Genomic DNA, 57,671 nt, shown 5'->3' on the forward strand with positions numbered 1-57,671 from the left:
CGCTCGGGGACTAGCGTGCTGCCATGGCCGACGTCTCGAGCATCCACATCTACCCCGCCAAGGGTGAGCCCGGGCAGGAGCTCGACGACGTGTCGGTCTCCGCGGAGGGACTCGACGGCGACCGGCGCAAAGGCGCCCCGGTGCACCTCGTCTCGGTCGCGGCCTACGTCGAGGAGCACCCGCGGGCCAACCTCGTCCTCGACCTCGACGGTGACGAGCTCACGGCCCTCATCGGCCGGCGCCTCCGGATCGGCAGCGTCGAGCTCGAGGTGACCGGCCCGGCGAAGAACTGCCCCGGCGTGTATGCCGTGGTACCGGTCCCCGGCGACATCGCCGTCGGCGACGAGGTGACCGTCGGCGTCGCCGGCCCCTGAAGCCGGACCCGGAGGGGTCAGGCGACGGGGAACGGATCGAGGAGCGCGCTGCCGAGCCAGCTGTCGGGGAGGCCGAAGCCGCCGACGATGTCGTGGGCGAGCGGGCGGAGCTCGCCGCACAGCTCGTTGACCCGCGCGATGACCTGCTTGCTGTGGCTCGGGGTGAGTCGCTCGTGCTCGAGGTACCAGCCGCGGTTGGTCTCGATGACCGAGAGGGCGTAGAGGTCGCAGAGCAGGTCGAGGACGCGCTTGGCCTCGGGGTCCGTCGTCGCCTCGATGCCGGCGACGAAGGCCTCGAGGACGATGCGGTCGACGTGGGCTCGCGCGGCACCGATGAGGTGGTCCTGCGCGTCGTTGAAGGTGGCGAGCTGGTCGTCCGCCCGCGAGGCCCGCTGCAGCCGCATCGCGACCCCCTCGAGCAGGTGCTTCTCCCGGTCGAGGAAGAGCTCGAGCTGCCGGCCCCGGCTGGCTTCGACGCCGTCGGAGTCGCGGGAGGGCGCGCTGGCGATGATCCGCTGCACGAGGCCCCGGGTGGAGGTCCGCTCCAGCACCGCATCGGCGAATACCCTTGCGCCGAAACGGATCTTGCCCAGTGTCTGCAGGTCGCCGAAGGACTCCTGGTATGCCGTGAGCAGCCCCTTCGCGACGAGCTGGAGGAGCACGGTGTTGTCACCCTCGAACGTGGTGAAGACGTCGGTGTCGGCCTTGAGGGAGGGCAACCGGCTGTCGCTCAGGTAGCCGGCGCCGCCGCAGGCCTCGCGGCACATCTGGATCGACGAGGTCGCGTGCGCGGTCGACGCGACCTTGATGGCCGCGGCGCGGGCCTCGAGCTGCCGCTGAGCCTGCTCGTCCACCGGGCCGGGGGAGCTCTGGACGTCGTGCATCTCGGCGACGAGCGCGTTCTGCGCGAAGAGCAGCGCGTAGGAGATGGCGATCGCAGGAAGAAGCTTGCGCTGGTGGACGCGGTAGTCGAGGATCGCGATCTCCTGGCCCGACCCGGGCGCCTCGAACTGGCGACGGTGCTCGGCGTACCGGGTCGCGATGGCCAGGGCCGTGCGGGTGGCCGCGCCGGCCCCGCCCGCCACGGAGATCCGACCGCGCACCAGCGTGCCGAGCATCGTGAAGAACCGGCGGCCGGCGTTGTCGATGGGGGAGGAGTAGACCCCGTGCTCGTCGATGTCGCCGTAGCGGTTGAGGAGGTTGGTGCGCGGCACCCTGACGTGGTCGAAGGTGAGCCGTCCGTTGTCGACGCCCGGGAGACCGGCCTTGCCGCCGCAGTCGCCGATGGTCACGCCCGGCATCGCCCGGCCGCGAGCGTCACGGATCGGCACGAGGACGCAGTGCACGCCGTGGCCGCCATCGTCGGTCACGAGCTGGGCGAAGACCGCGGCCATCCGGGCGTCGCGCGCGGCGTTGCCGATGTAGTCCTTGCGCCCCAGGACCGACGGCGTGTGGATGACGAGCTCGTCCGTGGCGCCGTCATAGGTCGCGGTCGTCAGCAGGTGCTGGACGTCGGAGCCGTGTCCCGTCTCGCTCATCGCGAAGCAGCCGGGGACGCTGAGGTCGAGCATCGACGGGAGGTGTTCGTCGAAGTGTCGCTGGGTGCCGAGGTTGGCGATCGCCCCGGCATACAGGCCGAACTGCACACCGGCCTTCACCCACAGGGAGAGGTCGGCGTGGCCGAGCATCTCGAAGGCCGTGACGGAGGCGCCGAGGTCGCCGGTGCCGCCCTGACCGGGAAGCAGGCCGTCGCGGGCGTAGGGCTCCTTCGCGAGCTCGACCAGCTGGGCGCTGGTGTAGGCGCGGTAGTCCTCACGGCTCAGCTCCTCGTCCGGCGGCCCGAAACGCTCGGGCTCGATGCTCCGGATGGCGTCCCGCACGTGGGCCCAGCGACCGCCGGTGGCAGTGCGCAGGGCCGTCGCCAGGGAGGACGGGACGCTGTTCTCGTGGGGGTCGCGAGTGCTCATGAAGGGTCCTTGAGGGTGGTGGGGGTGGCGCCGCTGGTGGTGGTGCGGGCGGAGGGCGGCCAGGCCACCGAGAGGCCCGACCAGGCGAGGGCGGTGAGGGAGGCGGTGAGGTCGGCCCGCGGCATACCGGCGAAGCCCGGGCCACCGGCGAGCCACGCGTCGGCGGCGGCACGCACCATGCCGACGATGCCGTGGCCCCACACGGGTGCCGGGCTCGTGGCGTGGCCGGCGGAGGCGAGGGCGGCATCGAGCACCGTCGTCATCTGTTGTGCCACATGGTTGCTCACCCCGGCCGCCGGGTCGTGGACGGTCGCGCCGGCCGGGTCTCGCACCCGGTCGCTCGCCCGGTCCAGCAAGGGTGCGGCGACGATGAAGCGGTAGACCTCGGGGTCCTTCTCGACGAGCACGAGGTAGGAGTCGATGGCCGCCGCGACGAGCGCCTGGGGGCTGGCGACGACATCGGCGAGGGGGATGCCGGTCTCGCCGAGCGCCCGGCCGAGGTCGCGCAGGATGAGGCCGTCGACGCGCTCCGAGACGGCGTGGTAGAGGCCGGCCCGGTCGGTGAAGTGCCGGTAGAACACGGTCTTGGACGTCCCCGCGACGGCGGCGATGTCGTCCATGCCGACGCTCGCGCCGTGCTGACGGATGGCACGGAGCGTCGCCTCGACGAGCTCTTCGCGGCGGTCGAGGCGGTGCTGGGCCCAGCGGGTGCTGCGGCCGTCGGTGGCGGTGGACACGATGATGACGGTAACAGGTACCGCACGTACCTGCTACCGTCTGTACTCGATACCTCGCCCGTCCTTCCGATTTCCGCCCTTCCCTTCAGGAGAGACCCCGTGGCCGCACCCCGCAAGTCCACCCCGACCGTCCGGCGGGCCGCCGTCCTCGGCGGCAACCGCATCCCCTTCGCCCGCTCCAACGGCGCCTATGCGAAGGCCTCCAACCAGGACATGCTCACCGCGACGATCGACGGCCTGGTCGCCCGGCACGGCATCGCGGGGGAGCGGCTCGGCGAGGTCGCCGGGGGAGCCGTCCTCAAGCACAGCCGCGACTTCAACCTCACCCGTGAGGCCGTCCTGGGCTCGGCGCTCGACCCGACCACGCCGGCCTACGACGTCCAGCAGGCCTGCGGCACAGGGCTGGAGACGGCCATCCTCGTCGCCAACAAGATCACCCTCGGCCAGATCGAGTCCGGCGCGGCCGGCGGCACCGACACCGCGAGCGACGCGCCGATCGCCGTCAACGAGGGGCTGCGCGAGACGCTGCTCGCGGCGAACCGCGCCCGGACGACGGGGCAGCGACTGAAGGCGCTGACCGGGTTGCGGCCCGGCCACCTCGTCCCCGAGATCCCCAAGAACCTCGAGCCCCGCACCGGTCTGTCGATGGGCGAGCACATGGCGCTCACGACGAAGGAGTGGGGCATCACCCGCGAGGACCAGGACGAGCTCGCGGCCCTCAGCCACCGCCACCTCGCGGCGGCCTACGAGCGAGGGTTCTTCGACGACCTCGTCACCAGCTACCTCGGCCTGTCCCGGGACAACAACCTGCGCGCCGACTCCACCACGGAGAAGCTCGCGAAGCTCAGCCCGGCCTTCGGCAAGGGCGACGGCGCGACGATGACGGCCGGCAACTCGACGCCGCTGACCGACGGCGCCTCGATGGTGCTGCTGGGCAGCGACGACTGGGCCGCCGAGCACCGGCTCACCCCGCTGGCCTACTTCGTCGACTCCGAGACCGCGGCGGTCGACTACGTCCACGGCGCCGAGGGCCTGCTGATGGCCCCGGCGTATGCCCTGCCTCGCCTCCTCGCCCGGGCGGGGATGACGCTGCAGGACTTCGACTACTACGAGATCCACGAGGCGTTCGCCGCGACGGTCCTCTGCACCCTCAAGGCCTGGGAGGACCCCGACTTCTGCAAGGGCCGGCTGGGTCTCGACGCGCCGATCGGGGCGATCGACCGCAGCAAGCTCAACGTCAACGGCTCCTCGCTGGCGGCGGGTCACCCGTTCGCCGCGACAGGTGGGCGGATCGTCGCCTCCCTCGCCAAGCAGCTGCACGAGAAGGGGGCCGGGTCACGCGGGCTGATCTCGATCTGCGCCGCCGGCGGCCAGGGCGTGATGGCGATCCTCGAAGGCGCCTGAGCGCCGACCTGCCTGTGCTGCACCATGGTTCACCCGATACTGCTCATCTGCCCCTGTCTCTGCTCGTGATCCCGAGGACCTTCCCATGACCGACACCTACACGCAGTTCGTCAACAGCGCCTTCGGCAAGCAGGTCGCCGGCCGACTCGGTATGCCGCGTCCCGCCGCCCTGCGCCGCTACGTCCCCGGCGCCGCTCTCATCGACGGGCCGGTGCTCGTCGGCGGTCACGGCGGCGGCCCGCTCGCCAAGCGGATCACGGCCCTGCTCGGTCACGCGGGCGTCACCGTGGTGGACGAGCTGCCCGCGGGCGGAACGGTGTCCGGCGTCGTCGTCGACCTCTCTGCCGCCCGGACCCCCGCGGACCTCGAGACGCTGCGCGCCCTCGTCGGCCCGGCCCTCAAGGTGCTCGCCCCCAGCGGGCGGGTGATCGTCGTGGGCGCCTCCCCGGACGAGGCCGCCGACGATGTCCCGCTCGCGGCCGTCCGCCGGTCGCTCGAGGGCATCGTCCGCTCCGTCGCGAAGGAGCTGCGCAAGGGCGCCACGGCGAACCTCGTCCTCGTGCGCCGCGGAGGCGAGGACAACATCGACGCGACGATCCGCTTCTTCCTCTCCGGCCGTTCCGCCTACGTCGACGGCCAGGGCGTCGAGGTCGGCCCTATCGAGGCCGGCGCAGCGGTCGACGCCGCCGACTGGGACAGGCCGCTGGCCGGCAAGGTCGCCGTCGTCACCGGCGCCGCCCGGGGCATCGGCGCCTCGATCGCGGACGTCCTCGCCCGCGACGGCGCGACCATCGTCTGCGTCGACATCCCTGCTGCCGGCGAGGCGCTCGCCAAGGTCGCCAACCGCAACGGTGGCTCCACCCTGCAGCTCGACGTCACCGCCCCCGACGCCGGCGCCCGGATCGTCGAGCACGCACGCACCCGGCACGGCCAGCTCGACATCGTCGTCCACAACGCCGGCATCACCCGCGACAAGCTGCTCGCCAACACCGACGCCGACCGGTGGAAGTCCGTCGTCGACGTCAACCTCATGTCGGTGCTGCGGATGAACGAGACGATCCTCGCGCCCGGCGCCCTCGCCGACGGTGGGCACGTCGTCTGCGTGTCCTCGATGTCGGGCATCGCCGGCAACCGTGGCCAGAGCAACTATGCCGCCTCCAAGGCCGGCCTCATCGGCCTCGTCCACGCGCTCGGGGCGAGCGCCGACCTGCACCACCGCGGCATCACGGTCAACGCGGTCGCGCCCGGCTTCATCGAGACCGAGATGACGGGCAAGATCCCCCTCGCCACGCGCGAGATGGGCCGCCGCGTCAACTCGCTCGCCCAGGGTGGGCTGCCCGTCGACGTCGCCGAGACGATCGCGTGGTTCGCCCAGGACGCCAACGCCGGCGTCACCGGACAGGTCGTCCGGGTCTGCGGCCAGAGCATCCTGGGCGCCTGAGATGCCCGGGGTCGCGGGCACAACCGCGGGCACGACGCTGACCTTCGCGACGTCGCCCGACCTCAAGCCGATGTTCGCCAGGGCCGTTCTCAACGGCCGGTTCTCGGCGGACGGCCTGCCGCAGACGGTGGCGGAGCGACGCGGCATACGGGTCGATGTCGGGCACGTCGTCGACTACGCGCACGTCTGCGGGTTCAGCGTCGGCACGAGCCTGCCGATGACCTATCCGCACGTGCTCGCCTTCCCCCTGCAGGTGGCCCTGATGTCCCGGCGCGAGTTCCCCCTCTCGCTCGTCGGGCTCGTGCACGTCGAGAACGCCATCACCTGGCGTCGCCCGCTCGTCCCCGAGGACGTCCTCGACCTGCGCGTGTCGGCGAGCGGCCTGCGACCCCATCGCCGCGGTCGGCTGGTCGACCTCGTCAACGAGGTCTCCGTCGACGGTCAGGTGGTGTGGTCCGGGGTCAGCACCTACCTCGCGCGCGGCACCGGCGACCCGGCAGCGGTCTCGGCGGAGGCGCCCGACGTCACCGAGCTGGCCCGCAGCACCGGCGGCGCGGTGTGGCGTCTCGACGAGGGCACCGGCCGGCGGTATGCCCGGGTGTCGGGCGACGTCAACCCGATCCACCTGCACGCCCTCACGGCCCGGGCCCTCGGCTTCGACCGGGCCATCGCCCACGGGATGTACACCTACGCCAGGGTGGTCTCCGCCCTCGGCCCCCGGGTCCCGGCCGCCGGCACCTCCCGGGTGTGGTTCCGCAAGCCGGTCAGGCTCCCGTCGACCGTGCTGCTCAAGGTCTCTCCCGACGCCCGCCACGCCGTCGTCGTCCCGCGCACCGGCGAGGGCGAGCACATCGTCGTCGAGACCACCCCCGCCAGACGTCGCCCGCCCCCCACCCGCGTTCCGAACACCCGTTTTGTCAAGTCCTGACGCTCGCGAGGCCCTGGAACTCCACAAAACGTGTGTCCGGAACGATGAGGTGCCCCACCGGCCCAACTGCGTCGCGAGCCGTGGACCAGGGCGACTAGCCTGCCGTATGCCGCGCGCCCGCGGCATACCGACTATCTGAGGAGCGCAACCGTGCCTGCCACCATCACCGTCCACGTCGCCGGAGACGAGCGATCGGTCGGCGAGGGCACGACGGCGGGCGCGCTCTTCGAGGGTGACCGCAGCATCGTCGTCGCCCGGGTCGGCGGCGAGCTGGTCGACCTGGCTCACGTGCTGGCCGACGGCGACAGTGTCGAGCCCGTCGCCATCGACTCGCCCGATGGGCTGAACGTGTTGCGACACAGCGCCGCCCACGTCCTCGCGCAGGCCGTCCAGCAGGTCGACCCGAGCGCCAAGCTGGGGATCGGACCGCCGATCCGCGACGGGTTCTACTACGACTTCGACGTCGAGGTGCCCTTCACCCCCGACGACCTCAAGGTCCTCGAGAAGACGATGCAGCGGATCATCAACGAGGGTCAGACCTTCAGCCGGCGGGTCACCACCGACGACGCGGCCCGCGCCGAGCTGCACGACGAGCCTTACAAGATCGAGCTCATCGGCCTCAAGGGGGGCGACGTCGCGGAGGCCGCGGAGGGCGCGGACGCCGAGGTGGGCGGCGGCGAGCTGACCATCTACGACAACCACCGCAAGGACGGCGAGCTGGCCTGGCGCGACCTGTGTCGGGGCCCGCACCTGCCCGACACCAAGCTGATCGGCAACGCCTTCAAGGTGACTCGCTCTGCGGCGGCATACTGGCGCGGCTCCGAGAAGAACCCTCAGCTGCAGCGGATCTATGGCACGGCCTGGCCGAGCAAGGACGAGCTCAAGGCGTATCTCGACCGCCTCGCCGAGGCCGAGAAGCGCGACCACCGCAAGCTCGGCATCGAGCTCGACCTCTACTCCTTCCCCGACGAGCTGGGCTCAGGTCTGGTCGTCTTCCACCCCAGGGGCGGGATCATCAAGCGGGAGATGGAGGACTACGTGCGGCAGCGGCACGTGGAGGAGGGTTTCCAGTACGTCGGGACACCCCACATCTCCAAGGAGGGGCTCTTCTACACCTCCGGCCACCTGCCGTACTACGCCGAGTCGATGTTCCCGCCGATGGAGATGGAGGGGGCGAGCTACCGGCTCAAGGCGATGAGCTGCCCGATGCACAACCTCATCTACCGGTCCCGGGGACGGTCCTACCGTGAGCTGCCGCTGCGTCTGTTCGAGTTCGGTGGCGTCTACCGCAACGAGAAGTCGGGGGTGGTGCACGGCCTGACCCGGGTGCGCGGCATGACCCAGGACGACTCGCACTCCTACGTCACCAAGGCGCAGGCGCCAGCCGAGATCCAGCACCTGCTCGACTTCTGCCTCGGCCTCTTCCGCGACTTCGGGATGGCGGACTACTACCTCGAGCTGTCCACCCGTGACGACAGCAAGCCCGAGAAGTTCGTCGGCTCCGACGAGGACTGGGCGGAGGCGACGGCCGTGCTGGCGGAGGTCGCGACCGCCTCGGGCCTCGAGCTCGTGGCGGACCCGGGCGGCGCCGCCTACTACGGTCCGAAGATCTCGGTCCAGGCCCGCGACGCGATCGGGCGGACCTGGCAGATGTCGACGATCCAGTACGACTTCGTCCAGCCTGCGGGCTTCCAGCTCGAATACCAGGCGTCCGACGGCTCCCGCCAGCAGCCGGTGATGATCCACTCGGCCAAGTTCGGGTCGATCGAACGCTTCATCGGGGTGCTCGTCGAGCACTACGCCGGCGCGTTTCCCGTCTGGCTCTCGCCGGTGCAGGTGCTCGGGGTGCCGGTCGCCGAGGAGTACGACGCCTACGTGCTGTCGGTCCTCGAACAGCTGGTGCGCAAGGGAGTTCGCGTCGAGCTCGACGCCTCGGACGACCGATTCCCCAAGAAGATCCGCAACGCTAGCAAGGCCAAGGTGCCCTACGTCCTCATCGCTGGGGAGGACGACCGGGCCGCCGGCGCCGTGTCCTTCCGCTACCGCGACGGGTCGCAGCGCAACGGGATACCGGTCGAGGAGGCGATCGCCGAGATCGTCGCGGCGATCGAGGCCAAGGCGCAGGTGACCACCTCCCCGGCGTGAGGGACGCACCGCCCGGGCCACGAGACCGTCTCTTTGCCCGGTCGCGACCCGTCCTGCACCGGACGCAGGGGGAGTCCGTAACTTCTCGACACCTACGCGACGCCTGACGGTGGAATGCTCCACACATGGCGACGATGCGGACAGGGACGACACGGACGACCGGGGCGGCGCGGACAGCGCGGACAGCACGGGCAGCACGGGCGGCGCGGGCAGCACGGTCAGCACGGTCAGCACGGTCAGCACGGTCAGCATGGTCAGCACGGCGGATCACCGGGATCGGGGGAGCGGTGCTGGCCACCGCCCTGGTGGGGGGGGCGACGGTCCCGGCGCAGGCAGCGGGCGGCAGCTACGTCGCTTTGGGCGACTCCTACTCGTCGGGGGTGGGGACCCGCGTCTACATCGCCGACGGCACCTCGTGCGACCGCTCGGTCTACGCCTACCCCAGCCTCATCGCCACGGCCCGCGGTTACGCGCTCAACCTTCGCGCCTGCTCGGGCGCGACGACGGCCGACGTGACGAACACCCAGCTGGGCGCGCTGTCGAGCAGCACGGCATACGTGACGATCAGCATCGGCGGCAACGACGCAGGTTTCGCGGACGTTCTCACCGAGTGCGCGCTGCCCGGCTGGGCGAGCGACTGCAACGGCAAGATCGACACGGCCCAGAGCTTCATCACCGGAACGCTTCCCGGACGGCTCTCGAGCCTCTACTCCGGCATCCGTGCCAGGGCTCCCCACGCGGAGGTGGTCGTGGTCGGCTACCCGCGCATCTTCCAGGGTGAGGACTGCAACGCGGCGACCTTCTTCTCGCCCGCCGAGGAGAGCCGCCTCAACGCCACCGCAGACCTCATCAACGGACGGATCGCCAATGCTGCCAGTGCTGCCGGCTTCGGTTTCGCCAACCCGACGAGCGCCTTCATCGGTCACGCGGTCTGCGACGACACCGAGTGGCTGAACGGCTTCTCGAACCCCGTCTCCGACTCCTACCACCCCAACGTCGCCGGGCACGCCTCCGGCTACACGCCGGTCGTCAGCGGCGTGCTCACCACGGCGCCCGTCACCGTCACCGCGGCCATCGTGCGCCGCGCCGAGGCGGGGTCCGGCGACCAGACCACCCTCCAACGCCGGTATGCCGCCGCGGACGCCGCGATCACGCGCAAGGATTTCGTCGCCCCCGACCTCACCAGCCCGCGCCTCCGGGCCGCGGCGAAAGCCGCGGGCGTCGACCTGTCCAGCCCGGCGAGCATCCGCGCGGCCGGCTGACCGGCATACCCCCCGCTTCTTGCTTCTGGCGTGCCCGAATGCATGGACATTTCCGGCACGATGGGCCATCGCGAAGCAAGAAGCGGGGCAGTGGCGGGCGGAGTAGCGTCCCGGGGATGAGCATCATCTCCCAGCCCGTCCCCGAGTCCGTCCTGCCGGAGGCCACCGGCCCTGACGCCATGCTCGTCGTCGTGACCAGCAACGTCATCGCCGCCACGATCGCCGCGATCGCCGGCATCGTCGAGCTCCCCGTCGTCGTCGTCGACCAGGCCGACGGACCGGCCCTCGACCAGCTCGGCGCCCTCGGGCTCACCGCCCGGCACGCGGTCGTCCTCACCGACCACGACGCGCCCGACGTCGCGGCGATCATCCGGACGGTCCTCGACGGGCCCGCCGGCTACCTCGGCATGATGGGCAGCCGCAGCCGGTCGGCACACCTGTTCGAGACGCTCCGGGCCGAGGGGGCCGAGGGGGCCGAGGGGGCCGACGAGCAGGCGCTGGGTCGCCTCCACGTCCCCGTGGGCCTCGACCTCGGCGGCAGCCGCACCGCCGGGCTCATCGCCCTGTCGGTCGTGTCCGAGGTCACCGCGTGGGCCAATGGCAGGCTCACCCGCGAGGGCGACCGCAGCGGCCTCGAGCACCAGGGCCTGCGGACGCCCTGACCCCCCTCACGTTCCACGCACACGTTCTGCGCAGTTCCGGGGCTCGGACGCGCAGGAAACTCGACAAAACGTGTGCTCGGAACGCCGAGGGGTGGACGGCGACCGCGCGACGCGCATGCCTAAGATCGGCAGCATGACCGTGCCGGAGGGGGAGACACAGCCGCCCGCCGAGTCCGCGGACGACCTCGTCGGCGTCGCCGACGGCTTCCAACGGCTGTGGACGCCGCACCGGATGGTCTACGTCGGCGGCCAGCGGCCCAGCGACGAGGCGGGGGAGGGCTGCCCCTTCTGCCGGGCGCCCACGCTCTCGGACGAGGAGGGTCTCATCGTGCACCGCGGCGCGCTCTGCTTCGTCGTGATGAACCTCTTCCCCTACAACCCCGGCCACGTGCTCGTCTGCCCCTACCGGCACGTCTCGCTCTACGTCGACCTCACCGACGAGGAGACCCTCGAGTTCACCCGCCTCACCAAGCAGGCGATCCGCGCCCTCGAGGTCAGCTCGGCGCCGCACGGCTTCAACCTGGGGATGAACCAAGGGGCCGTCGCGGGGGCCGGCGTCGCGGCCCACCTGCACCAGCACGTCGTCCCGCGCTGGGGCGGCGACTCCAACTTCCTGCCGGTCGTGGCCCAGACCAAGGCCCTGCCGATGCTGCTCGAGGACGCGCGGTCGCGACTCGTAGCGGCGTGGTCGGGCTGACCGGCCAGTAGGCTGGCCCCGCGATGCTGAACCGACTCATGCGTGAGACCTGGACCAAGGTCATGACTCCGATCGCGCGACTCTTCCTCAGGCTGGGGATCAGTCCCGACGTCGTGACGATCGTCGGCACCCTCGGGGTCTGCGTCGGCGCCCTCGCATTCTTCCCCCGTGGACAGTTCCTCTGGGGCACTCTCGTCATCGTCCTGTTCATCTTCGGCGACAACATCGACGGCGTGATGGCCCGGATGTCGGGCCGCGAGGGTCAGTGGGGAGCCTTCCTCGACTCCACCCTCGACCGCGTCGGTGACGCCACCATCTTCGGCGGGCTCGTCCTGCACTTCGCCGGACAGGGCGTCGACAACAACCTTCTCGTCGCGGGGCTCGCCCTCGCCTGCCTCATCCTCGGGATGGTCGTCAGCTATGCCAAGGCCCGCGCGGAGGGACTCGGGATGACGGCGAACGTCGGCATCGCCGAGCGCGCCGACCGGCTGGCGCTCGTCCTCGTCGCCACCGGGCTCGTCGGGTTCGGGCTGCCCAAGGTCCTGCTCGGCATCGTCCTCGCGCTGCTCGCGGTCGCGAGCTTCATCACCGTGCTCCAACGGATGATCACCGTGCACCGGCAGGCCTTCGCCGCCATCGACCCGCAGGCGTCGTGAGGCGACTGGCCCTCGGCGAGCTCCGACACGGTGTCACCGACCGCGCGGTCGTCCTCGGCTACCGCCTCGGCTGGTCGGCGGTCCGGGCGCTGCCGGCGGGGGCGGCATACCGGCTGTTCGACCTCGTCGCCGCCGTGGCCGCGCGCCGGGGGACGGGCGGCGTCGCCCGGCTGCGCGCCAACTACGCGAAGGTCCGCCCGGAGCTCGACGCGGCCGCCCTCGACGCCCTCGTGCGCGCCGGCATGCGCTCCTACATGCGCTACTACTGCGACGCCTTCCGACTCCCCGACCTACCGCCCGAGACCCTGACCAGGTCGTGCCGCATCGTCGGCGAGGAGGAGTGCCGGGCGGTTCTCGCGGGCGGTGGCGCCGTGGTCGTCTTCATCGCCCACATGGGCAACTGGGACCTCGCGGGCGCCTGGTCGACGACCGAGCTCGCCCCCGTCACGACAGTGGCCGAGCGCCTCGAACCCGAGGAGGTGTTCCGTGAGTTCCTCGAGTTCCGTGAGTCGCTCGGCATGACCATCCTCCCGCTCACCGGCGGACCCGACCCCTTCATGGGGCTGCGCGCGGCGGCCGCCCGGGGCGACTTCATCGCCCTCGTCGGCGACCGCGACCTCACCAACGGCGGGCTCGAGGTCGACTTCTGCGGTCATCGCGCGCGGATGGCCAAGGGCCCGGCCGCCCTCTCGCTGATGACCGCAGCACCCCTGTATGCCGCCGCCATCCGCTACGAGGACAACCCGGCCGTCCCGGGCAGCGGCAAGGGGATCCTGATCGACTTCTCGCCGCGCATCCTCCCGCCTGACATCGGGTCGACGAGGGACAAGGTCCTCGCGATGACCCAGGCCTGCGCCGACTACCTCGGCGCCGCCGTCACCGCCCACACCAGCGAGTGGCACATGCTCCAACGGGTCTTCCTCGACGACCTCGACCACACGCGGTTCGCCGGGTCGGACGGCTGATGCGGATCGGCATCGTCTGCCCCTACTCCTTCGACATCCCCGGTGGAGTGCAGTTCCACGTGCGCGACCTCGCGGAGGTCTTCCTCGGCCAGGGGCACGACGTCAGCGTCCTCGCCCCGGCCGACGAGGACACCGTGCTGCCCGACTACGTCGTGAGCGCAGGGCGGGCGGTGCCCGTGCGCTACAACGGCTCGGTGGCCAGGCTCAACATGGGACCGGTCAGCGCGGCGAAGGTCTCGCGCTGGCTGGAGCGGGGCAGCTTCGACGTGCTGCACCTCCACGAGCCGATCACCCCCAGCGTGTCGATGCTCGCGATGTGGGCGGCGGAGGGGCCGATCGTGGCAACCTTCCACACCGCCAACCTCCGCTCGCGGATCATGCAGGCCGCCTACCCGATCGTGCGCTCCAGCCTGGAGAAGATCACCGGGCGCATCGCCGTCTCCGAGGACGCCCGGCGCACCGTCGTCACCCACGTCGGGGGTGACGCGGTCGTCATCCCCAACGGGGTCTTCGTCGACCGGTTCGACGGCGCCGAGCCGCACCCCGACTGGGTCGGCACCGCCGAGCGGCCGACCGTCGCCTTCCTCGGCCGGATGGCGGAGTCCCGCAAGGGGATGCCCGTCCTCGCGGCGGCCCTCCCGGAGGTGCTCGCGGAGTTCCCGGGGCTGCGGGTGCTCGTCGCGGGCCCCGGCGACCCCGACGACGTCGTCGACGACATGACGCCCCAGGTCGCCGCCGCCTGCGAGTTCCTCGGGCTGGTCAGCGACGTCGACAAGGCGAGGCTGCTGCGCTCGGTCGACGTCTATCTCGCTCCCAACACCGGTGGTGAGAGCTTCGGCATCATCCTCATCGAGGCGATGAGCGCCCGGGCCGCGGTGCTCGCCAGCGACATCCCCGCCTTCGTCCGCGTCCTCGACGGAGGCGAGGGGGGCGAGCGAGGCACGGCCGGGGCGACGTTCCGCAACGAGGACCCCCACGACCTCGCCGAGCAGCTGCTGCGCCTCCTGCGCGACCCCGGCGCACGTCGCGGGCTCGCGGCCGCCGGGCGGAAGCGGGCGGCACACTTCGACTGGTCGGTCGTGTCGGCCGACATCATGGCCGTCTACGAGACCGTCACCGACGGCGCCTCCAGGGTGCGTCCCGCGAGCGACATGACGCCGCGGTGGGCGAAGATCCTCCGGGTGCGCGGCGGCGCCTCGTGAGCACCCTCGACTGGGTGGCCCTCGTCGCGGTCGTGCTGGTCGCCCTCGCGTGGTTCCTCTCCTACAGCGCGGCGCGCCTCGACCGCCTGCACGCCCGGGTCGAGGCGACGTATGCCGCCCTCGACGCCCAGCTCGTCCGGCGCGCCGAGGCGACCCTCGAGCTCGCCAACTCGGGTCACCTCGACCCGGCCACGGCCCTGATGCTGGCGGCTGCGGCGGCCGAGTCGCTGGCCCACGCCGATGCCGACGAGCGCGAACGCGAGGCCGTCGAGTCCGACTTCAGCGAGGCGCTCGAGGTCGCGCTCACCCCCGAGGTGCTCGGCGACCTGCGCTCCGGTGACGAGATGACCCAGGCGGGGCTCGAACGCGTCTCCGCGGCGGGGGTGCGGGTGCAGCTGGCCCGACGCTTCCACAACGACGCCGTCATCGACGTGCGGCGGGTCCGGAGCAAGCGCTCCGTCCGCATCTTCCGGCTCGCCGGTCACGCCGAGATGCCCCGCACGATCGACTTCGACGACGCCCTCCCGGAAGGGCTGCACGACTGAGCGACCACGCGGCACACCGGCCGGTGCTCGGGCGGCTGACCACGCCCGGCGGGGCCGAACCACAACCTTTTCCCAACCCCCTCCTCCTACGGTGCGACGACCCCGGAGGCTCGACGAGGCGAGACAAGGATGACCGCTGCTGTCGGCTTCCCACCGACAGCAAGGAGCGACCTCGTGTCCGACCAGTCCACGAACACCCCACCGGATGGCGCGCTCTCGCGCCGCCTCCTCCTCAGGGTCGGTGCAGCCGGGATGACCGGAGCCGCCGTCCTGGCGGCCCGCGGAATCGGCGTCCCCTACCTCTCGCAGCGCGGGCTGCTCTCCGCTGACGGGGCGTTCGCAGCCACGGCGACCGCTCTCGGCGACGTGCTCTTCTACGTCGAGAGCTTCCCGACCAGCCCCCTCCTCCTCGCCCCCTTCCACGACATCCTGCCGATCCCTGCGGCCCTGGCACCGGCGTCGCCCTCGGAGTTCAGCAGGTGGCCCGATCCACCCGGCCCCGGTCAAGGCCAGCAGAACTCGCTGCGCAACCAGCGGCACCAGATCTGGTGCGACCAGATCGGCTCTCCCGACCCGCTCGTCTACAAGATCGACGTGCTGCTGCGGACGCACGCCTTCACGACCTCGCAGGTCCTCCCGATCGGCCCTGACGGCAAGCCGACGATCTCGTTCGACCCTTCCGGCAACAGGGTCGCGGCCGGGGTCACGAGGGCTCTGCCCGCGAGCACGATCTATGGCTTCAACGGCACGTTTCCCGGCCCGCGCATCAACGCGGAGTACGGCAAGCCGGTGATCGTCCGGTTCGCCAACCGCCTGGACGAGAACCCGATGGGGCTGGACCGGCAGGACTTCGGGTCGCCCGACTGGTCGTTCCTCACCCACCTGCACAACGGCCACACCGCGCCCGAGAGCGACGGCAACCCGCACTACTCGATGCGCTACGGACCGCAGAACACCGGCTACGCACCAGGGATGTGGGTCGACAACCTCTATCTCAACTGGCCCGCCGGGGGCGACGACCGCGAGAAGCAGAGCTTCTTCTGGTTCCACGACCACCGGATGGACCACACGGGGTCGAACGTCTACAAGGGGATGGTCGGGATCTACCCGATCTACGACCCGAAGAATGGTCTGGACATGGGCGACGAACGTCAGGGCCTGCGGCTCCCCGGCGTGCGCACGAACCACTCCGACGGGAGCTTCGACGTCGACTACGACGTCCCGCTGGTCTTCTTCGACTGTCGGCTCGACGACGGCGTCACCACCCACTAGGACATCCACGACGGGATGGGAGACTTCCCCGCGGCGAGGAACCCGGCCACGCACCCCGAGTGGTGGGGGAAGACGTTCTACAAGCACTTCCCCAACCACGGCTTCGTCGGGGACATCTTCACCGTCAACGGGACGGCCTACCCGGTGATGGAGGTGAAGCGGCGCAAGTACCGCTTCCGGTTCCTCGACGCCTCGGTCTCGCGGATCTACGAGTTCAGGCTCATGAGCTCGACGCAGGGGCCGAAGTCATCGGCGTCCCTGGGCTACAAGGGCGACGACCTCGAGGGGCAGTACCGCATCCCCGACGCCCAGCAGTGCATGCAGTTCACCCAGATCGCCTCGGACGGCGGCCTGCTGCCCTTCCCGATCACCCGCGACTCCTTCGAGCTGTGGCCGGCCAAGCGGCGTGAGGTCATCATCGACTTCACCAAGTACCAGGACGGCACGCCGACGACCAAAGGCGACGTCATCTACCTCACCGACGTCATGAAGATGCCCAACGGGCGGATGTGGACCAGCTCGTCGCGCTTCTCTCCCGACCCGGCCTACAAGGTGCCGGTCCTCAAGTTCGTCATCGGCGACAGTGCGCCCGACGACAGCCAGATCCCCACGGCCATGCGACCGCTCCCTCCGCTCCCGAGCAACTGGCAGAGCCTCCTGGACAACCGGCTGATCTTCGAGGTGCAACGGGGCAGCGTCGCCGGCGAGACCGAGTGGCTCATCAACGGCAAGCCGTTCGACCCCACCGGCGTCGCGACCAGCCTCAAGAACACGGCGGGGCTCACCCCGCTGGCCCAGCAGAAGGTCAACAGCTTCAACCTGGGGGAGATCCGCAACGGCGGTGGCGGTTGGGTGCACCCGTTCCACCTGCACATGGAAGAGCACCGCACCGTGATGCGCAACCAGAAGGACGTTACCCGGGGTGACCCGTCCCACCCCGACGACGTCTCGCGTGAGGACCTCGTCGCCCTCGACCCGGGTGAGTCCGTCGTCGTCTACCGCGGGTTCCGCGACTTCGTCGGTCCCTATGTCGCGCACTGCCACAACCTCGCCCACGAGGACCACGCGATGATGTTCGGCTGGGAGATCACGCCGTGACCGCCGGCCTGCGCAGGCCGGGGCCCGTTGTCGAGGCGACGGAGCAGGCCGCCGTCCCCTGGATGACGGTGCTGCCCCTCGCCGTCGTCATGGACTACGCGGACGGCTTCTGGACGACCGCGCTCCGGGGCGCGGTCGGGTCGATCGACCGCACCGAGGCGCCCTTCACGGCCTGGTTGCGCTGGTCGACGATGCTCCTGCCGGTCTTCGTGTTCGCCGTCCTCGCCGCCCTCCTCCTGGCGAGACGTCGGCTCCGACCCGACACACGTCGTCGCGACATCATCGGCGTGACCCTCCTCGTCACGTTGGCCGGGACCCTGGCCGGAGCCGTGGTCCTCGCGATCAGCTCGGGGTACGACTACGTCCTTCAGGCGGCGCAGGTCCAGACGATGGCGTCGATGGGACGGAGCTGCGCAGGATCCTGCCTGGTCTCCCAGCGCCAGGCCACCTTTGGGCTCCAGCTCCGAGCGGTCACGGTGGGCACCGAGATCCTCCTGGCGACCAACCTCGTCGTCGTGGGCTGGGTCGTCGCCCTTCGTGGTGGTCGAATCACGTTGCGAGGTAGGCCGATTCGTGCAGGGCAGCAGGGTCGGGACCTCCGTCCGCTCCTGGCCGTCGCCCTGGTGGGCAGCGCGGTGGTGCACCTCGCCGTCGTCCCGGAGCACCTCACCGAATGGCCGGCGTCTGCCGGCTTCTTCGTCGTGCTGGCGGCCGCGGAGCTCATGGTCGCCGTGGTCGTTTCCCGACGACCCCCTCGGACGCCGGCCCTCGCCGTCGCCGTCGTCGTCTCGGTCCTGCCCCTGGTGGTGTGGGCCTGGTCGCGCAGCGTCGGACTGCCGTTCTCGCCGGACACGGCGCCCGAGGCCATCGGAGAGGCCGACGTCATGGCCTGCCTCCTCGAGGTCGTCGCCCTCGTCGCGGCCGTCGCCGTCGCCGTCGCTCGCGGAGACGCGCCCCGAAGGCGCCTGTCCGGTAACGCTCTTCGTCTCGCTGTGGTGGCGCTCGTCGCCGTCACCGTGGTCGGACTGGCGGGCAGCGGCATCGACTGGCTCGACTGGCTCGACGGGTTCGACGTGTCCGAGCACGGGACCGGGCTGGTCATGACGACCGACGCCGAGACCGGCTAGCACTCCTGACCCCTCGGGTTGCACTGACGGGCCCCCCGCCCTCGTGGCGGGGGGCCCGTTCTCCGGGTCGTGGACCCGCTGCTCCGGGTGGACCCCACGGCAGTGGGGGTCCTGCGCACACAGGTGGCCCCGGCGCCCGGCAGACAAACAGGTGGCCCCACCTCCGGGCATGGAGGTGGGGCCACCCGTTCGGGACGGGTCAGGGGATGCGGGGGACCACCCACGCGTGACCACGTCCGGATCTCGCACCGGCACTGACGTCCTCGGTGACGTAGAGGGCCGACGTCGTCGGGTCGACGTACAACCCCTGCGCGAAGGGGAAGCCGGCCAGACCGCCCGGGACGAGACCCGGGTCGGCCGGCCTGGTGCAGGTGAGAGAGCAGTAGACGGTGGCCTCCGGGCTACCGCTGGCGGGGACCCGCCCGTTCGTCACGTAGACCACGCCGGGCGTCCCGCCGGGGTTGGCCGCCGTGATCGTCGATGCGTCGAACCGGAAGATCGTCGCGTTGGCGGCTCCGGGCGAGGCCGAGATGTAGATGACCTGGTGCTGCGCATCGGCGGCGACACCGGCGACGAAGACCGGCGCCGGCGTGGTGAGGAAGGTGACCGTCGTCGTGGCGCAGGGCGCGGGGTTGGGGCTCACGACAGGGTTGGCGCACGACGCCGTGGTGTCGAAGTAGGTCGCCGCGTTGTTCTCCGGAAGGAAGATCCGGGTCCCGAGCATGGTCATGGTGCCGTTGATTCCCCGACTGGCTCCGGCCCCACCGCCCTGGGCCTGGGTCACGGCCACGACGTCGACGGTCTGCGACCGCGGGTCGCCGAAGGCGGCGTTGATCCGGCGGATGTTGCCGTCGACGAGGTCTCCGACGTAGAGCGCATCCCTCCCCACGTCGAGCGCGAGGGCGTTCGTCTTGAGGTTGTCCAACAGCCCCGGCGCCATCCCGACGGGGGTGTCGATGGTCGCCGTCGCGGGGTGGAAGGTCAGGCGCCAGACGCCGGGGCTGCGGACGGCGTTGTCCGGGACGTAGACCCAGTGGCTTCCGTCCGCGTTGGGGCGGGGGTCGTAGACGGCCTGCCCCGGTGAGCCCAGCGTGAAGCCGGGGTCGCAGGCGGCGACGTTGGGGGCGTCGACGGTGGTTCCCGGCACGGGATCGAGCCGGCACAGCCCGTTTCCGTGGTCCGAGACCCAAAAGTGTCCGGTGCTCGAGGTGGTGTCGGGGATCCAGGTGACGCCACCCTTGGGCGCCGTGATGCCGGAGCTGAACAGCTGCCCGATCGGCGTCACGTAGGTGAAGGTGTCGGCCGTCGAGACCGCGCTCGTCCCGATCGTCGTCGTCACCTGGACGTCCACGGTCGTTCCGTCGGTCCCGGGAGGGCTCACCGCCGTGCAGCTGGTGCCGGCGGCGACGCAGGACACCCCGGTCGCGGCAGCGGCTCCGAAGCTCACCCCAGCCGTCCCGTCCGGGTTGACCAGAGCCGTCCCGGTGATCGTCACGCTCGTCCCGCCGATGCTCATGCCGCGACCCGGCGACACCGCCGTGACGACCGGCGCCCCGGCCGGTGGCGCCGACGCGGCATACGTGAACTGGTCCGCGACCACCGCTGGGCTGGTCTGCGACTCCGCATTGGTGACGCGGACGTCCACGATGCCCGCGCCCGTCGCGGCCGGGCTGGTCACCGTGCAGCTCGACCCGTCGGCGAGGCAGGACACGCCGGTGCCCGACAGGGTGCCGAAGCGGATGGCCGTGCCGAAGGCGATCGGGTCGGCCGAGCCGGCGACGGTGTTGACGAGGTTGCGTCCGGCCACCGTGACCGCGAGGCCGCCGGCCACCGTCCCCGTGGCCGGGGTGACGGAGGTGACGACGGGCTGGGAGGCCGTTCCGGCGATCTTCCACAGGTGGCCCTGGGCGTTCACCGGAGTCGCCAGCGGGAAGCTCGGGTCGTCGCCGACATAGACGTCGAGCGACGCCGGGTCGAGGGCCAGCCCGGTGATGTTCTGGTAGGTGGTGCGGGTCACCCCGTCGAAGGCCGAGGTGTATGCCGGGCTGATGTCCGTCGACACGGTGCTCTGTGCCCCGGTGGCCGGGTTGTAGGAGAGCACCTGCGCCGGCGTGCTGCGGGGGGCGTCCGCGATGTAGAGGACCCGTCCGTCGCTGGTCAGCCCGTTCGCGAACGCGACGAGCGGACCGCCGCCGGCGTTGGTGACGGTCGTCGCCGTGCAGAGGCCGGCGGGCGTGCAGGCCGGTCGGCCCGCGGTGCCGTCCACGTCCCGGATCACGGACAACCCGAAGCCGCCGGTCTCGGCGATGTAGAGGTCGTCGTGGCGGACACCGGACCCGTCCGTGCGGGTGAAGACCTGGAGCGCCTGCGCGCCGCGGGCGTCCGACGTCGAGCCGATCCGGGTCACCGTCGGCGTGACAGTCGTGCCGGTCCGGTCCTTGCCCGACGGGTTGAGCACCTGCATGACGTCGCCCGACTTGAGGTAGGCGACGTAGAGGCGTTCCGAGCCGTCGGGGGCCACCACCAGGGTCGTTCCCATGGCGCGGCCGCCGCCAGTGCCCCCGCCGACCGCGGTGACGTTGGGCACCTGGATCGTCGTCGCGCCCCCCAGGCTGTCGTTCGCCGTGGCGTAGGGGAAGCGCATCACCTGGTTGGTCTTGGTCGTGGTGTCGGCCACGTAGACCAGGCTCTTGGTCGCGTCGTAGACCACCTGACCGCCCTTGGCGGTGCCGTTGCACTTGGTCGTGCTCGCGCTCGCCGGCACGGTCTCGCACAGACCGAGCGCGTTGTCGGACACCCAGAAGTGACCGCCGGCGCCCGGCAGCCAGGCTCCGCCACCCGGGCGCGAGAGACCCTGCGCCACCTGGGTGCCGGTGATACCGGCGGCAGCCGCGGAGTCGGTCGACAGGGCAGCCGGTGCGAGCGCTGCCACGAGACCGACGGCCACCAACGCGGCGGCCCGTCGACGCCTGCTCGACGGCCCAGGACCGTCCGGTCGGTCAGGTCGATCGGTCGGCGCCCTGCCGCGCAGGAGGCGTCCGTGCTGTTCCACTCGTGGCTGTGAGTCCATCTGTCGACCTCGATCGTCTCCGGAGCACCTGCGAGAGCGCTTCCTGTTGGTCCGGCCCGGATCGGCCGGTCTGTCTCGAGCTGCTCGCCCGACCTCGGGCCGGACACGAGAGCTCGTCTCCCGCTGGGTGCGGGCGTCAAGTAGCGCGGCGACGTCAGGCGGAGAGCGCGGGCAGGACGGTGCCGCGAGCCCGCTCGAGGAGCTGCTGCAAGAGGCGGCGGGCCTGCTCGACCGTGTCACCGCCGATGTCGGGGGGAGGGGTTCCGACCTCGCCCGTGCGACCGGTGCCGTGCGTCGTGGATCGAGCGGGGCGCTCGTGGTCGTGCAGTCGGACGACGGCGTCGACCAACGCTGCGAGGCCGCCGTCCCCACCGGAGGAGGTCCCCTCGAGGAGGCGTGTGAACGTGTGCTGGATGACCGCGCCCGGCGCGCAGCCCAGCTCGTCGGCGAAGAGGCGACGGCAGGCGGCATACGCCCTGATGCCGTCGATCGGGCGACCCTGACGCTCGATCGACTCCAGCAGGATCTGCCACCCGGCCTCGTCGAAACGCTCGAGATCGAGCAACGCGCGGGCCCACTGCTCGGCCAGGTCGTGACGCTGCACGTGCCCGGCGAAGGCCGCGGCCTCGGCCAGCGCTCGGCCCACCCGCTCGGCGTGCGCACGACGGGCCTCCTCCAACCACCCCCGTGACTCCTCGCCCGGAAGGAAGGGGCCCTCGACCCACTGCAGTGCCGCCGCGTGGAACCGCAGGGCGAGCTCGGGGCCGGTCTCCGGCCGACGGGCTCGGCGGAGCAGGTCGCTGAAACGCGTCGTGTCGAGCTCGACGACCGCCGGGTCGAGGGCGTAGCCACCGGGAACCGTGCGGATGGCGCTCCCGCTGCGGCAGGACAGTCCGTCGAGCCGCTTGCGCAGCACCCTGACGGAGGTCTCGAGGGTGCCAACGACCCCCACAGGGGGCTGGCCCTCCCAGAGGAGCCGCACCAGCCGGTCCTTGCTGATGGGGCGTCCCGGAGTCAGCAGCAGCGCGATGAGCAGGCGCCGCGGCTTCGCTCCTCCGAGCTGACGGGGCCCGAGGGCGCCCAGGTCGCCGGAGACCGTCAGCCCACCGCACGTGGTGACGATGAGACGGGGGGAGCCGCCGCCTCCGCTACCGCTGTCGGGCCCGGTCCTGCTGTCCGTCGCGCGTTCTGTCCAGAGCTCCACGCGGCACCACCTTCCCTCGATGGGTCGAGCGTGTCCTGACCGGACGGCGCGGTCATCCACCACGTGGGGGGAGGTCCCTACCGAATCTTGGGGGTGGTCTCGCGGGTTAAAGGAGGATTGCCCGTATTTGCATGACCCGATCCGGCTATGTCATCCGTCATACGCGACCACTGATACTTGTCCCCGGGACGCACCTCGGGGAAAGCGGTGGCCGTCGATGCTTGATCACGTGGCGCCGCCCTCCGTCGCGGTCACGAGGGTGCTGGTGGTCGACGACCATCGCACGCTGGCCGAAGCGATCTCGATGGCCATCACGAGCCAGCCGGATCTCGAGTGCGTGGGTACCGCCCACGGGGTCGATGACGCCCTCGCCTTCGCCGCTCGGCTGGACCCCGACGTCGTGGTCATGGACCTCCGGATGGCCGACGGTGACGGCTTGCAGGCGACCAGGCGGCTCCTCGCGGACGCCCCTCACGTCCGGGTCGTCCTCCTCACCGCGTATGTCGACCGTGGCCTCCTGCAACGGGCCATCTGGTGCGGCGCCTCGGCCCTGATGCCCAAGAACGGTGCCCTCGACGACCTGCTCCATGCGGTCCGGACGGCGCACCCCTCGCGGTTCATCGTCCCTCCGGACATCGTCACGGAGTCGATGCGCACGCCCGAGCCGCTCACCGGGACCCGTTCACCCCTGACGCAGCGGGAGTCGGAGGTGCTCGGGCAGCTGGCCGCAGGATCCGACGCGTCGACCGTGGCGCGGGCGCTCGGGATCTCGCTGCTCACGAGCCGGGGCCACATCAAGTCGATCCTGGGCAAGCTCGAGGCGCATACGCAACTCGAGGCGGTGATGACGGCCATTCGGCTCAGGCTGATCAAGGTCGATGACTAGACGGCCGCCACGATTCGGGACCTGGTCCAGGACCATCGCCATGGGGCGGTTGCCGGTCCGGCAGTTCATCCTGTCCAGCGTCGCGGTCTTCGTTGCCGTCGGTATCGGCACCATCTTCGTCGTGCGCGGTATCGCGGCCGACTTCGCGCTCGATGAGGCCACCCTCCGTGGGGGCTCCTTCGCCCACCTGGCGGTGGCTCCGCTCGTGGACGCCCGCGTGCGAGCCGGCGACCCGGCCGGGGTTGCGACGCTCGCCAGGGTGCTGCAGCCGCGGATCACAGAGGGCTCGATCGTGCACATCAAGGTGTGGAGCAGCTCCGGGCAGGTGCTCTGGTCCGACGAGCGGGACCTGGTCGGTCGCACCTTCCCGCTCGACGAGGACGTGGCCCGCCTCGTCGGCACCGAGGAGGTCCAGGCGACGGTCTCCGACCTCTCCAAGGCGGAGAACATCGACGAACGCACCAGCGGACCGCTCCTCGAGGTCTACTCCGGAGGGCACGACGCCGACGGCGTCCCGCTGGTCATGGAGTCCTACTGGTCCACCGACCGGATGATGGCCGAGCAGCAGACGATCCTCGTCCGTACCGTCGCGGTCGCCCTGTCGGCCCTGCTGCTGCTTCAGCTCGTGATGGTGCCCTTCGCGGTGGGTCTGGCCCGGCGGGTGGATCGCGCCCGATCCGAGCGGGCCCGACTGGTGCGGCGCGCCCTGGCCGTCTCGGACCTCGAGCGGCGCCGGATCGTCTCGGACCTGCACGACGGTCTGATCCAGGACCTCTCCGGGATCGGGTACGCGCTGCCGACGGTTCTCGACCAGCTCCCACCCGACAACCAGGCGAGACACCTCATCACGGCGATGGGGGACCAGCTCCAACAGGACATCGAGGCCCTGCGCTCCCTGATGACCGACATCTACCCCGCAGACCTCTCCGTCGGCGGGCTGCCGGAAGCGCTCGAGGACCTGTCGCGTCAGGCCGCAGGATCGGGTCTGCGCGTCTCGATCGACCTCGATGCGGCGCTGAGCGAGGCCCCGGAGGTCGCGCGCATGGTCTACCGCGTCGTCCGTGAGGGCCTGCGCAACGTGGCCAGGCACGCCAACACGTCCGAGGCGTGGGTGCGGGCAGCGATCGACGGGGACCGGGCCACCGTGTCGGTCATCGACCACGGGTGCGGTATGCCGGTGGCGAGTGCGCAGCCGGGGCACCTCGGGCTCCAGCTGCTCTCCGACACCCTCGGCGACGCGGGAGGGGCGCTGCGCACCTTCGCCGGCGATGCGGGCGGGACCACCATGATGGCGACCTTCCCCCTCGTCCTCGACCTCGAGCCCGCGGAGTAGTCGCGCAGTAGCCGACGGGGTAGCCCGGCGGAGTAGCCGACGGGGTAGCCCGTGTGGTGGCCCGCGGGGTGGCCCGCCACCCGCACGGGTAGCACGGCCGAGGTGCCACGCGGCATACGAGGGCATGGGTCGAGGACTCGCGTGGTGGTCACTACCATGGGAAGTGATCGGGAGCTCCGTCCCGACGTGGGTCATCAGAGCAGCGCGACGTCGCAGAAGGCAGTTGAGAGCAGTGGCAGATCAGGCGCAGGAGACGGGCAGCACGACCGGCAGTGGCACCAACACGAGGGGCACGGCGCGCGTCAAGCGCGGGATGGCGGAGATGCTCAAGGGTGGCGTCATCATGGACGTCGTCACGGCCGAGCAGGCCAGGATCGCCGAGGACGCCGGAGCAGTCGCCGTAATGGCTCTCGAGCGGGTGCCCGCCGACATCCGCGCCCAGGGTGGCGTGTCGCGGATGAGCGACCCGGACATGATCGACAGCATCATCGCCGCCGTCTCGATCCCGGTCATGGCCAAGGCGCGCATCGGTCACTTCGTGGAGGCCCGGGTGCTGCAGAGCCTCGGGGTCGACTACGTCGACGAGTCCGAGGTGCTCACCCCCGCGGACTACGCCAACCACATCGACAAGTGGGCGTTCGACGTGCCCTTCGTCTGCGGCGCGACCAACCTCGGCGAGGCGCTGCGCCGGATCACCGAGGGCGCGGCGATGATCCGCTCCAAGGGCGAGGCGGGCACCGGTGACGTCTCCAACGCGACGACGCACATGCGCGCGATCGGCGGCGAGATCCGCCGCCTGTCGAGCCTGTCGCCCGACGAGCTCTACGTCGCGGCCAAGGAGCTGCAGGCGCCCTACGACCTCGTCAAGGAGGTCGCCCTCGCCGGCAAGCTCCCCGTCGTCCTCTTCACCGCCGGCGGCATCGCCACCCCCGCCGACGCCGCGATGATGATGCAGCTCGGCGCCGAGGGCGTCTTCGTCGGGTCGGGGATCTTCAAGTCCGGCAACCCGGCCCAGCGCGCCGAGGCGATCGTCAAGGCGACGACCTTCCACGACGACCCCGACATGATCGCCAAGGTCTCGCGCGGGCTCGGCGAGGCGATGGTCGGCATCAACGTCGAGGAGATCCCGCAGCCCCACCGGCTCGCCGAGCGCGGCTGGTAGTCGATCCCCGGCAGGCCAGCACCCGGCATACCCGCGCGGTATGCCGGGTGCTCGCGTCTGGTGGCCGTGCCGGGCCGCTCGCACCGCTGCCGCCGAACAGAAGTGGTCACCTGACGAGCTCTGGACGCGCGGTCAGGCGGAGGGTCGTTCAGAAGTGGTCACCTGAAGAGCTCTGGACGCGTCTGCCGCCTCCAGCCCTCTCAGCAGCGCGGTGACCGACCGCAGGTCTCCCGACGTGGTCTACCAGGCGGCCGGCCCGGCACCCTCGGTGAAGGTGCCGGTGGGGCCGTCCAGCGGCAGGGTGGCGGCGGCGATGATCGCCCGGGCGCCCTCCTCCACCGTCTGCGTGCCGCGGTGCCCGTTGAGGTCGGTCCCGGTGTAGCCCGGGTCGACGACGTTGACCTTGACGCCGGTGAGCGCCTTCGCGTACTGCGTCGTGATCATGTTGAGGGCCGCCTTCGACGAGGTGTCGACGAGGCTGGTCACCTGGGACTCGATCCGGTCCGGGTCGGAGGTCGCCGCGAAGGAGCCCAGACCGCTCGAGACGTTGACGATGCGAGGGTGGGCCGACTGCCGCAGCAACGCAAGGAACGCCCGGGTCATCCGGACCGGGCCGAGGACGTTGACGCCGTAGACGGGCAGGAAGTCGGCCGGATCGACGTCCTCGATTGGCTTCGCGGACTCGACGATGCCAGCGTTGTTGACGAGGACGTCGAGGCCGCCGGCCGCGGAGATGGTCGCGACGGCGGCGGCGACCGACGCGTCATCGGTGACGTCCAGAGCGACGTAGCGGACGTCGGCGCCGTCCGCGGACAGCTCGTGAGCCGCGGCGGTGCCGAGCGACTCGTCGCGCGCTCCGAGCCAGACGGTCCAGCCGAGGCCGGCGAGGGCGGCGAGGGCGCGGACGGTCTCACGGCCGAGGCCCTTGTTGGCGCCGGTGACCAGGGCGGTGGTGCTGGTGGGCTGTGCAGCAGTGGTGGTCATGCACCCAGCCTGCGCCTGATCGGCCGACCCCGACAGGACGGGACGAGCCTGGGACCGTTGGTGCCACCCTAGGAGGCCCTCGGTCCCGTGAGATGGCGCCCGTCGAGCCCCGGCCGACGCCACACTGGTGGGGTGAACCGAGACGAGGTGGCCCGCGTGCTGGGAAGGGCGCGAGGGCAGCTGCGCCCCGAGGACGTCGGCATCCCCGCGGGGGACCGCCGCAGGGTGCTCGGCCTGCGACGCGAGGAGGTCGCCACCCTCGCGGGGGTGAGCGTCGACTACGTCGTCCGGCTCGAGCAGGGCCGCGGCCCGCACCCCTCGGCCCAGGTGCTCGGCTCCCTCGCCCGCCCGTTGCGGATGAGCGACGACGAGCGGCGCGAGCTCTTCGACCTGGCCGCGGTCGCCCAGCCGCGCGACGGTGAGATCACACTGCTCGTGCGGTCGAGCATCCACCGGTTGCTGGAGCGTCTCGAGGACAACCCCGCGGTCGTCCTCAGCGCCAAGGGCGACATCCTGGTGTGGAACGCGATGGCGGCCGCGTTGATGGGTGACTTCTCCCTCCAGCCCGTCCGCCGGCGCAACCTCGCCTGGCAGCGTTTCCTCGGAGCACCTGGACGGGTGTCGGCCGGCGAGGAGGAGCACCGGGTCACCGCCGCCCAGACGGTGGCGAACCTGCGGACGGCTCTCGGCCGCTACCCCACCGACCCGGGCCTCCTGGCGCTCCTGCGCGAGCTGCGGACGAGCGACGACTTCCGCCGGCTGTGGGCCGAGGGGTCCCCAACCCCCTGGCGCAACAACACCAAGACGATCGACCATCCGCAGCTGGGACCGATCACCCTCGACTGCGACGCGATGCACCTGCCCGATGCCGATCAGACAGTGGTCGTCTACTCCGCCGAGGCCCGGTCCCACGCGGCCGAGATGCTCGCCCTCCTCAAGGTCATCGGGATCCAGGAGCTGTCGGCGTCCCGCACCCCAGGTGTCCTTCCGGACTCGCGATCCTCGCAATCCGGGGCCATCTCCGACCGTTGAATTGCGAGGATCGCGAGTCCGGAACGGGGGAGGGGACCGGGTCCACCTCGCTAGGCTTACGGGTCGTGATGGACCACGCGACGCTGTTCGCCGACCTCGTCTTCGCGGAGGTACGGCTGCTCGACCTCGTCAACGACCGGCTCGAGAGCGAGATCGGCCTCGGGGTGACGTCCTACCTCCCGCTGCAGGTCGTCGGCGCGGTCCCGAACTGTCGCGTGCAGGACGTCGCCCACGAGCTGGGTATCTCGGTCGGCGGCGCGAGCAAGGCCGTCGACCGGCTCGAGCTGGCGCGACTGTGCCGCCGCCGCCGGCACCCCACCGACCGACGGTCCTCGATCGTCCTCCTCACCGCCGCCGGACGTCGCAGGCTCGCCTCTGGGCAGTCGGTCACCCACCAGGTCCTCGCCGAGACCCTCGGTCTGAGCGCGAGCAGACAACTCGCCCTCGGGAACACCCTGTCCACCCTCCGCCAGACGCTGCAGGGCGGCTGACCCGCTCGCTGCCCGCGCTGCGCGGGACGCTGCACTACGGCGCCTGACGCACGGACGACCGCGTCAGGTCACCTGGGCCCGCTGCGCGAACTCCCCTCTCTCGTCCTCCTTCTCATCGATCACGAGGGCGAGCTGCTGAGCCGCCCGGAGACAGTCCGCGTGCGAGACGTAGAGGGGAGCGAAGCCGAGCCGGATGATGTCGGGCTCGCGGAAGTCGCCCACGACGCCGCGGGCGATGAGGGCCTGCACCACGGCATACGCGCGGGGGTGGCGCAGTGACACCTGCGAGCCGCGGCGCCCGCCCTCCATCGGCGTGGCGACGGGGAGGTCGAGCGCGAGTGCCCCGAGGCACTCGACGAAGAAGGCGGTGAGGGAGAGCGACCGCGACCGCACGGCTGTGACCTCGAGCCCGTCGTATGCCGTGAGCGCGGCTTCCAGCGCCAGCAGGCTGATCATCGGCGCGGTGCCGGAGCGGGCCCGGCTGATGGACGGGGCGGGGTCGTACTCCCGCTCCATGCCGAACGGACGGGCGTGGCCGTGCCACCCCGAGACGGGGTTGTGGAATCCCTCGAGGTGCTCGGTGCGCACGTAGACGTAGGCCGGCGCACCCGGCCCGCCGTTGAGGTACTTGTAGCCGCAACCGACCGCGAAGTCGCACCCGTCGCGGTCGAGCTGGAGGTCGAGGACACCGGCCGAGTGGCAGAGGTCCCAGAGAGCGAACGCGCCGACAGCGTGCGCCGCCCGGGTGATCCCGGGCAGGTCCCAGAGCTCGCCGGTGCGGTAGTCGACGGACGAGTAGACGACGAGGGCGAGCTTGTCGCCGAGCTGGGCGATCCGCTCGGGCGCACGGCCCGGATGGATCTGCTCGACCGTGAAGCCGGCGAGCCGGGCCGCCGACTCCAGGACGTAGAGGTCGGTGGGGAAGGAGTCGGGGTCGACGAGGACGCGGGTCCGCCAGGGCTGCATCCGGGAGGCGGCCACGAAGACCTTGAAGAGGTTGGCGCTGGTCGAGTCCGTGACGACGGTCTGGCCCGCCGCCGCGCCGACGAGCGCGCCGATGCGGTCACCGACCCGCTCCGGCGCGCCCCACCAGTCCGACTCGTTCCACGACTGGATGAGCCGCTCGCCCCACTGCCGGGTCACGACGTCGGCGACGACGTCGGCCACGGCGCGGGGGAGGGCGCCGAGCGAGTTGCCGTCGAGATAGACGACCCCGTGGGGGAGGGTGAACGCCGAGCGCCGGTCGACGCCGGCGTGCTCGGCATCGAGGGCGGCGGCTCGGGTGACGAGCGGGTGGTCGGTGAGCGTGCGGTCCATGGGTCGACGGTATCCGCGTGGCCGCGTGCCGCACACGGGACCGGCGGCTAGTGTTCCGTCCGTGCCCGAGCCCACCACGCCCACGCGCGCGCCCCGACTGGCAGGCCTGCGGCAGTGGCTCCTCACCGACCAGTCCGCGACGGCCGGTCCCAAGCACGGGCCGCACGTGCAGGTCCCGGCCGCGAAGCAGCAGACGCACCAGCACCGGTGGTGGAAGGTGATGTGCCTCACCGGGGTCGACTACTTCTCGACCCTCGGCTACCAGCCCGGGATCGCCGCGCTGGCCGCCGGCCTCGTCTCGCCCGTGGCCACCGTCGTGCTCGTCCTGCTCACCCTCCTCGGCGCGCTGCCCGTCTACCGCCGGGTCGCCCGCGAGAGCCCCCACGGCCAGGGCTCCATCGCCATGCTCGAGCGGCTCTTCTCCGCGTGGTTCGGCAAACTCTTCGTCCTCGTGCTCCTCGGCTTCGCCCTCACCGACTTCATCATCACCATCACGCTGTCGGCGGCCGACGCCTCGGCGCACGCCATCGAGAACCCCTTCGCCCCGTCGTTCCTGCACGGCCAGCAGATCCTCGTCACCCTCTTCCTCGTCGCCCTGCTCGGTGCCGTCTTCCTCAAGGGCTTCAGCGAGGCGATCGGCATCGCCGTCGGGCTCGTCGCGGTCTACCTCTCCCTCAACGTCGTCGTCGTCGGGGTGGCGGTCGAGCACATCATCGCGAACGGCCACCTCGTGACGGACTGGAGCTCGGCGCTGCTGCAGTCCCGCGGCAACCCGTGGGTCGTCGTCGGCATCGCGCTGCTGGTCTTCCCCAAGCTCGCTCTCGGGCTGTCGGGCTTCGAGACGGGGGTGACGATGATGCCGCTGGTCGAGGGCGCCGACACCGACCGTCCGGAGGAGCCGGAGCAGCGGATCCGCAACACGCAGCGGCTGCTCGGCACAGCCGCGGCGATCATGAGCGTCTTCCTCATCGCCAGCAGCTTCGCGACCACGCTCCTCATCCCGCAGCAGGAGTTCCAGGAGGGCGGGAAGGCGAGCGGACGCGCCCTGGCCTTCCTCGCCCACGAGTACCTCGGCGCGGGCTTCGGCACCGTCTACGACATCTCGACGATCCTCATCCTGTGGTTCGCGGGAGCCTCAGCAATGGCCGGCCTGCTCAACCTCGTCCCGCGCTACCTCCCGCGCTACGGCATGGCTCCCGACTGGACCCGGCTGACCCGGCCGCTGGTGATCGTCTTCATCACGATCGGCTTCGTCATCACGCTGCTCTTCCGCGCCGACGTCAACGCCCAGGGCGGCGCGTATGCCACGGGGGTCCTCGTGCTCATCCTCTCGGCGTCCATCGCGGTGACCGTCTCCGCGCGAAAGCGAGGCGCACGCAAGTCGGCCATCGCCTACGGGGTCATCGCCGCGATCTTCGCCTACACCACCGTCGCCAACGTCATCGAGCGCCCCGACGGCGTGAAGATCGCCGCCTTCTTCATCGTCGCCATCATCGTGACGTCGCTCGTGTCGCGGGCCAAGCGCTCGACCGAGCTGCGGGTCGGCGCCGTCGAGTTCGACCCCCTGGCCCTGCAGTTCGTCGAGGAGGAGGCCCGCGCAGGCACGTTCCGGATCATCGCCCACGACCCCGACGGCGAGCGCGACATGCTCGACTACATGGAGAAGGAAGTCCTCGAGCGGCACGAGCACAACCTCGCCGACACCGACAAGCTGCTCTTCCTCGAGGTCACCGTCGTCGACGCGTCCGACTTCTCGGAGGACCTCATCGTCCGGGGCGAGTCGCGCCACGGCTACCAGATCCTCACCGTCGAGGCGGCGACCATCCCCAACGCCATCGCCGCCACCCTGCTGGCCATCCGCGACCACACGGGCAAGATCCCCAACATCTACTTCGAGTGGATGGAGGGCAACCCGATCTACGCCCTGCTGCGCTACCTCTTCTTCGGCGGGGGCGACGTCGCACCCGTCGCGCGCGAGGTGCTGCGCCAGGCCGAGCCGAACCGCGAGCAACGTCCGTCCGTCCACGTCGGCTGACCTGACCACCCGTGGCGAACGTGATGACAGCCAGGCCGTCGATCGGCGTGCTCGCCGTCCAGGGTGACGTGCGCGAGCACCTCCGCGCCCTGGAGGGTGCCGGGGCCGTCGTCAGGACCGTGCGCCGTCCCGCCGAGCTCGAGGCCCTCGACGGCCTCGTCATCCCCGGGGGCGAGTCGACGACGATGGACAAGCTCGTGCGGGCCTTCGAGCTGTATGCGCCGCTCCGCCAGCGGATCGCCGACGGGCTGCCGGTCTACGGCTCGTGCGCCGGGATGATCATGCTCGCCGACCGGATCACCGACGCCCCGGGTGACCAGCAGACCCTCGGCGGCCTCGACATCACGGTGCGGCGCAACGCCTTCGGTCGTCAGGTGGACTCCTTCGAGGAGGACATCGACTTCGCGGGTCTGGACGCGCCGATGCACGCCGTCTTCATCCGCGCGCCGTGGGTGGAGCAGGCCGGTCCGTCGGTGCAGGTCCTCGCCCGGGTTGCGGGCGACGGGACCGGCCCGGCCGCGGGTAGGATCGTTGCCGTTCGTCAGGGCGCCCTCCTCGCGACCTCCTTCCATCCCGAGGTCACCGGTGACACGAGGGTGCACGAGTTGTTCGTCGAGATCGTGAGGGAACGCGCATGAGCGGCCATTCCAAGTGGGCGACCACGAAGCACAAGAAGGCCGTCGTCGACGCCCGGCGCGGCAAGCTGTTCGCGAAGCTGATCAAGAACATCGAGGTCGCGGCCCGCACCGGCGGCGGCGACATCATCGGCAACCCCACGCTCTACGACGCCGTCCAGAAGGCCAAGAAGACGTCCGTGCCCAACGACAACATCGACCGGGCGGTCAAGCGCGGCTCCGGCCAGGAGGCCGGGGGCGCCGACTGGCAGACCATCACCTACGAGGGGTATGCCCCCGGTGGTGTCGCCGTCCTCATCGAGTGCCTCACGGACAACCGCAACCGCGCGGCGGCCGAGGTCCGAACGGCGTTGACCCGCAACGGTGGTCAGCTCGCCGACCCCGGCAGCGTGTCCTACGTCTTCCACCGCAAGGGCGTCGTCATGGTGCCCAAGTCGGGTCATACCGAGGACGAGCTGCTCGAGATCGTCCTCGACGCGGGCGCCGAGGAGGTCAACGACCTCGGTGAGGCCTTCGAGATCGTCTCCGACCCCAGCGACTTCGTCGCGATCCGCACGGCGGTGCAGGCGGCGGGCATCGACTACGACTCGGCCGAGGCCGCCTGGGTGCCGGACCTCCAGGTGCCCCTCGACGCCGACGGCGCGCGCAAGATGTTCCGGGTCCTCGAGGCGCTCGAGGACAGCGACGACGTGCAGAACGTCTACGCCAACGGTGAGGTCCCCGACGCGGTGCTGGCCGAGCTCGACGACGACGAGTGATCCGGGCTGGAGGTCTCTCGACGGTCTCCGACTGACGGTCTCCGGCGAGTCCTGACGGCCCGGTCGGCACCGGCGTTGTAGCATCGTCCCGAACACCTGTTCGGACCGTGTGTGCTCACGGCGGTCCGACGATCATGCTCGAGGCCAACCCCAGGAGGTATGCCGTGGTGCGCGTCCTGGGAGTCGACCCCGGACTGACCCGCTGCGGTGTCGGGGTGGTCGACGGCGACCTGGGGCGTCCCCTCACGATGGTGGAGGTCGGCGTCATCCGCACCGCGTCGAGCCTGCCCACTCCCGAGCGGTTGCTGCTCCTGCAGACCGAGCTGGAGGACTGGGTGGCACGGCACCGCCCCGACGTCGTCGCGATCGAGCGGGTCTTCGCCGACGTCAACGTCGCGAGCGTCATGGGCACCGCGCAGGCCTCGGCGGTGGCGATGCTCGCGGCGGTGTCACGCGGCATACCGGTCCAGATGCACACGCCGACCGAGGTCAAGGCGGCCGTGACCGGGTCGGGCCGGGCCGACAAGACCCAGGTCGCGGCGATGGTGACCCGCTTGCTGCGGCTCCCGGCGCCGCCCCGGCCGGCCGACGCCGCCGACGCCCTGGCCCTCGCGATCTGCCACATCTGGCGTGGTGGCGCGCAGGCCCGCCTCGACGAGGCCGTCGCCCGCCAGCAGGCGCGTCCGAGCGCGGCCTCGCCGGCCGGCACCGTCGCCCCGGGCCGGGTGGCGAGCCGGTGATCGCCTCCGTCCGCGGCACGGTGCTGCGCACCGGTCTCGACTCCGTCGTCGTCGAGGTGGGCGGTGTCGGCATGCTCGTCCACACGACCCCCGGCACAGCCGCCTCCCTGCGCGTCGGCGGATCGGCAACGCTGGCAACGCTGCTCGTCGTCCGCGAGGACTCGCTCACGCTCTACGGCTTCGCCGACGACGACGAGAAGTCGGTCTTCGAGACCGTCCTCACGGTCTCCGGCGTCGGACCCCGACTGGCGCTGGCCATGCTCGCGGTCCACACGCCCGACGCGGTCAGGGCCGCCGTCGGCGGTGGTGACCTCGTCGCCCTGACCAAGGTGCCCGGCATCGGCCGGAAGGGCGCCGAGCGCATCATCCTGGAGCTGCGAGACAAGATCGGTGTCCCGAGCGGCACGCTCGTCGTGGGGCAGCCCGCCACCGCTGCCTGGCAGGGCCAGGTGCGCGACGCCCTGGTCGGCCTCGGCTGGACGACGAAGCAGGCCGACGACGCGGTCGAGGCCGTCGCCCAGGCCGGCCCCGCGCCCGACGCCTCCGTCTCGGCGCTGCTGCGCTCCGCCCTCCAGGTCCTCGGGCGATGACCACCGTGCGCGACGAGGAGCCGGGCGTGCCCGGGGCGGGCGGGGACCCCGACGACCCGTGGTTCGAGCGCGCCGACGACGGCTCGATCGACGCCACGGCGCGGGTGGTGGACCCGGCCTCCGACGACGGCGAACGCCGGATCGAGGCGGCCCTGCGGCCGAAACGGCTGGCCGACTTCCCCGGTCAGACACGGGTCCGCGACCAGCTCTCGCTCGTCCTCGAGGCGGCGCGGCGCCGGGGGAGCCCCCCCGACCACGTGCTGCTGTCCGGGCCGCCGGGCCTCGGCAAGACCACCCTGGCGATGATCGTCGCCGCCGAGCTGCAGCAGCCGATCCGGATCACGTCCGGACCCGCCATCCAGCACGCCGGTGACCTCGCCTCGATCCTGTCCTCGCTGGCCGAGGGCGAGGTGCTCTTCCTCGACGAGATCCACCGGATGGCCCGGCCGGCCGAGGAGATGCTCTACCTCGCGATGGAGGACTTCCGGGTCGACGTCATCGTCGGCAAGGGCCCGGGCGCGATGGCCATCCCGCTCGAGCTGCCGCCGTTCACCGTCGTGGGCGCGACGACCCGTGCCGGACTCCTGCCGGCGCCGCTGCGCGACCGGTTCGGCTTCACCGGGCACCTCGACTTCTATGCGACCGAGGACCTCGTCACCATCCTCCAGCGGTCGGCGCAGCTGCTCGACGTCGAGGCGGACCTCGCCGGGATCACCGAGATCGCCACGCGCTCCCGGGGCACCCCTCGCATCGCCAACCGCCTGCTGCGCCGGGTGCGCGACTGGGCCCAGGTGCACGGCCGCAGCGTCGTGGACCTCGACGCGGCCAGGGTCGCTCTCGCCCTCTTCGACGTCGACGACCGCGGCCTCGACCGGCTCGACCGGGCAGTCCTCGAGGCGCTCTGCCGACGCTTCAACGGCGGGCCGGTGGGCCTGAGCACGGTCGCCGTCGCCGTGGGGGAGGAGTCCGACACCGTCGAGACCGTGGCGGAGCCGTTCCTCGTCCGCGAGGGCTTCATCGTGCGCACCCCGCGGGGCCGAGCGGCCACGAGCATGGCGTGGCGGCACCTCGGGCTCACCCCGCCGGCCCACGCGCCCGGCCTCTACGACGGCACGCAGGGAGCCCTGCCGCTCGATGACGGGGGCCGGTTCGGGGGGTGAGCACGTGGCATACCCCGACGACCGCCTCGGCGAGCGCCGGGTCGCACTTCGGTGACAATGTGGGGGACACCCGAGCGTGACTTTGTTCCACGATGTGCCGCTCGCCTAGACTCCTGCAGGCACGCCGACCATCTCGGGTCGGCACTCTGGTAGCCGCGAAGGCGTTGTCCTCACGGTCAAGCCATCTCCCTGCGACCAGGGTCAACCGAAGGACACCTCACTGATGCCTAACCAAGGTCTGGGAGCACTACTGCTGCCGTTCCTGCTCATTCTCCTCGTGGGCTTCATGTTCTGGAGCCAGCGGCGTCGGCAGCGGGCAGCGGTGGACCTGCAGTCCTCCATCGACGTGGGCGACGAGGTGTGCACCACGTCGGGCCTGTTCGGCCGCGTCGTCGCGATGGACGACCTCGTGATGCACCTCGAGATCGCCCCGGGCACCGTCGTGAAGTTCGACCGGCGCGCGGTGGCGATCAGGGTGGACACGAGCACCACCGGGTCAACCACCGCGGTGGACCTGTCGAAGACCCCTGCGACCACTGCGACCACTGCGACCACCGACGTGCCGGCCTCGCCGGTCGACGAGAAGTAGGCCTCCATGGCGTCCGATGCCCGCACCCGCAACCCGCGACGGGTGCTTCTCGCCCTCATCATCATCCTCGTCCTGCTGTGCGGTGGCACCGCCGCGGCGGCGAAGTGGGGCGGGGGTCAGCTGACGCCCAAGCTCGGCCTCGACCTCGAGGGCGGCACCGAGATGGTCCTCGAACCGGTCCTCGCCGACCCCAACCAGCAGGTGAACCAGGGCCAGCTCGACAAGGCGCGCGACATCATCCAGCAGCGCGTCGACGCCTTCGGCGTGTCCGAGGCCGAGGTGGCGACCCAGGGCGGTCGCAACATCGTCGTCGACATCCCCGGCACCCCCACCACCGCCCAGCTCGACGCCGTCCGCAAGCCGTCGCAGCTGCGGTTCCGGGCCGTCCTCGCGATCGACTACGGCTCTCCACAGGCAGCGTCCACCGCCACGGGCACCGCCACGACCGGCACCGGCACCGCGTCGAAGACCGCGACGGCGACGGCCAAGCCGTCGACCGCGACCACGCCGCCACCGGTCTTCACCCCCAACGCCCCGGCCACCGCCAACCAGGGTGGGACGACCTCGGCCAACGGAGCCATCCCCCAGGCGCTGCTCCAGGACACGACCACCCCCAGCGCAGGCGCGACGACCCCTGCCGCGAAGGCAGCGACTGCGACCCCCGGTGCTGCCACCGCGACCACGGGAGCGGCCACCCCGACCGTGAAGCCCACCAGTGCGAGCGACCTCGCCTGGATCACCGCCGACGTCCAGAAGCAGTTCACCGCCCTCGACTGCTCGAAGCCGGAAGCCGTCTCGACCGTCGTCGACGACCCGGCCAAGCCGCTGGTGGCCTGCTCCCAGGACAAGGCGCTGAAGTACGTCCTCGGTCCGGTCGAGGTCGACGGCACCGACATCTCCGACGCGACGTCGGGCTACCAGACCGGTCCGACCGGCCAGCCGACGAGCATCGTCGAGGTGGCCCTGACCTTCACCTCCGACGGGTCGAAGAAGTTCGGTGACGTCACCACCCGCCTGCTCGGCCTCAAGGGTGTGCAGAACCAGTTCGCCATCGTCCTCGACAAGACCGTCATCTCCGCCCCGACGACGAACGCGGCGATCACCAACGGCAAGGCCAGCATCACCGGCTCGTTCACCATCGAGAGCGCCCGCAGCCTGGCCTCGCAGCTGAAGTTCGGCGCCCTGCCGATGTCCTTCGCGCTGCAGACCCAGGAGGACGTCAGCCCGACCCTCGGCCAGGAGCAGCTCACGCTCGGGCTGCTCGCCGGGCTGATCGGCCTGCTCCTCGTCGTCGTCTACTCGCTGGTGCAGTACCGCCTGCTGGGTCTGGTCACGATCGCCTCGCTCGTCGTGGCCGGAGGGATCACCTACGTGATGCTGACCTTCCTCGGCTGGTCCTACAACTTCCGCCTCACCCTGGCGGGGGTCACCGGCGTCATCGTCTCCATCGGCGTCACGGCCGACTCGTTCATCGTCTACTTCGAACGCGTCCGGGACGAGGTGCGCGACGGGCGGCCCCTCGTCGCCGCGGTCGAAGCAGGCTGGAAGCGTGCCCGGCGGACCATCCTCGCGGCCGACGCGGTCAACTTCCTGGCCGCCGGAGTGCTCTACTTCCTCGCCGCGAGCAACGTGCGTGGCTTCGCGTTCACGCTCGGGATCACGACCCTGATCGACCTCGTGGTCGTCGTCTTCTTCACCCACCCGGTCGTCGCCCTGATCGCGCACACCGAGTTCTTCGGCGGCGGCCACAGGTGGTCCGGACTCGACCCCGAGCGCCTCGGGGCCAAGATCCGATATGTCGGTCGCGGTCAGTTCGCCGGCCCGAAGCCGGCCTCCGTGATGGCGTGGAGCTCCACCAGCACGTCGAGCACCGTGCGGCCCAGACCCAGCAGCGCCTCCTCCACGACACCGTCCCGGCCGGTCGCCGAGGGGAAGGCCTGAGATGTTCTCCATGGCCAAGGTCGGCAACGACCTCTACACCGGCAAGCGGTCGATCGACTTCATCGGGCGCCAGAAGACGTGGTACGCGATCTCTGCCGTCCTGATCATCCTGGCCCTCGTCGGCGTCTTCGCCCGAGGCCTGAACTTCGGCATCGAGTTCCGCGGCGGGTCGGAATACCGCATCAGCAACGTCATATCGACCGTCAACTACGAGCAGCGGGCGCAGCAGGCGGTCATCAAGGCGGGCATCACCGGCAACATCGTCTCGACCGTCATCGGCGGCAACACGGTGCGGGTCCAGACCGAAGCGGCCGGCGACCGCAACGACCAGGCCAAGGTGGCCCTGGGGAGCGAGTTCGGGGTGGCCCCGACCGCCGTCAGCGCCTCGCTCATCGGCCCCTCGTGGGGCCAGTCCGTGAGCAGCAAGGCGATCCAGGCCCTCATCGTCTTCCTCGTCCTCGTGGCCGTGGTCATGGCGATCTACTTCCGGACCTGGAAGATGGCGATCTCGGGGCTGGTGGCGCTCGTCCACGACCTCGTGATCACGGTGGGGATCTATGCCCTCTTCGGCTTCGAGATCACCCCGTCGTCGGTCATCGGCTTCCTCACGATCCTCGGATACTCGCTCTACGACACGGTCGTCGTCTTCGACAAGGTGCGCGAGAACACCACGTCGGCGATGACCACGCGGCGCCAGACCTACACCCAGGCGGCCAACCTCGCGGTCAACCAGACGCTCGTCCGGTCGATCAACACCACCGTCGTCGCGCTTCTCCCGATCGCGGCCATCCTCGTCGTCGGCTTCACCAAGCTCGGACCGGGGACGCTCCTCGACCTCAGCCTCGCGCTCTTCGTCGGCATCGCGGTCGGGGCCTACTCCTCGATCTTCATCGCGACGCCGCTGCTGGTCGACCTGCGCCGCGGCGAGCCGGCCGTCAAGGAGCTCGAGCGGACTGCCCTCCGCACCCAGGCCAAGTCCCCGGTGACCGCCGGCGTCGGTGCTGGCTCGCGGTCCGCGGACCGCACGTCCGGGTCGAGCAGGGCGCTCGACGACCTCGACGACACTCCCGCACCCGAGCTCGAGGGATCCTTCGAGTTCGACGGGGGTGACCTCGACGAACCTGCTGACAGCGCCGTCCGCGCCGACGGATCGGTCCGCGAGGTGCACAAGTGGGCCCAGGCGAGTGGGCCCCGCAACCAGCCGAAACGCGCTCCGAAGTCCAAGCGGTGACAGGCCTGGCCGACCTCGTCCGCAGCCGGATGCGTGAGGTGCCCGACTTCCCGAAGCCGGGGGTGCAGTTCAAGGACTTCAGCCCGCTGCTCGCCGACGCGCCGGTCTTCGCCGCTCTCGTCGACGACGTCGCCACGCGCTACTCGGGGCGGGTGGATGTCGTCGCGGGCATCGAGGCGCGCGGCTTCATCCTCGGTGCGGCCACGGCATACCGGATGGGGCTGGGCTTCGTGCAGGTGCGCAAGGTCGGCAAGCTGCCGCCCGAGACGTATGCCGTGGACTACGAGTTGGAGTACGGCACCGCCACGCTCGAGGTCAGCTCCCACGCCTTCGGGCCCGGGCAGCGGGTGCTCGTCGTGGACGACGTGCTGGCGACCGGTGGCACGGCCGCCGCGACGTGCGAGCTGGTCGAACGGGCCGGCGGCGTCGTGACGGCCATCGAGTGCATCCTCGAGCTGTCCTTCCTGCACGGCCGCGACCGGCTCCCTGGCCGTGAGGTCTCGGCCGTCGTCACCGTCTGAACTCGCCTGAACTCGCCTGGACCCGTCTGGACCCGTCTCCCGACGCTCGTCGTGCCCGTCCTCCTGCCCGCCAGGGGGCGACTACAATCAGCAGATGACTGAGGAGGTCCGCTCCGACGCGACGTCCTTCCCGACGTCCCCGTTGCGGATGCGCGCTCGGCTGGCCCGGTTCGGTGGCCCCCGCATCGCGAGCAACCCCGTCCTCGAGCCGATCCTCCAGACGGTGCGCAGCACCCACCCCAAGGCCGACCTCGCCGTCATCCAGCGGGCCTACGACGTCGCCGAGGAGGCCCACCGGGGACAGATGCGCAAGAGCGGCGACGCCTACATCACGCACCCCCTCGCGGTGACGACCATCCTCGCCGAGCTGGGCATGACCACGACGACGCTGGCGGCGGCGCTGCTGCACGACACGGTGGAGGACACGGCATACTCCCTCGACCAGCTGCGCAAGGACTTCGGCCCCGAGATCGCTGGCCTCGTCGACGGGGTGACCAAGCTCGACAAGGTGACCTACGGCGAGGCCGCCCAGGCCGAGACGGTCCGCAAGATGATCGTCGCCATGGCCCGCGACATCCGCGTCCTCGTCATCAAGCTCGCCGATCGCCTCCACAACGCCCGCACCTGGCGCTACGTCTCGCGCGAGTCGGCCCAGCGCAAGGCGCACGAGACCCTCGAGATCTACGCGCCGTTGGCCCACCGGCTCGGCATGAACACCATCAAGTGGGAGCTCGAGGACCTGTCGTTCGCGACGCTCTACCCCAAGGTCTACGACGAGATCGTCCGGCTCGTGGCCGAGCGCGCACCGGCGCGGGAGGAGTATCTCGCCGGCGTGCGCACCCACGTCACCGACGACCTGCGCGCCGCGAAGATCAAGGCGACGGTGACGGGGCGGCCGAAGCACTACTACTCCGTCTACCAGAAGATGATCGTCCGCGGCCGCGACTTCGACGAGATCTACGACCTCGTCGCGGTGCGGGTCCTCGTCGAGACGGTCCGCGACTGCTACGCGGCGCTCGGGGCGCTGCACGCGCGGTGGAACCCCGTGCCGGGGCGGTTCAAGGACTACATCGCGATGCCCAAGTTCAACATGTACCAGTCGCTGCACACGACGGTCATCGGCCCCGAGGGAAAGCCGGTCGAGATCCAGATCCGGACCCACACGATGCACCGTCGGGCGGAATACGGGGTTGCCGCGCACTGGAAGTACAAGGAGGACGGCAAGGCCGACGGGCCGGTCGACCGTGGCGACGAGGGTCCCGCCAACGACATGTCGTGGCTCAAGCAGCTGCTCGACTGGCAGCGCGAGACCGAGGACCCGGGCGAGTTCCTCGACTCCTTGCGCTTCGAGATGAACGCCGGCGAGGTCTACGTCTTCACCCCCAAGGGCGAGGTCGTCGCCCTGCCGTCCGGCGCGACCCCGGTCGACTTCGCCTACGCCGTGCATACCGAGGTCGGGCACCACACCATCGGCGGGCGGGTCAACGGCCGTCTCGTGCCCCTGGAGTCGGCGCTCGAGAACGGTGACGTCGTCGAGGTCCTCACCTCGAAGGCCGACGGCGCGGGTCCGAGCCGCGACTGGCTCGGCTTCGTCAAGAGCGCCCGCGCGCGCAACAAGATCCGCCAGTGGTTCTCCAAGGAGCGGCGCGAGGAGGCGATCGACGCCGGCAAGGACTCGATCGCCAAGGCGATGCGCAAGCAGGGTCTGCCGCTGCAGCGGCTGATGACGGCCGAGAGCCTGACCGGCATCGCCGGCGACCTGCGCTATCCCGACATCGACTCGCTGTATGCCGCGGTCGGCGAGGGCCACATCTCCGCGGCCCACGTCGTCGAGCGGCTCGTGACCTCGCTGGGCGGCGAGGAGGGGGCGAGCGAGGACCTCGCCGAGGCGATGGTCCCGACCAAGACCCGCACCCGGCGCACCGGCGACCCCGGCGTGGTCGTCGTCGGGACGGCCGACGTGTGGGTCAAGCTCGCCAAGTGCTGCACCCCCGTGCCGGGCGACCCGATCCTCGGGTTCATCACGCGGGGGAGTGGTGTGTCGGTGCACCGGCGCGACTGCACCAACGCGGAGTCGCTGCTGTCGCAACAGGATCGGCTGATCGACGTCGAGTGGGCACCGTCTGCGTCGAGCGTCTTCCTCGTCCAGCTCCAGGTCGAGGCCCTCGACCGCAACCGGCTGCTCAGCGACGTCACGCGGGTCTTCTCCGACCAGCACGTCAACATCCTGTCGGCGTCCGTCCAGACCTCGCGCGACCGGGTCGCCCTCTCACGCTTCACCTTCGAGATGGGCGAGCCCAGCCACCTCGACCACGTCATCCGCGCGGTGCGCCGGATCGACGGCGTCTTCGACGTCTACCGCATCACCGGCGGCAAGCCCCACCCCGACGAGAACGTCTGACCCAGCTGCCGCCCACCGCCGACCGGGCGCGCGACCCGGCAAACCCCGCTTCTTGCTTCGGATGTGCCCGAATCAGGAATTGCGAGCCCCGAAACGGGCCTCGCGAAGCAAGGAGGCGGAGTTGAGGTCGGGAACAACGAGGAAGATGTGGCGTCGCCGCGCATGAAGGCGGATGTGGGTATGCCGCCCCCCACACCCCGCTTCTTGCTTCAGGAGTGCCCGAACCAGGGGTTCAGAGCCCCGAAACGGGCACTCGAGAAGCAACAAGAGCCCTAGGGGATGTGGGCGGCGCGGTCGTCCGTCCTCGTCACCATCCCTACTCACCAGCGGCGGGCACGTCGGCATACCGGCATCCGTTCCGCTTCTTGCTCGGAGAGTGCCCGGATCAGGGGTTCAGACCTCCGCAATGGGCACTTTCGAAGCAGGAAGGCGCGGGGTGGGGGTCAGCCGCCGAACTCCTCGAGCCCGGCGCGGGCCTGGGCGAGCCACTGCTCGCGTGCCTCGAGGGCGGCGCGGGCCTGGTCGATCTTCTTCTGGTTGCCGGAGGACTCGGCCTTCGCGAGGTCGGCACGGAGACCGGCGACGGCCGACTCGAGCTGGTCGGCGAAGCTCTGGGCACGGGCCGCGGCCTCGGGGTTGCTCGAGGACCACTTCTTCTCCTCGACGTCGCGCACGCCCTGCTCGATCCGGCGCAGGGCCTTCTCGGTGCGCTCGAGATCAGCGCGGGGGACCTTGCCGGCCTTGTCCCAGCGGTCCTGGATGCTGCGCAGTGCTGTCTTGGCGCGCTCGAGGTCGGTCACCGGCAGGATCGACTCGGCCTCGACGAGCAGGCCCTCCTTGATGACGAGGTTGTCGCGGAAGACCTCTTCCTCGGCAGCGACCACGGCGTCCTTGGCGGCGAAGAAGCTGTCCTGGGCGGCTCGGAACCGCTCCCACAGGGCGTCGTCGTCGGAGCGGCCGGCGCGACCCGCCTGCCGCCAGTCGTCCATCAGCCGCTTGAACGCACTGGCGGTCGGCGCCCAGTCCTTGCTGACGGCCAACCGCTCGGCCTCGGCGACGAGGCGCGACTTGGCCGACTTCGCCTCCGACTGCTCGCCGTCGAGCTGGGCGAAGTGCACGCGACGGGCCCGGTCGAAGCTGTTGCGGGCGGCACTGAAGCGCTGCCACAACGCCGTCTCGCTGGTGCGGTCGAGCCGTGGGCCGGCCTTCTGGTGCTCCTTCCAGGTGTCGAGGAGCTCGCGCATCCGGGCGCCGCTCTGCTTCCACTGGGCGCGCTCGGGGGACTGGCCGGCGATCTTCTCCGCCTCGGCGACCAGGCCCTCGCGCAGGGTCCGGCCCTCCGCGCGGGCAGCGGCGCGCTGCTCGGCCTCGGCGGCCTTGCGAGCCGCCACCGCGTCACCGATCTCGGCGACCCGGGCCTCGAGTGCGACGAGGTCACCCACCGCATTCGGCTCGTGCGCCTGCTCTTTGAGCTTGGCGAAGCTCTCCTCGGCATCCTTGGCCGAGATGTCGGTCTGGGTCACCCGCTGGTGCAGCAGCTCGGCTGCGGCGGCGATCTCGTCGTACTTGCGGCCGAAATAGCTCAGGGCGCCCTGAGTAATGGCGCCGGGGTAGGACCCGACGGCCCGCTCGGTCTCGCCGGTCTTGACGTAGACCACCCCGTCCTCGCCCACCCGCCCGTACTGGCGCAGATCCGGACCGGCGTGCGATCGGGCGAACAGAGCCGGCGACGGTATGGCGCTGGGGCTCGCCGGACGCGCCATGATCTCGGCGGGGGTGGGGACATGCTCGGGTTCGACCGCGGCAGAGGGCTCCTCGGCCGGAAGCGGCTGAGTCGACTCACGGGCAGACGTCTCCACCGCAGACGGCTCGACGGTTGCGGAGGGCTCCTCGGGCAGCGCGCTGTCGGCAACCGAAGAAGTCTCCTCGACCACGGGGGTCTCCTCGACCACGGCGGTCTCCTCCACCACGGGGGTCTGCTCCACCACGGGGGTCTCCTCGACCACGCGGGTCTCCTCGACCGCCGCAGCGACCTCCGGCTCGGGGTTCAGGGGCTCGACAGCGGCAGCGGGCACCAGCTCGGTCCCCGGCATGGCTGTCTCGTCCTCGAAAGAACTGTCGGTGGGTGTGGGGTGGGACTCGGTCACGGGTCTGTCAGGCCTTCGGTTGGACGGCGACGCTGAGGATGCTGATCGGGGCAAGAGGTGAAGTATGGTCCGACGGGTTGATGCCGGCCTTGGCGATCTTGTCGACGAGGTCCATCCCCTTGGTGACCTTGCCGAAGATCGTGTAGCCGTTGCCGTCGCCCCCCGCGCTCGCCGCGGCCGGCAGCTTGGTCTCCTTGTAGACGATGAAGAACTGGTCGGAGTTGCTGGTCGGGTCGTTGCCCTTGCGCGCCAGCGCCAGCGTCCCGACAGGGTAGATGTCGTTGGCCGGCACGTTCTCGACGCCGAAGTGATAGCCCGGTCCGGGGCCGCTGCCGGTGCCGGTCGGGTCGCCGCACTGGAGCACCCAGAGCTTCTGGACGTCACCGGTGAGTCGGTGGCACGGGCTGGACGCGTAGTAGCCCGTCGTGGCGAGGTTGATGAACGAGGAGACAGCAGCCGGTGCCTTGGCGCCGTCGAGCTCGATGGTCAGCGGCCCGCAGGTCGTGGTGATCGTCCCCGTGAAGGTCTTGCCCTTGGCGGCGGCGAGGTCGGGCTGGCCGACCTTCTTGGGCGCCGCCAGGGCCTTGGGCGGGGCGGAGCAGCCAGCGAGGAGAGTCGGTTTCACCGTCGGGGTGGCGGAGGGTGTGCTGGTGGCCCCAGGGGTCGGCGACACCGTGCTGGTGGCTGCGGGGGGCGCGGCGTCGGTCCGGTTGAGGAACACGTTGGCCAGCACCACGAACCCGAGGACGACCACGAGGACACCGACGACGGCGAAGACCGCCTGCTTGTCACGCACGAACGTAAGCCTCCTGTTGCGCGAGCGGCTGCTCGACGTTTTCCTGACCACGGAGCTCCCGGACCGGGTCGTGAGCCCTCGCCGGCCGCCAGCTTCGTCCTGGCACACCGCCACCGAGAGCCCGGTCACAGCCGGGAACGAAGAATCAGTCTAGGCAGGGAGCCAGGAAGCCCGCGTGGCGCGGGGTCACGACTGCGTGACTATTACGCTTGTCCACGTGCTCATGATCGCCTTCCCCGCCGCTGTCTTCGCCACCAACTGCTACGTCGTCGCCCCCGGTCCCGGCGAGGAGTGCGTGATCGTCGACCCCGGCATCGGCGTCGAGGCTCAGCTGGCCGAGGTGCTCGCCGAGCACCGGCTCAGGCCGGCGGCGGTCCTGCTCACGCACGGCCACGTCGACCACGTCTACTCCGTGACGCCGGTCTGCGGCGGTGACACCGCGGCATACATTCACGAGGACGACCGTTACCGCCTCGTCGACCCCGTCGCCGGGCTCGACCGCGGCCTCGTCGCGATGATGGAGCAGGAGTTCGGCACCCGGGCGACCTGGCGCGAACCGGAGCGGGTCGTGACGATCACCGACCACGAGACGCTCACGCTCGCCGGCCTCGAGCTCTCGGTCCTGCACGCCCCCGGCCACACCGAGGGCTCGGTGATGTTCACCCTGCCCCAGGCGCCCGACGATATGCCGGGTGCGCCCGCCGTGGCGGTCACGGCCACCTGCCTCAGCGGTGACGTCCTCTTCGCCGGCTCGATCGGCCGCTCCGACCTCGCCGGTGGCGACCCGCGCGCCATGGAGCGGTCGCTGCGCGACGTCGTCCTCCCGCTCCCCGACGACATGCTCGTGCTGCCCGGGCACGGCCCCTCGACGACGATCGGGCGCGAGCGGACGGGCAACCCCTACCTGCAAGGATTGGGAGCGTGAACGCCGGCTCCGACACCGCCAAGCCCGCTCGGCAGGAGAAGGTCCTGCCGATCAGCGGCTTCCCGGAGTACCTCCCGGCCGAACGCATCGTCGAGCAGCGCTTCCTCGACGTCATCCGCGACACCTTCGAGCTGCACGGGTTCTCGTCCATCGAGACGCGCTCGATCGAGCCGATCGACCGGCTCAGCGCTCAGGGCGAGGACGCCGACAAGGAGATCTATGCCGTCTCCCGCCTGGCTGCCGGCGACAGCGGCGACAACGACACCCGCTGGGGCCTCCACTTCGACATGACCGTCCCCTTCGCCCGCTACGTCCTCGAGAACGCGGGCAAGCTCGACTTCCCCTTCCGGCGCTACCAGATCCAGAAGGCCTGGCGCGGGGAGCGTCCCCAGGAGGGGCGCTACCGCGAGTTCACCCAGGCCGACATCGACGTCGTCGACGTCGGTGAGCTGTCGGCGCACTTCGAGGCCGAGATGCCGCTCGTCGTCGCCGATGTCTTCAGCCGGTTCCCGGTCGGCGACTTCGTCATCCAGGTCAACAACCGCAAGATCCCCGATGGGGTCTACCGGGCGATCGGGCTCGACGTCTCGGTCGGGGTCATCGAGACCCTGCGGATCGTCGACAAGCTCGACAAGATCGGCCCGGACAAGGTCCGCGTCATGCTCCTCGAGGCCGGCGCGACGGGCGCGCAGGCGTCGACTGCTTTGTCCCTGGCCGAGATTCGCACCACGGACCTGTCGTTCGTGGAGCAGGTCCGGGCGCTCGGCGTCAGCCACCCCGTCCTCGACGAGGGCCTCGACTCGCTGGCCGACGTGATCCGCGCCGGCATGGAGCACGCCCCCGGCAGGATCGTCGCCGACCTGCGGATCGCCCGCGGCCTCGACTACTACACCGGCACGGTCTACGAGACGCAGCTGCTCGGCCACGAGTCGTGGGGCTCGTTCTGCTCCGGCGGCCGCTACGACGCGCTCGCCTCCGACGGCCGCACCACCTATCCCGGCGTCGGCATCTCCATCGGCGTCTCACGCATCCTCGGGCTGCTGATCGGCAAGGGCCTCGTCACGGCGTCGCGCTCGACCCCCGCCGCCGTCCTCATCGCCCTCAACGCCGACGAGGACCGACCCCGCTCCACGACGGTCGCCGCGACCCTGCGCCGACGCGGCATACCGTGCGAGATCGCGCCCACGGCAGCGAAGTTCGGCAAGCAGATCCGGTATGCCGCGCGCCGCGGCATCCCCTACGTCTGGTTCCCCGGGGGAGACCACGAGACCGGCGGCGACGCGGTGAAGGACATCCGCTCCGGCGACCAGACCGCCGCCGAGGCGATGACGTGGACCTGCCCCGCCGACGACCTCCGTCCGGCCGTGACCCGGGCCCCCTGACGTGGGCCTGTTCGACGGACGCACGGCAGCGACGCCGCCTCCCGACGGCGAACGCATCGATCAGTTCTGGCGGTGGTGGACGGCGACCGGTGCCACGGCCGTGGTCCGGGCCCTCGACGCCGGGAGACCGCTCGAGATGGTGGACGAGATCAGCTCCCACGTCGCGGCGATCAGCCCCGACCTGGCCTGGGAGCTCGGCCCGGGCGACACCAGCCGGCACCAGCTGATCGTCACCCCCGGCGGGGACCCCACCGCACGGGCCACCGCCCGCCGGTGGGTGCTGCGGGCACCCGAGCCCGACCAGACGTGGGCCTACCGCGACTCCCGGCAGCCCGCGAGCGATCCCGGGTCGGCGGCATTGGAGATCGCGGGGGAGCGGCTCGACGTCGCCTCGGCCGTCGCGGCCGTCGCCATCCGCGGGGCGGCGGTGGACCTCGGCGTCCACCACCCGGCATACGCCCGGCTCGACGAGCAGACCCAGCAGGTCGCGACCTTCCTGCTGCTCGACACGGTGCTCGGCGAGGCGACCGTGGAGACCTGGGTGGGCGCCGTCACGGCCTCGGCCCTCCGTCCCCTCGACCCGGTGCCGCTCGTCAAGATCCAGAGCGTGGTCCGTGACCTCGCGGCATCCTTGTGCGACGAGGACGGCGCGCCCCGCTGGGCGCTCCTCTCCGGAGAGTCGCCCGACGGTCACGCGGTCATGGCCAGCGCCGAGGTGCCGCTGCGGGCAGCCGTCGCACCACACCTCGACACCTATGTCGGGCTGTTCCTCCCCTTCACCGACCAGACCGCAGCCGGCCTGCCCGGCCCCTCGGCCCTGACCGCCCTGCGCGACCTGGAGGACCGGGTGACGAGCTCTCTCGGCATCGACGGCAAGCCCGTCGCGCACCAGACGAGCGCCGGGGTGCGGGTGCTGCACGTCTACGTCGACGGGACCACCGCGGGCGTCGACACCGTCCGACGGCTGGCGAAGCAGTGGACCGCGGGGCGCGCCGACGTGCACGTGCAGCTCGACCCGGGGTGGGCGTCGGTGGCCCACCTGCGCGGCTGAGCGACAGGGTTGGGGCCGGGTCCCTCAGGCCTGGGGTCCGGTCGGTGGCCGGAGCCCGCTCGAGCGCAGCTCCAGCAGCGCGAGCGCCCACACCGTGTTCGGCTCCTGGCGGCGCCACGCCCCGGCCGGGTCGTCGGAGATCGCCGCCAGCTTGTGTATCGGCTGCCGGGCCATCGCCCGCAGGGCGAACAGGTCGAGGTCGGCGTCCGCGTCGATGAACCGTTGTGCCGACGTGGCCCGCCGTGCGAAACGCACCCGCAGGAAGAGCCAGCTGCCGACGACGATGACGATCGGCACGAGGGCGATGACGACGCCGAGGATCACGGCGAGACGGTCGACGGCGATCCCGAGGTCGCGGCCCGCCTGGGTGATCTGGTTGCCGGTGCCGGCCGCGGACTCGAAGGGGCGCCGGAGGTCGGTGCCGATCCCCGGCACCCGGCCGAGCTGGTCGCCGGCCCCGGTCATGTTGCTGCTGAAGGACCCTCCCGCCTCGGCGAGGCCGTCGGCGGGCTTGCGCAGCGCGAGGATCGCGTCATGGACGGCGCGACCGGCCCAGACGCAGACGGCGATCCAGCCGAGCACGAAGAGGTCGGACAGGATCTGCATCGTGCGTCGACCGGTGAGGTCGGAGTAGAGCTTCATCGCAGCTGCTCCGCCATCCGCTCGACGAGCGCCTGCAGGCCCTTCATCGGCCGCACCATGACCGTGAAGTCGACGAGCCGTCCGTCCTCGTCCCAGCGCAGCAGGTCGACGCCGTGCACCACGACGCCGCCGAGGTCGGCCCGGAACTCCAGGCACGCCGAGTCGCCCGTCACGAGCTCGCGCTCGTAGGTGAGGGTGGGGCCGAGGACGACCATCGCTGCCTCCAGGTATGCCGTGCTGAGGGCCCGCCCCTCCTGCGGCCGGTGCACGGCGGGAGACCGGAAGACGACGTCGTCGGCGAGGAGGTCCGACAGCAGAGCGGACCGCCGGGCCGGGTCGGCGCAGTCCACCACCGCGTGCCAGCGGCGGACGGCATCGGGCGCGGGCTGAGGCAGGGCGTCGGGCGGGCTCATCGACGTCACGCTACCCGGCACGGGCCAACCTCCCGAGGTCTGTCGGCACTCCGGTCTAGGGTCAGGCTCCAGGGCTACCGCCGCTGCCGCCTGAGAGGAAGACCCCATGAAGGTCGCCGTCCCCCGTGAGGTCAAGAACAACGAGTTCCGGGTGGCGATCACGCCGTCCGGGGTCCACGAGCTGGTCCGGCACGGGCACGAGGTGCTCGTCGAGAGGGACGCCGGCGTCGGGTCGTCGATCAGCGACCCCGACTACGTCGCGGCCGGGGCGACGATCCTGCCGGACGCCGAGGAGGTCTGGGCCGTAGGGGAGCTCGTCCTCAAGGTCAAGGAACCGGTGGCACAGGAATACCCCCTGATGCGCCAGGGACAGAGCCTCTTCACCTACCTCCACCTCGCCGCCGACCGCCCGCTCACGCAGGAGCTGGTCGACCGCCGGGTGACCGGCATCGCCTACGAGACCGTCGAGCTCGCCGACCGCTCCCTGCCGCTGCTCGCGCCGATGTCAGAGGTCGCCGGGCGGCTGGCCCCCCAGGTCGGCGCCCACACCCTGATGCGGGCGCAGGGGGGTCGGGGAGTGCTGATGGGCGGCGTCTCCGGGGTCTATGCCGCGAAGGTCGTCGTCATCGGCGCCGGCGTCTCCGGCATGAACGCCGCGGCCATCGCGATCGGCATGCAGGCCGACGTGCTCCTCCTCGACCGCGACATCTCCAAGCTGCGGCACGCCGACGCCATCTACCAGGGCCACTGCCAGACCGTCGCCTCCAACACCTTCGAGGTCGAGCGCGCGATCCGCGACGCCGACCTCGTCATCGGCGCCGTCCTCGTCCCGGGGGCCAAGGCCCCGACGCTGGTGACCAACGAGCAGGTCTCGCGAATGAAGCCGGGGTCGGTCCTCGTCGACATCTCGATCGACCAGGGGGGCTGCTTCGAGGACTCCCGCCCGACCACCCACGCCGACCCGACCTACCGGGTGCACGACTCGGTTTTCTACTGCGTCGCCAACATGCCCGGCGCCGTGCCCCACACGAGCACCTACGCCCTGACCAACGTCACCCTCCCGTATGCCGTGGAGCTCGCCGACCGCGGCTGGCGCGAGGCCCTGCGCCGGGACGCTGCCCTCGCGAAGGGTCTCAACACCCACGACGGCTCGGTCACCTACGGTCCGGTCGCCGAGGCCCACGGGATGCCGTCGGTCTCCCTGGCCGAGGTGCTCGGCTGACCGCGACGGCCGGGCCGGCGGCACCGTCCACGCGATCGCCCGGAGGGGCTTCCTTTCCAGCGTCACCACCGTCACCGGCTTCACCACCGTCGCCGCTCGAGCGCGACGTCTTCGGTTGGCTCGCCCACCTCGAGGTCGAACGGGGCTCCGCCGCCAACACCCTCTCGTCCTACCGCCGCGACCTCGCTCGCTACGCCACGTTCCTCCGAGGCCGCGGCATCGAGTCCGCCGGCGAGGTCGTCGAGCGTGACGTCTCCGACTTCCTGGCCTCGCTGCGCGAGGGCACCGCAGACCGCCGACCGCTGTCCGCGTCCTCGGCCGCGCGCACGATCGTCGCCGTCCGGGGCTTCCACCGGTTCCTCGCCCTCGAGGGCGAGGTGACGTCCGACCCGGCCGGCGCGGTCACTCCGCCCACGCCGCCGAGCCGGCTTCCCAAGGCCATCCCGGTCGAGGACGTCGTCCGGCTGCTCGAGGCGGCCTCGCTCGGGGACACGCCGGTGTCGTTGCGCGACCGGGCGCTCTTCGAGGTCCTCTACGGCGTCGGCGCGCGGATCTCGGAGGCGGTCGGGCTCGACGTCGACGACCTCGACCTCGACGCCGACCAGGGGTCGGTGCGGCTGTTGGGCAAGGGCAGCAAGCAGCGGCTCGTCCCGTTCGGGAGCTACGCCCGGGAGGCGACGGCGGCATACCTCGTCCGCGGCCGACCGGCCCTGGCCGCGGGGGGCCGCGGAACCCTCGCGCTCTTCCTCAACCAGCGGGGCGCCCGGCTGTCGAGGCAGAGCGCCTGGGCCGCCCTGCAGACCGCCGCCGAGCGGGCCGACCTCACGGGCCACCTGTCGCCGCACACCCTGCGGCACTCGTTCGCGACGCACCTGCTCGACGGCGGCGCCGACGTCCGCGTCGTCCAGGAGCTGCTCGGGCACGCCTCCGTGACGACCACCCAGATCTACACCATGGTCAGCATCCACCGGCTGCGTGAGGTGTATGCCGGGGCCCACCCCCGTGCCCGTTGACGCTCCTCGATCCCTCGACCTCTACGTGAGGTCGAGGTCAATTTCCGAGGATTCGGTTGCCGCGGTGTGGCGTTCCGACCCCTGCTGTTCACGCTGGTAAGGTCGCCGGGATCAGCGTGACGCTGACCGACCGCACGGATCAGACCGGGAGAGACGCACCTGTGACCGCCGAGGTGAACCCGCCGACCAGGGACGCTGGTGACGGCGCCCTACCGGCCGAGGCCTTCCCTCGACCTCCAGTTGAGGTCGAGCCGGAGCGCCCGATGCAGGAGGCCCCTGAGGTGAGCGCGACCGACACGCCCGACACGCCGGACCACCGCACGACCGAGGTCACCATGTCGCAGCACATGTCCGAGCGGATGTCCGGGCGGATGACCGAGCACCTCTCCGAGAGCACGCTGCCCGGCATCGAGACGGCCGGCGTCGGCGCCCTCGGGGCGACCGGCCGCCCGCTGCCGCACTTCCCGGAGCCGCCGCTGCTGGCCGCCCACGGGCCGGCGCGGGTCATCGCGATGTGCAACCAGAAGGGTGGCGTCGGCAAGACGACGACCACCATCAACCTCGGAGCGGCGCTCGCCGAGGTCGGCCGGAGGGTGCTGCTGGTCGACTTCGACCCGCAGGGCGCGCTGTCGGTCGGGCTCGGCATCCGGGTCAACGAGCTCGACGTCACGGTCTACAACCTGCTGGTCGAACGCGGGCACGACGTGCGCGACGTCATCCAGCACACCCGCACCGACAACCTCGACGTGCTGCCCGCCAACATCGACCTCTCCGCCGCCGAGGTCCAGCTCGTCGGCGAGGTCGCCCGGGAGCAGATCCTCGCCCGGGTGCTCCGTCCGGTGATGGACGACTACGACGTCATCCTCATCGACTGCCAGCCCTCCCTCGGCCTGCTCACCGTCAACGCCCTCACCGCCGCGCACGGCGTGTTCATCCCGCTCGAGTGCGAGTTCTTCGCGATGCGCGGGGTGGCGCTGCTGGTCGAGACGATCGACAAGATCACCGACCGGCTCAACCCCCGGCTGATCATCGACGGCATCCTCGCGACGATGTATGACGGGCGCACGCTCCACAGCCGCGAGGTGGTGCGCTCCGTCGTCGACCACTTCGGGGACCAGGTCTTCCACACCGTGATCAGCCGCACGGTGAAGTTCCCCGACGCGAGCCTCGCCGCCGAGCCGATCACGACCTACGCGTCGACCTCGGGCGCGGCCGCGGCATACCGGCAGCTGGCCCGTGAGCTCATCTCCCGGGGCGGGGCGGCCTGACGCGATGACCGACGCGAGTCCCGTCGCCCTGGGCCTCGACGTCCGTGACGACGCTGCCGTACCCGGGGGAGTGATCACCCGACGCGGCTCCTCCACGCCGTTCGAGGTGCACCTCGACGTCTTCCAGGGGCCCTTCGACCTCCTGCTCGGGCTGATCTCGAAGCACAAGCTCGACATCACCGAGATCGCCCTCGCGCAGGTGACCGACGAGTTCATCAGCCACCTCAAGGCGGCGCAGCTGGCGCACACCGACTGGGACCTCGGGCAGGCCTCGGAGTTCCTCCTCATCGCGGCGACGCTGCTCGACCTCAAGGCCTCGCGCCTGCTGCCGCAGTCCGGGCCGCAGGACGAGGAGGACCTCGCCCTCATCGAGGCGCGCGACCTGCTCTTCGCCCGGCTCCTGCAGTACCGCGCCTTCAAGGACATCGCCCGCACCTTCGCCGAGGTGATGGCGACCGCGGGCCGGATGACCGCACGACAGGCCGGCCTCGAACCCCACTTCGCCGCACTGCTCCCCGAGCTGGTCATGGGCATCACTCCCGAGCAGCTGGCGATGGTGGCCGCCCGCGCGGTGGCGCCCCGGATCCCGCCGAGCGTGGGTCTGGAGCACCTGCACGCCCCCCAGGTCAGCGTGCGCGAGCAGGCGCTCGTCATCGTGGGCCGGTTGCGGCAGGAGCGGGCCTGCTCCTTCCGCACCCTCGTCGCCGACGCCGAATCGACGCTCGTCATCGTCGCGCGCTTCCTCGCCCTGCTGGAGCTGTTCAAGGAGGGCGCGATCGCCTTCGACCAGCCCGAGGCCCTCGGCGAGCTGACCGTCCGGTGGACGGGCGCCGACGACGGGGACGTCGGTGTGAGTGGGGAGTTCGACGAGCTCGACGAGCTCGACGGCCCCGAGGTCGACACCGATGCTGACCCCGGCCGTCCCTCCGAGACCGACCACGACCTGACCTTTCCTGCCTCACGCGGGATCCCCGAACCACCCGAAAACCAGGAGCGACTCGATGACTGACCAGCCGACAGGGACCAGACCCGAGGTGGTGGACGACGCCGTGGATCGCGGCGTCTCGCAAGACGCCGCCCCCGAGGCCGACGAGGTCACGCCCTTCGACGTCGAGGCCTTCCCCGGGGGTGCGCGCTCGGCCCTCGAAGCCGTCCTCATGGTCGTCGACGAACCCATCAGCGAGGTCACCCTCGCCGCGGCGCTCGAGCTGCCGGTCGACGACGTGCTCGCGCACCTCACCGCCCTGGAGCAGGAGTATGCCGCCGCGCAGCGCGGCTTCACCGTGCGCAACGTCGGGGGTGGGTGGCGCGTCTACAGCCGCTCCGACTACGCCCCCGTCGTGGAGAGGTTCCTGCTGGACGGACAGCACGCCAAGCTGACCCATGCGGCCCTCGAGACCCTGGCCGTCATCGCCTACCGCCAGCCCGTGTCGCGGGCCCGGGTCGGCGCGGTCCGCGGGGTCAACGTCGAAGGCGTGGTGCGCACCCTGATGACCCGCGGCCTCGTGGCCGAGGTCGACGAGTCAGGCGACGGCGGCGCCATCCTCTACGGCACCACCCCCTACTTCCTCCAGCGGATGGGTCTCGGCTCGCTCGACGAGCTGCCGGCGCTGGCCCCGTTCCTGCCCGAGGTCGACGTCCTCGACGAGTTGGCCGAGTCGGGGCGGGCATGAGCGGGCAGCCGGGTCGCGGCGCAGGCGGCCGGGGCGGCAGTGGTGGCAACGGCCGGGGCGGCAGCGGTGGCAACGGCCGGGGCGCTGGCGGTGCGGCCGGACGTGGTGCTGGCAGCGCAGCCGGGCGCGGCGGCAGCGCAGCCGGACGGGGCGGCACCGCAGCCGGACGCGGCGGCGCCCCCGACAGGTCCTCAGGTGGGGAGAAGTCCGGTCGTCCCCGCCGGTCGGACGGACCCTCGTCCGGCGCGACCTCCGGAAGCGCGAAAACCACTGGTGGACGCCGGGATCCGAAGCAGGCGCGCTTCGCGGGGTCCACGAAGGCCAGCCAGCCGACCCGGCTCCCGCAGCGCAAGGAGACCCCCCAGGTCGAGGTCCACGACCCCGACGGCGTCCGCCTGCAGAAGCTGATGGCCGCGGCCGGTGTCGGCTCCCGACGCACCTGCGAGAACCTCATCAGCGCCGGCCGCGTCGAGGTCGACGGGCAGGTCGTCACCGAGCTCGGCGTGCGGATCGACGCCGATCGGCAGACCGTCCACGTCGACGGGGTGCGGGTGCAGCTCGACGCGTCACGCGTCTACCTCGCCTTCAACAAGCCGCTCAAGGTCGTCTCGACGATGAGCGACGACCTCGGTCGGGTCTCCCTGGCCGACTACGTGGGCGACCGCCCCGAGCGGCTCTTTCACGTCGGCCGCCTCGACGCCGACACCGAGGGGTTGCTGCTGCTCACCAACGACGGCGACCTCGCCCACCGGCTGCAGCACCCGGCATACGGCGTGCTCAAGACGTATCTCGCGCAGATCCCGGCGCCGGTACCGCGCGACATCGGCCGGCGGCTGCGGGAGGGCATCGAGCTCGACGACGGGCCGGTGCAGGTCGACTCGTTCCGGCTGATCGACTCGCAGCCGGGTCGAGCGCTCGTCGAGGTGGTGCTCCACGAGGGGCGCAAGCACGTCGTGCGCCGGATGTTCGACGCCGTGGGCCACCCGGTCATCACGCTCGTGCGCACCCAGGTCGGGCCGATCCGGCTGGGCGACCTCAAGTCGGGACGCACGCGCCGGCTCAACCCCGACGAGGTGGGCCAGCTCTACACCGCTGCCGGGCTGTGACGACGCACGTCCTCGTCGTCGGGACGGGCCTGATCGGCACCAGCCTGGGGATCGCGCTGTCCCGCAAGGGATTTCGCGTCTCCCTGAGCGACCCGTCGCCGACGGCGGCACGCCTCGCCCGTGACCTGGGGGCCGGTCAGCTCGCGAACGGCCAGCCTGGCGGGCAGGATCAGCAGCCGGCCGCGCCCAGCGCGTCCGACACGCACGACGCGCCCGACGTGGTGGTCGTCGCGGCACCGCCGGACGTCGCCGGCGCGGTCGTCGCCGAGCAGCTGCGCCGGTGGCCGAACGCCGTCGTCACCGACGTCGCGTCCGTCAAGGGCGCCATCGCGCAGGCCGTCGAGCGGGCCGGCGGCGACCTCGGCCGCTACGTCGGCTCGCACCCGATGGCCGGCCGCGAACGCAGCGGCACGATGGCCGCGCGCGCCGACCTCTTCGAGGGCCGGGCCTGGGTGGTCGTCCCCACGACGGCCACCCGCCCGGACGCGATCCAGGCGGTCCTGGGGATCGCGACGGCCGTCGGCAGCGTGGTCACCGTGATGGCGGCCGACGAGCACGACGCGGCGGTCGCCGTCGTGTCCCACGTGCCCCAGGTCGCCGCGAGCCTCGTCGCGAGCCGACTGCGCGACCTCAGCGATCCTGCGGTGTCCCTCGCGGGCCAGGGGCTGCGCGACGTCACCCGGATCGCCGCGAGCGACCCCCGTCTCTGGACCCAGATCCTCGCCGGCAACGCCGCCGCGGTCCGCGACGTCCTGCGCGAGCTGGCGGCCGACCTCGCCGGGGTGATCACCGCCCTCGACGCCCTGGACGGGGTCGACGCCCCGGGCGCGCTCGAGGTCGTCGGCCGCGCGATCGGCGACGGCAACGCCGGCCACGCCCGGATCCCGGGCAAGCACGGTGCCGCGCCCACGGCATACGCCGTCGTGGTGGTGGTCGTGCCCGACACCCCCGGCGCCCTCGGGCACCTCCTGACCGACATGGGGGCCGCGGGGGTCAACCTCGAGGACCTCCACCTCGAGCACGGGCTCGGGCAGCCGTTCGGTCTGGCCGAGGTGTCCGTGCTGCCGAGCGCCGCCGAGCACCTGCTCACCGCACTCGACGAGCGGGGCTGGCGCGTCCACGACTGAGCCCACCTCCGCCGATGTCTCTCCACCTCGATCGCCTAGGATCCTCAACCATGCCATCCACCCCTCGTGCCGACCTCGTGGTCGCCATCGACGGTCCGTCGGGCTCGGGCAAGTCCAGCGTGTCGCGCGCGGTCGCCCGGGCGCTCGGGGTCGGGTTCCTCGACACCGGAGCGATGTATCGGGCCGTCGCCTGGTGGTGCCTCGAGCGGAGCATCGACCTCGGTGACCGGGCCGCGGTCGCCGAGGCCGCCCGAACCATGCCCCTCGCGCTGACGACCGACCCCGATGCGCCGTCGGTGGTCGTGGGGGCCACCGACGTCAGCGCGGCCATCCGCGGGAGCCGG

The 57,671-nt window shown here is 71.3% G+C and carries 52 protein-coding genes (1 of these 52 only partly in view); 42 read left to right on the plus strand and 10 right to left on the minus strand.

Going from position 1 to position 57,671, the window contains the following annotated elements; translation table 11 throughout:
- Window positions 1–23: 23 nt before the first annotated feature.
- Window positions 24–374 (plus strand): hypothetical protein, encoded by a 351-nt coding sequence (locus Q0R63_RS04785; RefSeq protein WP_295694783.1) that lies wholly within the window; start codon window positions 24–26, stop codon window positions 372–374.
- A 17-nt stretch (window positions 375–391) separates the two neighbouring features.
- Here the strand turns inward: Q0R63_RS04785 and Q0R63_RS04790 are convergent, their stop codons facing one another.
- Window positions 392–2,341: an acyl-CoA dehydrogenase gene (locus Q0R63_RS04790; protein WP_295694786.1), complete on the minus strand. Its 1,950-nt coding sequence runs from the start codon at window positions 2,339–2,341 to the stop codon at window positions 392–394.
- Window positions 2,338–3,078 carry a TetR/AcrR family transcriptional regulator gene (locus Q0R63_RS04795; protein WP_295694789.1) on the minus strand — a complete coding sequence of 247 codons (741 nt, stop codon included), beginning with the start codon at window positions 3,076–3,078 and terminating at the stop codon, window positions 2,338–2,340. Before Q0R63_RS04795 ends, Q0R63_RS04790 begins: the two co-directional genes overlap by 4 nt.
- A gap of 99 nt (window positions 3,079–3,177) precedes the next feature.
- On the opposite strand from Q0R63_RS04795, the gene Q0R63_RS04800 reads away from it, so the two are divergent.
- The 14 genes from Q0R63_RS04800 to Q0R63_RS04865 all read left to right on the plus strand — a co-directional run bounded on the left by Q0R63_RS04800 (window position 3,178) and on the right by Q0R63_RS04865 (window position 18,482).
- On the plus strand, window positions 3,178–4,482 hold the full coding sequence (locus Q0R63_RS04800; protein ID WP_295694792.1) for an acetyl-CoA C-acetyltransferase: 1,305 nt from the start codon (window positions 3,178–3,180) through the stop codon (window positions 4,480–4,482).
- An 85-nt stretch (window positions 4,483–4,567) separates the two neighbouring features.
- Complete coding sequence (locus Q0R63_RS04805) at window positions 4,568–5,923, plus strand: 3-oxoacyl-ACP reductase (protein WP_295694795.1); 1,356 nt, start codon at window positions 4,568–4,570, stop codon at window positions 5,921–5,923.
- Window position 5,924: 1 nt separating this feature from the next.
- On the plus strand, window positions 5,925–6,851 hold the full coding sequence (locus Q0R63_RS04810) for a MaoC/PaaZ C-terminal domain-containing protein (protein ID WP_295694798.1): 927 nt from the start codon (window positions 5,925–5,927) through the stop codon (window positions 6,849–6,851).
- A gap of 150 nt (window positions 6,852–7,001) precedes the next feature.
- Window positions 7,002–8,996: a threonine--tRNA ligase gene (gene thrS / locus Q0R63_RS04815; protein ID WP_295694801.1), complete on the plus strand. Its 1,995-nt coding sequence runs from the start codon at window positions 7,002–7,004 to the stop codon at window positions 8,994–8,996.
- 287 nt (window positions 8,997–9,283) lie between these two features.
- Window positions 9,284–10,258 (plus strand): SGNH/GDSL hydrolase family protein, encoded by a 975-nt coding sequence (locus Q0R63_RS04820; RefSeq protein ID WP_295694804.1) that lies wholly within the window; start codon window positions 9,284–9,286, stop codon window positions 10,256–10,258.
- Between the two features lie 116 nt (window positions 10,259–10,374).
- Window positions 10,375–10,920: an XdhC family protein gene (locus Q0R63_RS04825; protein ID WP_295694808.1), complete on the plus strand. Its 546-nt coding sequence runs from the start codon at window positions 10,375–10,377 to the stop codon at window positions 10,918–10,920.
- Between the two features lie 133 nt (window positions 10,921–11,053).
- Entirely contained in the window at window positions 11,054–11,617 is a 564-nt protein-coding gene (locus Q0R63_RS04830) for an HIT domain-containing protein (RefSeq protein ID WP_295694812.1), read from the plus strand.
- 23 nt (window positions 11,618–11,640) lie between these two features.
- Window positions 11,641–12,273: a phosphatidylinositol phosphate synthase gene (gene pgsA / locus Q0R63_RS04835; protein WP_295694815.1), complete on the plus strand. Its 633-nt coding sequence runs from the start codon at window positions 11,641–11,643 to the stop codon at window positions 12,271–12,273.
- Complete coding sequence (locus Q0R63_RS04840) at window positions 12,270–13,238, plus strand: phosphatidylinositol mannoside acyltransferase (RefSeq protein WP_295694818.1); 969 nt, start codon at window positions 12,270–12,272, stop codon at window positions 13,236–13,238. The genes pgsA and Q0R63_RS04840 overlap by 4 nt, the downstream gene beginning before the upstream one ends.
- Window positions 13,238–14,440 carry a glycosyltransferase family 4 protein gene (locus tag Q0R63_RS04845; protein WP_295694821.1) on the plus strand — a complete coding sequence of 401 codons (1,203 nt, stop codon included), beginning with the start codon at window positions 13,238–13,240 and terminating at the stop codon, window positions 14,438–14,440. The genes Q0R63_RS04840 and Q0R63_RS04845 overlap by 1 nt, the downstream gene beginning before the upstream one ends.
- Window positions 14,437–14,985: a hypothetical protein gene (locus Q0R63_RS04850; protein WP_295694823.1), complete on the plus strand. Its 549-nt coding sequence runs from the start codon at window positions 14,437–14,439 to the stop codon at window positions 14,983–14,985. Before Q0R63_RS04845 ends, Q0R63_RS04850 begins: the two co-directional genes overlap by 4 nt.
- Before the next feature lie 174 nt (window positions 14,986–15,159).
- Window positions 15,160–16,257 carry a multicopper oxidase domain-containing protein gene (locus tag Q0R63_RS04855; RefSeq protein WP_295694824.1) on the plus strand — a complete coding sequence of 366 codons (1,098 nt, stop codon included), beginning with the start codon at window positions 15,160–15,162 and terminating at the stop codon, window positions 16,255–16,257.
- 15 nt (window positions 16,258–16,272) lie between these two features.
- Window positions 16,273–17,355 carry a multicopper oxidase domain-containing protein gene (locus tag Q0R63_RS04860; RefSeq protein ID WP_295694827.1) on the plus strand — a complete coding sequence of 361 codons (1,083 nt, stop codon included), beginning with the start codon at window positions 16,273–16,275 and terminating at the stop codon, window positions 17,353–17,355.
- Complete coding sequence (locus Q0R63_RS04865; protein WP_295694830.1) at window positions 17,352–18,482, plus strand: hypothetical protein; 1,131 nt, start codon at window positions 17,352–17,354, stop codon at window positions 18,480–18,482. The genes Q0R63_RS04860 and Q0R63_RS04865 overlap by 4 nt, the downstream gene beginning before the upstream one ends.
- A 199-nt stretch (window positions 18,483–18,681) precedes the next feature.
- On the opposite strand, the gene Q0R63_RS04870 is transcribed toward Q0R63_RS04865, so the two are convergent.
- Complete coding sequence (locus tag Q0R63_RS04870) at window positions 18,682–21,414, minus strand: IPT/TIG domain-containing protein (protein ID WP_295694832.1); 2,733 nt, start codon at window positions 21,412–21,414, stop codon at window positions 18,682–18,684.
- A gap of 292 nt (window positions 21,415–21,706) precedes the next feature.
- Window positions 21,707–22,756 (minus strand): BTAD domain-containing putative transcriptional regulator, encoded by a 1,050-nt coding sequence (locus tag Q0R63_RS04875; RefSeq protein ID WP_295694835.1) that lies wholly within the window; start codon window positions 22,754–22,756, stop codon window positions 21,707–21,709.
- A gap of 229 nt (window positions 22,757–22,985) precedes the next feature.
- Between Q0R63_RS04875 and Q0R63_RS04880 the strand changes: the two genes are divergently transcribed.
- The 3 genes from Q0R63_RS04880 to pdxS all read left to right on the plus strand — a co-directional run bounded on the left by Q0R63_RS04880 (window position 22,986) and on the right by pdxS (window position 26,137).
- Entirely contained in the window at window positions 22,986–23,642 is a 657-nt protein-coding gene (locus tag Q0R63_RS04880) for a response regulator transcription factor (RefSeq protein ID WP_295694838.1), read from the plus strand.
- Between the two features lie 40 nt (window positions 23,643–23,682).
- Window positions 23,683–24,975: a histidine kinase gene (locus tag Q0R63_RS04885; protein ID WP_295694840.1), complete on the plus strand. Its 1,293-nt coding sequence runs from the start codon at window positions 23,683–23,685 to the stop codon at window positions 24,973–24,975.
- 232 nt (window positions 24,976–25,207) lie between these two features.
- Window positions 25,208–26,137 (plus strand): pyridoxal 5'-phosphate synthase lyase subunit PdxS, encoded by a 930-nt coding sequence (pdxS, locus tag Q0R63_RS04890; RefSeq protein ID WP_295694843.1) that lies wholly within the window; start codon window positions 25,208–25,210, stop codon window positions 26,135–26,137.
- Between the two features lie 240 nt (window positions 26,138–26,377).
- Here pdxS and Q0R63_RS04895 read toward each other — a convergent pair whose 3' ends face one another.
- Complete coding sequence (locus Q0R63_RS04895; RefSeq protein ID WP_295694846.1) at window positions 26,378–27,121, minus strand: SDR family NAD(P)-dependent oxidoreductase; 744 nt, start codon at window positions 27,119–27,121, stop codon at window positions 26,378–26,380.
- A gap of 132 nt (window positions 27,122–27,253) precedes the next feature.
- Between Q0R63_RS04895 and Q0R63_RS04900 the strand changes: the two genes are divergently transcribed.
- Window positions 27,254–28,153 carry a helix-turn-helix transcriptional regulator gene (locus tag Q0R63_RS04900; protein ID WP_295694849.1) on the plus strand — a complete coding sequence of 300 codons (900 nt, stop codon included), beginning with the start codon at window positions 27,254–27,256 and terminating at the stop codon, window positions 28,151–28,153.
- A gap of 68 nt (window positions 28,154–28,221) precedes the next feature.
- Window positions 28,222–28,644 (plus strand): MarR family winged helix-turn-helix transcriptional regulator, encoded by a 423-nt coding sequence (locus Q0R63_RS04905; protein WP_295694912.1) that lies wholly within the window; start codon window positions 28,222–28,224, stop codon window positions 28,642–28,644.
- 63 nt (window positions 28,645–28,707) lie between these two features.
- Here Q0R63_RS04905 and kynU read toward each other — a convergent pair whose 3' ends face one another.
- Window positions 28,708–29,961: a kynureninase gene (kynU, locus tag Q0R63_RS04910; protein WP_295694851.1), complete on the minus strand. Its 1,254-nt coding sequence runs from the start codon at window positions 29,959–29,961 to the stop codon at window positions 28,708–28,710.
- A gap of 220 nt (window positions 29,962–30,181) precedes the next feature.
- Between kynU and Q0R63_RS04915 the strand changes: the two genes are divergently transcribed.
- The 11 genes from Q0R63_RS04915 to Q0R63_RS04965 all read left to right on the plus strand — a co-directional run bounded on the left by Q0R63_RS04915 (window position 30,182) and on the right by Q0R63_RS04965 (window position 42,562).
- The gene (locus Q0R63_RS04915; protein WP_295694914.1) at window positions 30,182–31,996 is read left to right on the plus strand and encodes an amino acid transporter; all 1,815 of its coding nucleotides are present in this window, start codon (window positions 30,182–30,184) and stop codon (window positions 31,994–31,996) included.
- Window positions 31,997–32,019: 23 nt separating this feature from the next.
- Window positions 32,020–32,634: a pyridoxal 5'-phosphate synthase glutaminase subunit PdxT gene (pdxT, locus tag Q0R63_RS04920; protein ID WP_295694854.1), complete on the plus strand. Its 615-nt coding sequence runs from the start codon at window positions 32,020–32,022 to the stop codon at window positions 32,632–32,634.
- Window positions 32,631–33,389, plus strand: coding sequence for a YebC/PmpR family DNA-binding transcriptional regulator (locus tag Q0R63_RS04925; RefSeq protein WP_295694856.1), 759 nt, complete (start codon window positions 32,631–32,633; stop codon window positions 33,387–33,389). Before pdxT ends, Q0R63_RS04925 begins: the two co-directional genes overlap by 4 nt.
- Window positions 33,390–33,556: 167 nt before the next feature.
- Complete coding sequence (ruvC, locus tag Q0R63_RS04930; RefSeq protein ID WP_295694916.1) at window positions 33,557–34,129, plus strand: crossover junction endodeoxyribonuclease RuvC; 573 nt, start codon at window positions 33,557–33,559, stop codon at window positions 34,127–34,129.
- Entirely contained in the window at window positions 34,126–34,719 is a 594-nt protein-coding gene (gene ruvA, locus Q0R63_RS04935; RefSeq protein WP_295694859.1) for a Holliday junction branch migration protein RuvA, read from the plus strand. The genes ruvC and ruvA overlap by 4 nt, the downstream gene beginning before the upstream one ends.
- Window positions 34,716–35,879 carry a Holliday junction branch migration DNA helicase RuvB gene (gene ruvB, locus Q0R63_RS04940; RefSeq protein ID WP_295694862.1) on the plus strand — a complete coding sequence of 388 codons (1,164 nt, stop codon included), beginning with the start codon at window positions 34,716–34,718 and terminating at the stop codon, window positions 35,877–35,879. Before ruvA ends, ruvB begins: the two co-directional genes overlap by 4 nt.
- Window positions 35,880–36,102: 223 nt before the next feature.
- Window positions 36,103–36,468 (plus strand): preprotein translocase subunit YajC, encoded by a 366-nt coding sequence (yajC, locus tag Q0R63_RS04945; RefSeq protein ID WP_295694865.1) that lies wholly within the window; start codon window positions 36,103–36,105, stop codon window positions 36,466–36,468.
- Between the two features lie 6 nt (window positions 36,469–36,474).
- Window positions 36,475–38,409 (plus strand): protein translocase subunit SecD, encoded by a 1,935-nt coding sequence (gene secD, locus Q0R63_RS04950; protein ID WP_295694867.1) that lies wholly within the window; start codon window positions 36,475–36,477, stop codon window positions 38,407–38,409.
- A gap of 1 nt (window position 38,410) precedes the next feature.
- On the plus strand, window positions 38,411–39,640 hold the full coding sequence (gene secF / locus Q0R63_RS04955; protein ID WP_295694870.1) for a protein translocase subunit SecF: 1,230 nt from the start codon (window positions 38,411–38,413) through the stop codon (window positions 39,638–39,640).
- Window positions 39,637–40,161, plus strand: a complete 525-nt coding sequence (locus Q0R63_RS04960) for an adenine phosphoribosyltransferase (RefSeq protein WP_295694873.1) — start codon at window positions 39,637–39,639, stop codon at window positions 40,159–40,161. The genes secF and Q0R63_RS04960 overlap by 4 nt, the downstream gene beginning before the upstream one ends.
- 94 nt (window positions 40,162–40,255) lie before the next feature.
- Window positions 40,256–42,562: a bifunctional (p)ppGpp synthetase/guanosine-3',5'-bis(diphosphate) 3'-pyrophosphohydrolase gene (locus Q0R63_RS04965; RefSeq protein WP_295694876.1), complete on the plus strand. Its 2,307-nt coding sequence runs from the start codon at window positions 40,256–40,258 to the stop codon at window positions 42,560–42,562.
- A gap of 443 nt (window positions 42,563–43,005) precedes the next feature.
- Here Q0R63_RS04965 and Q0R63_RS04970 read toward each other — a convergent pair whose 3' ends face one another.
- Both Q0R63_RS04970 and Q0R63_RS04975 read right to left on the minus strand, forming a co-directional pair.
- A complete protein-coding gene (locus Q0R63_RS04970) occupies window positions 43,006–44,655 on the minus strand; it encodes a DUF349 domain-containing protein (protein WP_295694879.1) in 1,650 nt (549 codons plus the stop codon).
- A 61-nt stretch (window positions 44,656–44,716) separates the two neighbouring features.
- Window positions 44,717–45,505 (minus strand): peptidylprolyl isomerase, encoded by a 789-nt coding sequence (locus Q0R63_RS04975; RefSeq protein ID WP_295694881.1) that lies wholly within the window; start codon window positions 45,503–45,505, stop codon window positions 44,717–44,719.
- Window positions 45,506–45,722: 217 nt separating this feature from the next.
- Here Q0R63_RS04975 and Q0R63_RS04980 point away from each other — a divergent pair, with 217 nt between their 5' ends.
- The 3 genes from Q0R63_RS04980 to Q0R63_RS04990 are packed head-to-tail and all read left to right on the plus strand — an operon-like array spanning window position 45,723 to window position 48,863.
- Entirely contained in the window at window positions 45,723–46,430 is a 708-nt protein-coding gene (locus Q0R63_RS04980; RefSeq protein WP_295694883.1) for an MBL fold metallo-hydrolase, read from the plus strand.
- Window positions 46,427–47,812 carry a histidine--tRNA ligase gene (gene hisS, locus Q0R63_RS04985; protein WP_295694884.1) on the plus strand — a complete coding sequence of 462 codons (1,386 nt, stop codon included), beginning with the start codon at window positions 46,427–46,429 and terminating at the stop codon, window positions 47,810–47,812. The genes Q0R63_RS04980 and hisS overlap by 4 nt, the downstream gene beginning before the upstream one ends.
- A gap of 1 nt (window position 47,813) precedes the next feature.
- Window positions 47,814–48,863 carry a hypothetical protein gene (locus Q0R63_RS04990; RefSeq protein ID WP_295694887.1) on the plus strand — a complete coding sequence of 350 codons (1,050 nt, stop codon included), beginning with the start codon at window positions 47,814–47,816 and terminating at the stop codon, window positions 48,861–48,863.
- A gap of 24 nt (window positions 48,864–48,887) precedes the next feature.
- Here the strand turns inward: Q0R63_RS04990 and Q0R63_RS04995 are convergent, their stop codons facing one another.
- Together Q0R63_RS04995 and Q0R63_RS05000 are read right to left on the minus strand one after the other, a co-directional pair.
- Window positions 48,888–49,505, minus strand: coding sequence for a hypothetical protein (locus Q0R63_RS04995; protein ID WP_295694889.1), 618 nt, complete (start codon window positions 49,503–49,505; stop codon window positions 48,888–48,890).
- The gene (locus Q0R63_RS05000) at window positions 49,502–49,918 is read right to left on the minus strand and encodes a nuclear transport factor 2 family protein (RefSeq protein WP_295694891.1); all 417 of its coding nucleotides are present in this window, start codon (window positions 49,916–49,918) and stop codon (window positions 49,502–49,504) included. The genes Q0R63_RS04995 and Q0R63_RS05000 overlap by 4 nt, the downstream gene beginning before the upstream one ends.
- Before the next feature lie 106 nt (window positions 49,919–50,024).
- Here Q0R63_RS05000 and ald point away from each other — a divergent pair, with 106 nt between their 5' ends.
- The 8 genes from ald to cmk form a co-directional block, all read left to right on the plus strand.
- On the plus strand, window positions 50,025–51,140 hold the full coding sequence (gene ald / locus Q0R63_RS05005; protein WP_295694894.1) for an alanine dehydrogenase: 1,116 nt from the start codon (window positions 50,025–50,027) through the stop codon (window positions 51,138–51,140).
- The gene (locus Q0R63_RS05010; protein ID WP_295694918.1) at window positions 51,137–52,153 is read left to right on the plus strand and encodes a site-specific tyrosine recombinase XerD; all 1,017 of its coding nucleotides are present in this window, start codon (window positions 51,137–51,139) and stop codon (window positions 52,151–52,153) included. The genes ald and Q0R63_RS05010 overlap by 4 nt, the downstream gene beginning before the upstream one ends.
- Window positions 52,154–52,524: 371 nt before the next feature.
- Window positions 52,525–53,421 (plus strand): AAA family ATPase, encoded by an 897-nt coding sequence (locus tag Q0R63_RS05015; protein ID WP_295694920.1) that lies wholly within the window; start codon window positions 52,525–52,527, stop codon window positions 53,419–53,421.
- Window positions 53,422–53,425: 4 nt separating this feature from the next.
- On the plus strand, window positions 53,426–54,430 hold the full coding sequence (locus Q0R63_RS05020; protein WP_295694896.1) for a ScpA family protein: 1,005 nt from the start codon (window positions 53,426–53,428) through the stop codon (window positions 54,428–54,430).
- Window positions 54,423–55,094, plus strand: a complete 672-nt coding sequence (gene scpB, locus Q0R63_RS05025) for an SMC-Scp complex subunit ScpB (RefSeq protein ID WP_295694898.1) — start codon at window positions 54,423–54,425, stop codon at window positions 55,092–55,094. The genes Q0R63_RS05020 and scpB overlap by 8 nt, the downstream gene beginning before the upstream one ends.
- The gene (locus Q0R63_RS05030; RefSeq protein WP_295694900.1) at window positions 55,091–56,200 is read left to right on the plus strand and encodes a pseudouridine synthase; all 1,110 of its coding nucleotides are present in this window, start codon (window positions 55,091–55,093) and stop codon (window positions 56,198–56,200) included. Before scpB ends, Q0R63_RS05030 begins: the two co-directional genes overlap by 4 nt.
- Window positions 56,197–57,327: a prephenate dehydrogenase gene (locus tag Q0R63_RS05035; RefSeq protein WP_295694902.1), complete on the plus strand. Its 1,131-nt coding sequence runs from the start codon at window positions 56,197–56,199 to the stop codon at window positions 57,325–57,327. Before Q0R63_RS05030 ends, Q0R63_RS05035 begins: the two co-directional genes overlap by 4 nt.
- A gap of 50 nt (window positions 57,328–57,377) precedes the next feature.
- Window positions 57,378–57,671, plus strand: the 5' portion of a protein-coding gene (gene cmk, locus Q0R63_RS05040; RefSeq protein WP_295694904.1) for a (d)CMP kinase. 414 nt of this gene lie beyond the right edge of the window; 294 of the gene's 708 nt are visible here — the first part of the coding sequence; it begins with the start codon at window positions 57,378–57,380; its stop codon lies beyond the right edge, outside the window.

This window comes from Lapillicoccus sp. (assembly GCF_025353065.1).
In the GTDB taxonomy this organism is placed as follows: Bacteria; Actinomycetota; Actinomycetes; order Actinomycetales; family Dermatophilaceae; genus Lapillicoccus.

Coding starts and splice junctions, on each gene's coding strand:
- Q0R63_RS04785 (WP_295694783.1), top strand. CDS start 24: ATGGCCGACGTCTCGAGCATCCACATCTACCCCGCCAAGGGTGAGCCC.
- Q0R63_RS04790 (WP_295694786.1), bottom strand. CDS start 2,341: ATGAGCACTCGCGACCCCCACGAGAACAGCGTCCCGTCCTCCCTGGCG.
- Q0R63_RS04805 (WP_295694795.1), top strand. CDS start 4,568: ATGACCGACACCTACACGCAGTTCGTCAACAGCGCCTTCGGCAAGCAG.
- Q0R63_RS04810 (WP_295694798.1), top strand. CDS start 5,925: ATGCCCGGGGTCGCGGGCACAACCGCGGGCACGACGCTGACCTTCGCG.
- Q0R63_RS04825 (WP_295694808.1), top strand. CDS start 10,375: ATGAGCATCATCTCCCAGCCCGTCCCCGAGTCCGTCCTGCCGGAGGCC.
- Q0R63_RS04830 (WP_295694812.1), top strand. CDS start 11,054: ATGACCGTGCCGGAGGGGGAGACACAGCCGCCCGCCGAGTCCGCGGAC.
- pgsA (WP_295694815.1), top strand. CDS start 11,641: ATGCTGAACCGACTCATGCGTGAGACCTGGACCAAGGTCATGACTCCG.
- Q0R63_RS04845 (WP_295694821.1), top strand. CDS start 13,238: ATGCGGATCGGCATCGTCTGCCCCTACTCCTTCGACATCCCCGGTGGA.
- Q0R63_RS04860 (WP_295694827.1), top strand. CDS start 16,273: ATGGGAGACTTCCCCGCGGCGAGGAACCCGGCCACGCACCCCGAGTGG.
- Q0R63_RS04885 (WP_295694840.1), top strand. CDS start 23,683: ATGGGGCGGTTGCCGGTCCGGCAGTTCATCCTGTCCAGCGTCGCGGTC.
- Q0R63_RS04895 (WP_295694846.1), bottom strand. CDS start 27,121: ATGACCACCACTGCTGCACAGCCCACCAGCACCACCGCCCTGGTCACC.
- Q0R63_RS04905 (WP_295694912.1), top strand. CDS start 28,222: ATGGACCACGCGACGCTGTTCGCCGACCTCGTCTTCGCGGAGGTACGG.
- kynU (WP_295694851.1), bottom strand. CDS start 29,961: ATGGACCGCACGCTCACCGACCACCCGCTCGTCACCCGAGCCGCCGCC.
- Q0R63_RS04915 (WP_295694914.1), top strand. CDS start 30,182: ATGTGCCTCACCGGGGTCGACTACTTCTCGACCCTCGGCTACCAGCCC.
- pdxT (WP_295694854.1), top strand. CDS start 32,020: ATGACAGCCAGGCCGTCGATCGGCGTGCTCGCCGTCCAGGGTGACGTG.
- Q0R63_RS04925 (WP_295694856.1), top strand. CDS start 32,631: ATGAGCGGCCATTCCAAGTGGGCGACCACGAAGCACAAGAAGGCCGTC.
- ruvB (WP_295694862.1), top strand. CDS start 34,716: ATGACCACCGTGCGCGACGAGGAGCCGGGCGTGCCCGGGGCGGGCGGG.
- yajC (WP_295694865.1), top strand. CDS start 36,103: ATGCCTAACCAAGGTCTGGGAGCACTACTGCTGCCGTTCCTGCTCATT.
- secD (WP_295694867.1), top strand. CDS start 36,475: ATGGCGTCCGATGCCCGCACCCGCAACCCGCGACGGGTGCTTCTCGCC.
- secF (WP_295694870.1), top strand. CDS start 38,411: ATGTTCTCCATGGCCAAGGTCGGCAACGACCTCTACACCGGCAAGCGG.
- Q0R63_RS04965 (WP_295694876.1), top strand. CDS start 40,256: ATGACTGAGGAGGTCCGCTCCGACGCGACGTCCTTCCCGACGTCCCCG.
- Q0R63_RS04970 (WP_295694879.1), bottom strand. CDS start 44,655: ATGCCGGGGACCGAGCTGGTGCCCGCTGCCGCTGTCGAGCCCCTGAAC.
- Q0R63_RS04995 (WP_295694889.1), bottom strand. CDS start 49,505: ATGAAGCTCTACTCCGACCTCACCGGTCGACGCACGATGCAGATCCTG.
- Q0R63_RS05000 (WP_295694891.1), bottom strand. CDS start 49,918: ATGAGCCCGCCCGACGCCCTGCCTCAGCCCGCGCCCGATGCCGTCCGC.
- ald (WP_295694894.1), top strand. CDS start 50,025: ATGAAGGTCGCCGTCCCCCGTGAGGTCAAGAACAACGAGTTCCGGGTG.
- Q0R63_RS05015 (WP_295694920.1), top strand. CDS start 52,525: ATGACCGAGCACCTCTCCGAGAGCACGCTGCCCGGCATCGAGACGGCC.
- Q0R63_RS05020 (WP_295694896.1), top strand. CDS start 53,426: ATGACCGACGCGAGTCCCGTCGCCCTGGGCCTCGACGTCCGTGACGAC.
- scpB (WP_295694898.1), top strand. CDS start 54,423: ATGACTGACCAGCCGACAGGGACCAGACCCGAGGTGGTGGACGACGCC.
- Q0R63_RS05030 (WP_295694900.1), top strand. CDS start 55,091: ATGAGCGGGCAGCCGGGTCGCGGCGCAGGCGGCCGGGGCGGCAGTGGT.